Below are 43,302 nucleotides of genomic sequence, written 5' to 3'. Positions count from 1 at the left end.
CCAGCTCGGGCTCGGCACCGGGCAGGCAAGCACCGTTCGGCAGGATCGTGATCAGCACCACGGGCTTTCCCCTGCCCGCCGTCACGCATGTTTCAATAAACGCACGGCTGCGCCGGGCGAACTCGTCTGCGCCGAAGTGGCCGCGCATGTTGATGCCCAGTTCGAGCGTCAACAGGCCCCAGTGGCAGTTTTCGCAGAAGCACCGCGCCAGCGCAGGCTCGGCGAAGCATCCTCCGCTCAGCCCCTTGTTTTGTACATCGACAGCAAGCCGTCGCCCAGCCTGCGCCGGATAGCCGGCCAACGAGGAATGGGTGATGGACGATCCGTAGGCCAACCATTGCCAGGCAGGCTTTTCGGCGGCGACCGGGGGGCGAACCTCGCCCCCAAGACTGTCGAAATCATGCAGGACGATGCGGGCTCGCCCGAAGATCACGCGCCAGAGCGACGCGGCAAAAACGCGCCCGCTGATCTTCTCGGCCTCGCGCAGTTGCCCGACGCGTTCTTCCTCCACCAACTCCAACGTCTGAACCGTTCCCGCCCTCAACAGGCAGGAGCGGACGAAATAATCCCCCCGGTACAGATGGACCTCTGTGTCGGCCTCGAGCGACTGGAGGCGCAGGTGGACCCGAGCGTCATGGGCCACAAAACGCAGCTCACCGCCGGTGGCCTCTTCGGCGGCGGCCCGTCCGTTATCGGTCAGGTAATGGCGGACGGAAGCGGGCAGGCGCGGCAGCAACCAACCCCCGAAAGGCCAGGGCTCCGGAAAAAGATTATGAAACTCGCAACATCCGAAAAAGTCCATCAGCGCGTACGCGGCAGCTTCAGCAGCGCCGGCCCCTGGTCGATATGGATGCGGCTTTTGCCCGCGCCCTCGGTCACCGGCAGCCTCGCCCCGGAGAAGAGTTCACGCGCCTGGGAATAGCTGCCATCAAGCTCGACCGTGACATCGCTCGACCACGGATCGACAAAGACGTAGAGAAACTCTTCCGACTCGCGCAGCGCAGCCTGGCGCGGGCTCAACTCGCCCTCTGCCGACAGATAGCGCACACGCGGCGCATCCGCGGCGGCAAGTTTTTCTCCAATATCCTTGAGCGCAGGCGAGAGTGCTAACGCGGCCCAGTTAAAGGGCCAGGCGGCCGACTTCACCGTCATCCCCTTGCGCAGGACGCGCAGGGCCTCGGCATCGAAACGCTGTACATGCGGGTTGTTCTTCAGCCAAGCCAAGTCCGCCTGCGAACGCGTCCGCCCATAGCGGTCGTAGCGGGCAAAGTCCGGCGGCACGAGCAGGGTTCCTCCGCGCTGGACAAAGTCCTTGGCCGAGGCCAACGCACGATCATCCACGGCCACGACACCGGGCGCAAAGAGCACCTGAACCTGCGCCGGGACGCCCTCACGCAGCTGGCGGTCGGCATAGACATCGTAGAGCCGCTGCAGGCGCGTCAGCGCGGCCACCCCGACCTGCACCTCCTGCAGGTACGACTCGGGCGAGCCGCTGAGCGCATCGTTGAGGTAGAGCGTGTCGAGCGAGTACCACAAGGCCACCCCGTCGCTGACCGGGGACGACGCGTGCTGGAGGTCCTCGTCATCCATCGCACGGATGACCTCAAAGATCTTTTCCGAGCCGCGGGCGGGCACATCATGCACATCGCCGAAAAGCCAGAAGGATGTGCCGCTGGCCCCGAAGGCGAAACAATACATGGCCACAAATTGACCGGCCTGCGGGTCCAAATAGTTCGTCTCGTGGATAAAGAATTCGCGCCCGTTGGCCGCCCCGCGCAGGATGCCCATGTACGCCTGGAGGAAGTCGAGCACGTAGAAGTCGATCCCGAGCGCGTCGAGACCATCGGAGGTCGTCCAGGCGAACAGGCCCGTGTCGGCGGCGTTGAAAAGGTAATTGTTGATACAGTGGCCGACCACGGCGTTGGTCGTGACGGGCGCTTGCACACCGCCAGCCTTGAGGGCGCGCATGTTCTCGACGAGGAAGTCATTCACGGTCCAGGCCCAGAACTCGGCCCAGTCGGTCCAGGCCGGAGCATCCTCGCGAGCGGGCGTGGGTAACTCGGAGAGGTCGCCGATCCACTGCTCCGGGATGTCGCGCAGGGAGGGATCGATCCCCCCGGTGAGCCCGGTGTTGCGGCGGGCCGTCGGCAGGGGCGGAAAGACCTCTTCCCACGCCGCGAACCAGCGTCCCCGCTCTGCGGGGCCGTACCACGCCGCATTCAGCGCCTCCAGGCTGCCGTACCGGTTTTTCAGGAACTGCACAAAGGTCAGCCCGCGCGCCCTGCTCAGATCGAACTGCACGTCCGCCAGCGAGTCCCACGGGAAAAACGCTCCGAGCGGACGCTCCTCCAGCAGCACGTGATTGCGACCGTTAGAGGCGGTATCCGGGATAGCCGAGCGCCAGGCGGCGAGGTCCGGATAGCGCTCTTGCACCTGTCCCTTCCAGGTCTCCACACTGCAACCGATCGTCATCGGGTCGTAGCCCAGGATAGGATTGGCCGCGGTGCTCCAGAAGGGCTCGTTGTTCATCTGATAGACGAGGATATTGTCCACATCCGCGGTGCGCTCGCCCCAGGTGCGGTAGGCCTCCTGGAGCGCATCTCGCATACCCGCCGAGTTGTAGTTGAAGCCCCAGAAACTGCGGCGCAGGTCGGGCACGAGGTTTTGGGTAAAGACAAAGTCCTCCGGCACCTGCGGAAGGGGCTTCACGTTGACGATGAGCATCGACTCCAGGCCCCACTTGCGCGCGAGTTCCAGCTTCGCCAGCGAGTCTGTAATGGTTTCGTCGATACGCCCAAGATCATTCCCTCCGCGCTGCCAGAAGGAGTTCATGCGGAACATCCCCTCGCCGAACAGCGCCCACTTCGCCAGCCGGTCCGTCGGGTCGCGGTCGTAGCTGACACCGACACGGTACTTCTGCCGCGCGAAGAAGGCTTTCGTCTCCGTGGACAGGGCCGCGGCATTCTCACGACAGAACGCATCGATCATGGCCTGCACCTCCGCCAGTGCGGAATCGATGTCCTTGCGCAGGGCGGCACGCTTCTCGGCATTAGCCACCGCTGCGGCCTCTTCGAGCCCATCCGCGACATCGTCCAGCCGCGGCTGGGTCTCTCTCTCCAACACCGCATACGCCTCACGCGGGAACGCATCGCCGCCATGGACATCCCAGTGCTCCAGGACGTTCATCCAGGCCTGACAATCCTGCCAGGCATCCTCCAGTTGTTGCCAGTCGTCCGGGGCGGTGTCCTTAGCGGCGGTCGGTACCATAGGAGCAATGAAAAGAAGGGCCGCAGCCAGAGCTGGCAAGCGGAAGGGTGAACAACAGAATCGCATATCAGTTCGCATTAATGTGACGTAGGGGCATCGCTGCCAAGGGCTCTGGTCAAACGACCCGCAAAGCTGCCCGATGGCGGCTCCCGAATAAAGGGTACGGTTGATGCGTCCCCCCTCCTCCCGGAGAGCCGGCGCCCGGTCTAACTCCAGACCTTGATGCGCCGTCTCCGGAGGAGTGGAGGGTCACCCCAGGCTTATTGACACTTGTAGCGTCGGAACGCCAGCGTCCCAAGGATCAGGAGCCCCGCCATCAGCGCGGTGCTGGAAGCCTCCGGGATATTCGTGTAACTCAGCTTAGGAGCGTCGTAGGTCGTGTTCTCGCGCGAGGCGAACTGATGGACGACGGTTTCACTCGCGTCCACACCGCCGGAGGTATCCGTACGCACAATGAGGAACGACACATACTGGCTGCCCACGACCGTGCTCAGGAAGTTGTCAAGCGCGTCACCCGAGACGGTGACGGTGTCGCCATTGGTTCCCTTGCCAGTAACCGTAAAGGTGCCCACCAGCGTGGTGGTGGCGGAGTCGGTGCTGTAGGTCGTGAGCGTGTTGTTGCCCGGAGCGTTGTTCCAGGTGACGGCGTTGGGCGGGGTCGGGCCGCTCACTCCGGTCTCTCCGGTGCCTTCGACCCAGTCCTGGCCAGCGGCGGTACCATCGAGCCCGTAGATGGCGAAGTTCCACACCGTATCCGACGGGGAATTTCCCGCACCGGCGAGAACGGTCAATGTGATGGAGGAGTTATCAACTGCCCCCGCCCCATTGGAGCCGGTGAAGTCGAAACGGATGATCCCCTTGCGGGCATAGGCGATATCGCCACCACCCTTGACCTGGAGATAAGTGCCGTTGCCGTAGTTGGTGGTGGCGTTCGTGCCGTAGGAGCGCAGGTAGGCGTCCGCCGATGCCTCGACGGTCACCTGGGCCTGGGTGGCCAGTGGCAGGACCGCCATCAGCGCCAGCGCGGCGAGGGCCGGGCGACGAGAAAGACGTGAACGGTTAAACAAGCTGGAGGTGATGTTCATAGGACGATAGTGTGTGTTGAGGTTGAAACCGATACTTATAGGTGAGCTGTGGAAAAGGGTACACCGGCGGGCCCAAACTGAATAGTCCAAGGTCAACCTTGAATTCGTTCGTATTTAGTCCGCATGTGAGGTTGGTCGAGAGTCAGCGCGCGGCCGGACGATCCGTGATGCGGCGCATCGTGAAGTGTCCGCGCGGATTTTCCAGGATGAGGAAAAGCGTCCGCAAGTGCTGTCGCTGGGTCCAGCGCCCGGTGTAGAAGGGCTCCCAGCCCTCCTGCCCCTGATAGGCGAAACGCATCCGCACCTCCTCCTGTCCGTCCGCGGTGACGGCGGGCACCGTGTGGATCTCGCCGGGCTTGAGCACAAAGACATCGTCGTCGAGCGCCGCCGCGACATTCACGGCGCTGGCGGTCAGGTTGATAAAACGGCAGGCCCCGGCGGGAAAGTCCGTCAGATTGTCGGCCAGAGCCTGGGCGAATATCCGCCCGCTCCCGTCCGACGCCTCCGAAAGCAACAGCAGGTAGGCTGACTCCTTCCCCGGCAGCTCGACTGCGGCGACCGGGGTCGGCAGCACCGCCCCCTCCGGCAGAGGATCCCCCTCCCGGTAAAGGAGCAGGCGCTGGGGCCCCCGATACACATAGGGGCCGCTGCGCACCAGCGGCAGCGCCCGCAGAGGGACCCTCTCCTCCCCCCTGACATAGAAGAGTCCCTCGACCGGACGGCTGCCGGAGATCGTCGTCAGACGGCAGTTGACCGCCGCGGGCGCCTGCTGGGCGAGGGCCAGCGACGGCAGCCCGGTCAACATAAGCAGGAAAAAGCTGAGCGCCCGGCGGTTCATATTTCATCCTCGGTCAGCCAGCGGAAGGCCACGATCTTGAACTTGCGGCCAAACTGGCGGTTGATGTCCGAAAGGGCGGGATTTTCCGGGCGGACCGGCTCACCGGGATCCCGCAGGGAAACCGGGGTCTCGGGCGCATCGGAAGCGTCCACATATTCCGGCATGCGCTGGACGATCGCCTCCAGCCAGACGCGGGACTCGACCTCTCCGCTGACGGCACTCTCGACATCCCCGTAGGCGCGGATGCGGAATGTGTCCGAGCGCGCCGTCAGGACGGGGGCCAGCCCGCGGAGGAGGTCGTTTTGCAGGAGCCAGCCCGCCACCCCGGCCCCCTGCGCCGGGGCGAGGTTGGCGGCGCTCATCCGCTGATAGGGCGAACTTGCGCTGGCGGAAATATTGTACGAGGGGCCGAGGTCCGCAGTGGAGTTGATCCCCGAGTTGTCGATGGCGGCCTGGAGCGCACCCGCCTTGCCGGTATCGCCGTTGGTCAGCCGACGGTTGACAAAGTCCGACAGCGACAGGAACGGCCCCCGCGCCTTCACCTCCTCGACGATGTTCTCGGCCAACGTCTCCACCTCTGCCTCGCTGAGGGTGGCAAACCCCGTCCAACGCCGGCCTGGGTTATCCACGGGCAGAGAGAAGCGCGGAGCCGGGTAGTCCAGTGCGTTCGCGCTAAGGGTATCGGTTCCACCCGAGTAGCTGGCCAGCGGATACGTCTCGCCGGGGGCCAGCGCGAGGGATCCGAGCACGGCCTTCCACGCCTCCACGGAGGTCGAGTTCACGTTAAAAGCGCCGTCCACCATCAGTTGCGCGGCGGCTGTATCCAGATCCTGGATACGGTCGAGAGTCTCCGCCCAGGTACCGCTCTGGCGCGGAAGCATCCGCGGGTTGGGCAGGGGCTTGCCTGCGCTGAGGTAGTTCTCGTCAAAGTTTTCATAAGGCGGAAGCCGCCCGGCCATCGATTCCAGTTCGGCGGAGCCGTAGCGCGAGTAGCGCGCGGGCACCCCGGAGAAAAAGTACTCGTCGAAAAGCGCGTCGTTGAGCGCGTAGGAGTAGTCCACGACCGGGAAGTGCGAGCCGCTGTCCTGCGCCCAGGTCGCGTAGTAGTCGCCAGCAGCGATGTAGGGCGAGGCGTAGGAATTACCCACCGCGTACTGGGGCAGAATATCGTAGTAGGAGACATTGGCGTGCATGAGTTCGCCCACGGAGAGCAGCGGCTGGCGTGGCACGTCGAACAGGATGAGGCGCGACTGCCCGCCGTTCTGCGGCTCGTAGCTGGGACCGTAAAAGCTCAGTCCGCCGCTTTCCTGGATGTCCAGCTGGCTGTCGCTGGCATCGAGCAGGCCGCCCCGGTAGATCTCGGTAAAGGGCATGTCCGGGTTGCCGATAAGTTTGTTCGAGACGATCGCGCGCGCATTGAGTTGCGAGAAGACCGGCACGCCGTCCGCGCTCTCCTGCGTGGTCTTGAGTGCGGCGTAGATGGCGGCAAAGGGAACGATGTTGCCGACGAGGCCATCAACCGTCCCCAGCGAATACGGCGTGTCGCTCGTGACGAATCGCGCGTAGCGCAGCCCTCCGCCCATGCGGATCGGCGTGTTGCCGGAGAAATGGTTCGGTTCGGTGTTCAGGTCAATGCCCTCGACGGTGAGAAAGCCGTTGTTGCCATACTGGGTGCCGATCGACTCGGCGAAAAACTTAACCGTGATGTCGCCGGGATGCCCGGTGTCCACCTTGATCTCCGGCAGGTCCGTGGTCGGGTTGGGCGTGCTGGCGTTGTAGTTGATAAAGGTGCCGCTCTGGCTGGTCTTGAGCAGCTCGACGTAGGCGGAGTTCGTGGGGTTGAACTGATTGCTCAGCCAGTAGCTTGAGTTCTGCGAGCCTTTGTTCATGAGCGGATGCCAGGGAATATCCGAGCTGGGCAGTGAAAAAACCCGCACCTCGCCGGGCGCCAGCGTGACCGGCTGGGTCTCCAGCAGCATGACCTGCTTGTACCCGTCCGAACTAATATCAGCGAAATGATTGCCGGATGCGTCCGTCCGGGTCGCCGGCCCCCAGCCGTTAACCTTGAGCAGGTCGATGAGGTTGTACTTACCATTCGAGGGGCCGGGCAGGTAATCCACCCCGTCCACCTGGATCTGCAGGCGCACGATGGGCTCGAAATTGAACGAATACCGCGTGGCCGCGAGGGTGGCGTTGTACGGGTTCCAGAGCACGACAGCGGGGCTCATGTGCAGGAGCAGGCGATAGGACTTTCCTCCGGTGGTCGGGTCTATCACCGGCAGACCGGTGGCAGGGTCGGTGACCTCGACACTGGAGAGTGAGAAGACGATCTGGAGGCGCGCCAGGACGGGCGCGAGTGTGTTCCAGACCGGATCGCGACGGGCACTGTCGCCGAGGTCATAGGTGTTGCCCGCATGGAGGGTCGGCGGAAGCGCGAACCAGTTTCCGCGCATCCACTTGCTGCTGTCGTTGGTGAAGTCGTGCCGGGGCAGGAAATTCTGGTCATCCGGCCCCATGCCGCGCACCTCGATGTCCGCGTCGCCGGCGCTGAGATCACCGAGGCCAGCCGGACCGTTCTCCCCGCTGACGTACCCGCGAAAGGTCATGGAGCTGTTCAAGTCATGGAGATTCGGGATCCAGGGCTGATGCGGTTGATAAAGGTTGGCGTAGTGGTAGAGCACATCCCAGTAGGGGCCATAGAGATTGCCGTCGTAGGGCGCTCCGTAGAGCCCGCCCGGTCCCGGCACCTGAAAGACCGCCTGCGGGCGCGGCCAACCGTTCGACCACTGGGTGCTGTCGCTCTGGAGTTCCTGCATGAACGTCTGCCACTGGTCGCCCAGGCCGCGACTGAGGTCTTTTTTCAACCCGCCGTGCCGGGTGTCGCTGAGGACACCCGCCGAGGCGAAAGTCACGTCATGGAAGCTCTCTTTTATCCAATCGGCGTTGAGAGCCTTGTTCGAAAGCCAGGAGAGTTCTGTGCCCGACCCGACTTGTTCCAGCTTGGCAGCGTTAACCGGGTAGTCCGCCCCCGCGTCGAGCAGCAGCTCCCCCGCCGTGCGCTGGCTGGTCACCAGCGGCAGGCGGTCGCGCTGGCGGCGCTCATCGGCTGTCCCTGCGTCGAACTCGCCCGTGTGATCGACGAGGTTGAGCTTGGCCTTGACGCCCTCGTCTCCGACCCACCAGGCATAGCCGCCGACCTTGCCGCTCGGCTCCTCCACCCGGACACGACCCGCGATTATCTCGCCCGAATCGGAGGGGGCCTGCGGGGTAAAGGTGTTTGCACCCAGCAGGCGGACGGTTTGCACTTCCCCGTCCAAGACATTGACGGACTCGATGGTCGCGCTGGGGTCGGGAGCGTTGTTGCTGGAAATAAGCCACGTCGGGGGGCGCTCGGTCGCATCGATCCGGCCCGCGCCGTCACGGATGCCCGAGGTGTAATCGAAGGGATTGTCGCCCTCGACCTTCCAGACGCCCGTCCAGTAGCGATTCTCGTCACGGGTGTCGTCGAGAATACCGGCTGTCGCCGTGACCCGCTGATCGGGTCCCGCCGCGGCCTGGAGTTCGCCCAGCGCCTGCGACAGGCCCAGAAGCGCGTTAGCACGGGCATCGAGCTGCCGGTTGGAAATAGAGGCCGCGCGTGTCTCCACCTGGAGCTGCACGCTCAGAGAGATCAGCAGGAGCAGGATAAAGCCCATCAGGACCATGGCAATGACCAGAGCCATGCCCCGGCGGGGGTGACGGGGAGAGCTCTTCGCACGCGCTGCTGTGTCAATGGAGTTCGAGATCATCACAGGCGGTTGGCGGTTGAGAAGTTAGCCATCGCCGAGCCGCAATCGATAGTGGGTAAAGCGACGCTTCGCGGCGCGACATCGGGCAGGGCGACGAGAAAGCCAATGTTCACAAGCAAAAAGGGGGTTGTGCCTTCGAAACAGGCGGTATCGGGAGATAAAAGAGGGTATGGGAGACGGGCCATATCATAGCGGTCGGATGTGCCCGTCAGCTAGTCCATAATCAACCCGCATTTAGTCTTCATCTGGTGTATGAATCGCCAGAATCGAAGGGCGCTTTATACCAATTCGGGTTCAGCCCACGGGAGATAAGCTCTCCGAGCCGGGAGAACAGCAGGCGGCGAGCAAGCGTCATGTCGGTTTTAGACCAGTTTCTAGACGGAAATCGACTAGCGGACGGACGCATGGGAAAGCTAGAATAGTCCCCATGCACGACCCCGCTCCCCCCCTGCCCCTCTGCAGCCTGCACTGGCGGGCCAACGAAGGTCTTCCACCGCAAGCCTGGATGGACACGGACACCGCCCACCTCAATCGCACCATCGGCAAGTACATTCTCTGCGGCAACGCCAGCCTGCTGGCCGATACCCTGCCCGCCCCCGAAGCGGATGGGGAACGGGATTTTCTGCGGTTGCCGCTGGGAACAACGATGGCCGGAGAAACGCTCGGCCTGTGCCTGCTCCAGCGCATCCCGCAGTACTTTCCGGGGGCGGGCTTCTATGCCCGTCTGACGGGCCCGGACGGGAACGACATCCACGCCGAGCACAGCTGGGATGCGCACACGCCCGGCGGTTACCTGACCGCCGAACTGCCGGTACGCACCTGCGGCCCGCTCTGGCTGACCCTCGGCCTGCGCGGCCGGATACGCCTGATCCTCGACGACATCCGCGTCGCGCTCGCTCCCCTCACGGCCCCCGTTTCCGAACCGGTGCGCGTCGCCCTTCAGGCCTCCGCCACTGCCGCCGCCTGGCAGCCTTCGCTCGACGAGTTGATGGGATTCAACACCCACGGCTATTACGCCGAGGAACTGCGCTGGATTTACGAGCGCTGGCGCATCGGCTGGGTGCGCAACGGCAGCTTTGTCTGGAGCGCGATCGAGCCCGAGGACGGGCGGTTCGAGTTCAGCCGCAGCGACCACGAGTTGGAAGCAGTGCAACGCTTTGGCTTGAACGTCATCGCCGGTGTCGGCCGCACCACGCCCTGGGCCAGCAGCGACCCGGCGGAACGCGCCCTCCCCTCCGGCAGCCTGGGTAAAGCCCCGCCGCGGGACTACGAACGCTTCTACCGCTACGTGCGCGCCACCGTGGAGCGCTACAGCCGCCCGCCCTGGAACATCTCACACTGGCAGATCTGGAATGAGCCCAACAGTAAGGGCTACTGGCTCGGGTCGCACGAGGAGTTCATCGACCGCGTCTTTATCCCCAGTTCACGGATCATCCGCGAGCACGGCGGCAAGGCAGTCTTCGGCGGCTGGGCCAACCTGCACGAGGACTCCCGCTCGCACTACCTCTACCGCGACATGGAGGACTGGCTGGGCTATAACGAGCTGTGGAAACACATCGACATCCTCACCGTCCACTACGCCGAAACAGACGTTTTCGACTACCTGCACGAGCATTACGTCCGCGACGGACGCGTCCGCCAGTTGTGGATGACCGAGTTCGGCAACACCACCCGTACCCCCGATTACGTGCCACGGCTGCTCCCGCGCCTGCTGTACTGGCTGCTCACGCACGGGGCCGAGCCGGAGCGCTACCGGCTTTTCTGGTACGACCTGTACCGCGCCTGCGCCGGGGGCGGCCACGGTGAGCCCGGCATGCACCTGATCACCGGGCGCGACGGCCACTGCGGTCTGACGTATCCGCACGGCGAAGCTCTCGACGCCTTTTACGACATCCTGGGCTTTGGGCCGCTCAGCCCGCTCGGCTCGGGTCAATCCGGCCCCGTCTCGGTCTGCGCCCTGCGCGCCGGGGAGCGGCGCATCCTGGCCGTTCACTCCACCGACACTCATGCCCGCGACGATCTGGAGATTATCCTGCCCGCCGGGGTGAGCGCCCGCAGCGCCCGGCTCCTCGATGCCTGGCTGGGCCGCAACGGCACCGGCTCGCAGGTGCGCTCGTACCTGCAGTGGAGTCCGCCCGCGCTGGATGTCCGCCCCGACGCGGCGGGCACCCTTATCCGCGTGCCCGCCACCCTGCGCCGCAACGTCTTTTACATCGAACTCGACCCGCAATAACCCACCCATCCGTTTCCACAGTGAAAAATCCTTCCCTCGCCTTATGCTGCGCCCTCACCCTGGGCGCCTCCGCCCCCCTGCTCAACGCCGCCCAGGAGATCACCCTGAGCGTAAACGCCGCGGATCCCGGTACCCCGGTCAACCGCCTCATCTTCGGCGGATGCTACCTGGACTTCCGGCAGCACACCGACGCCTACGAGGAACTCGGCCTCAGCAGCAACCGTGAGGCCAGCCCCGGCGATGCCTCCGCCCGTAAGATTCAGCCCGAGCCCGGCCAGTGGCACTGGGAAGAGTTCGATCAGTGGCTCGTCTGGCTCAAGGAGAACAACATCACCGGTGTGTGCACGCTCAGCAACTATGCCCCGTGGATGCTCGGCGAGGGCACGACCGAGCCCGAGGACTGGGAGTTTTTCATCGAAGACTGGAGTGACCACGCTGCCGCCGTCGTCCGTCACGCCAATATCGAAAACAAGGCCGGCATCCGCTACTGGGAAATCTGGAACGAGCCCGACAGCCCGACCTTCTGGTTCAAGCAGCCCTGGAACAGCGGCTCCGAACGCTACGCCCAGCTCTTTCACGCCGCCGTGCGCAAGATGAAAGCCGTGGACCCGACCATCCTCGTGGGAACCGGCGGCATGGCCGACCCGTGGCGCGGAGGCATCCGCAAGTGGTGGGCTCCGCTCATCACCGACTACGGCGTGGGCGAGGTGATGGACTTTGCCGCCATCCACACCTACTACGGAAACCCCGCCAACGGCGCGGTGGACGACGCCCTCGCCCGCATGCGGGCGATCATGCGCGAGCAGCTCCAGACGGAGAAACCCATCCTGATCACCGAATACAACGCGCTCATGCACGAGGACTTCACGCAACGCGGTGTCTCCTTCGCCGAGCAGAGCCTGATCACCGCCCTCAATCTCGGCCTCTTCGCCGCCCGCGATGTCGCCGCCGCGCAATACTTCTGCATCGGCTGGTGGGAGAGTGACTTCTGCCCGTGGGCGCCCGACGGTCAACCCCGTCCGGTGGTCGAGGCGTTCAAGTTCTGGAAGGATTACCAGGGCGAACGCCTGAGCGTAACCGAGAAGGGGCCCGGCCTAGGCTACAGTGTAGCCTGCCGCGACGGCGACACCGTCCGCCTCTACGTCCCCGTGGCAGGCGACTATCCCGCCGAGGTCTCATGGAAACGCTATCAGGTCAACGTCTCCGGTCTGCGGGGCCCGGTCACCGCTGAGATCCTCGCCTTTTACGGCGACGAGACCCATTCGCTCACGCACAGCCTCACACCGGAGAGCGACGGCTCCCACACCGTGGCCTTCAAGTGGCCGGCGCAGAGTGACGCGCTGTTGAAAATCACCCTCAGCCCGGACGCCTCTCCTTCGCCCGCCGCAAAATGACCGCCCGTCGCCCAGGGCCGGGCTTCCCCGCACTCCCGGACGGGATCGCGCAACGCGCCATCCCCGGCGACCTCAATTCGGTCTTCAATCAGTTGCTGGAATTGACCGCGCAACGGACGGGGCTGAAAATCCTCTTCGAAGACCTCTCGGGCATCACCCTCGACCACCCGGACCTGCGGCTGGAGCCGCGCTTCCGCGTGCACGACTGCGCCTTTTGCACCCTGGCCAAAAGCACCGCCGAGGGCCACGCCGCCTGCATCCGCAACAAGCTCGCGGTCAACCGCCGGGTGCGGCGGCGGAACGGAGGGCTCGGCGGGCAGTGCCGGCTGGGTCTGACCGACCTGGCCGAGCCGCTCGCCCGCCACGGCCGGTTGCTCGGGGTGTTTTACTTCGGCTCGGTCGTGGTCTGTGGCACGGAGGTCGTAGCCAAGGCCAACATCTACCGCCAGTGCCGCCGCTTGCGGCAGGCCCCTGAGCCCTACCTGCGAATCTTGGAGACCGTGCCGCGCGTCACCGTCGAGGAGCTTGGCCATCACCAGCGCACGCTCATGCTCGTGCGCGAGCTAAGCCTGCGCCTGATCGAAGCCTGCGGATTGAATATCCTCACCTACTCCAGTGCCAGCGGTTCACAGTTCATGGGCCTACAACGCAAGCTCGCCCCGCTGGTGCGGGCCGGCATCGAGTTCATCCAGCACCGCTACGCGGAGGCGCTCACGCTGGCCGATGCCGCTGACTCGCTCGGCTGTCATCCGGACCATCTCGGACGGCTTTTCAAGGCGCAGACGGGACTGGGCTTTCACCAGTACCTGCTGCGTGTGCGCGTCGCCTGTGCCCGGCGCCTGCTCCAATCCGGACGCTTCAACATCAGCCAGGTCTGCTATCAGGTTGGGTTTCAGGATCAGAGCCACTTCGGGCGCGTCTTTCGCCGACTCAGCGGCTGCACGCCCAGTCAGTATCTGCACCAGCATCGGGGAGGCCGGAACGAAGGCTCCCCTTCTCCCGCCTGAGTGGATCGCTCAGGACTCCAAATCAGACGACGAGCGCTCTATTCCAGGTCCCTGAGTCCGGCGGGCTTTTCCAGCGTGGGCTTCCCCTTGAGCCATCCCAAATCCTCGAAGAACCGGTCCGTTTCCCTCAAGCACAAATAAAAACCGCGGTCGCCGGCGTAGCGCCGGTGAAAGACGCTGTGCGGCAGCCCCTCGTACACGAAAGCCTCGCACTCCACGCCCGCCTCCTGCATGCGCTTTTCAAAGTCGAGGATCATCTCCACGGGGACCAGTTTATCCTCCGTTCCGACGAAGATGATCGTCGGCGGGGCGTCCGAGCGGACGTTGTGAAAGGGCGAAAACTGCGGGTAGCGATCACCGATGCGGCGGTAGCCGTAGCCGTCCGGGCCGTTGTCGAGCACAGGATTGTAGAGGACGAGCGCATCCGGCCGACAGGATATGCTCAAGTCATCCTCCGGGCTGTCGTACCCCGGCAGCAGCGCCAGTGCCGCCGCCAGATGCCCTCCCGCCGATCCGCCCCCGGCGGCGATGCGGGCCGGATTGATCCCCAGTTCGTCGGCATGGCCCCGCACCCAGCGGAAGGCCGACTTCGCGTCTTCGATACAGATGGCGGGCGGATCCATCGTCTCCAGCAGTCGGTATTCGGGCAGGATGCAGACCATACCGCGCGAGGCCAGATACTCCGCCTGCTCGTTAAACGCGCTCGGGGCGCCCCCCACCCAGCCGCCTCCGTGGTAAAAGACCAGTGCAGGCCGCTCGTCGCTTGCGCGCCAGTCTTTGGGTTTGACGGCATAGAGCTTCAACTCGTGCCCGTCCACGGTTTTATAAACAATCGGGGTGCCCGCTACCTCCGCGCCAGCACTCCCAACGGGTAGCGCAGTGGTCGCCACCAGCAGGCCCAGCAAAGGCAGGGAACGAAAAAGGAAAAACATCATCATGGTGTATCTGTTTTTGAATACATAAACAATCAGGAACCGGCCTCGCCACGCAGGTAACGCCGGGGCATGCCGTCGGTCGTGGTGGCAACAAGCGGCCGTTGCACATAGTCGCGGGCCATGGAGGCCAGCGTATCACCCGACATCATCCCTCCCAGGACGAAGCGAAAGCAGAAGAGGTGTTCGCCCTGGTCGCTGATCTCCCGACGCGGAGAGGTGCCGGGGTTGGGCTCGTGGTGCGCCATGACCGAGGCGCGCAGAAGCGTCAGCGCCAGGCGCTCGGGACGCGCGTCTGCCGCGAAAACATCCGGACTGGCCACGCCCCAGGGCTCGCCCGCGGTCGGTACCACGCAGACCCAGTCGGCGAATGGAAACTCCCGTCCCACCGGTTCGCGTCGGAGTTCACCGCCGGGTATGCCTGCCTGCAGGGCCGTTAATATCGATGAACCGCCGATCTCCAGCTTGGCCACCGCCCGCTGCTCGTGCCAGTGCACCCGCAGGATCAATTCGACCACGGACTCCTCTCCGGCGTAGCTCCGCCACTCGGCCCGCAACGTGGAGCGCTCCCCAAGCGTCCCGGCCTGCGCCCAGGCCCACCGCAAGGGGCCCGTCTCCAGCGCGACAGGGTCTTCCCAATGAGCCTGTGCGAGGATATCACCGTCGTACCGATCCGCGCCATGCGACCACGTATCCGTCAAGTCCTCCCGCAAAAGCAGATTCAGCGTAAGCTCTCCGGCCCTCCCGGACAAACCGGGCAAGGCCCCTGCACGCCACGCGAACGCAGGCGCGCCCTGAGCCGACGGCAGTACTGCCGGAATCCCCTCCACAGAGCGGTCCAGTCGCAGGCAGCGGATTTCACCCGCTGCGATTTCCAGGAAAAACAGCAAACGCGTCTGGCGCTGATGCATGGCCTCGGCGGCAATTTCCTGAAAAGGCATCGGTTCCCCCGTCTCATCCAGCACGCGCCAGCCGGACTGCCATGGCGTCCACTCCAGCCAGGGCTCAACCTCCATCCAGCCACTCCAGTCCCGCGGCCCCGGATGGTATATGACCAGCCGCTGCAAGGGGTCGGGAGCCAGCCGGACCACCTCGCGCCGAAGCGCGTAGGCCATCGTTCGCTCCGCCGTCGCCTCGGCCGCGCCAATTTCATTGCGGACGTGCCGGTACGCGCTGGGGATGCAGGTACCGCCCAGTGTATCGTGAAAGGCGTGAAAGCACGCCTGCCGCCAAGCCACGTCCACCTCGGCCTTTTCCTCGGGCAACAATCCGGCACATTGCTCGGCCTGCTCCAGGCGCAGTTCCGTTCGCTTCTGCGCCGTTTTCAGGTCGTGCATCACGCTGTAGCAGCCGACCGCGTGGTACTGTAGCTCGCCCGTCACGACGGGGAGCAACTCCCGTTGCCCCGCAACAGCGGCGAAGAACCGGCTCGGTGAAGAAAAGACCAAGCGTGCGCCAGGAATCGCCAACGCGTGCTCGCGGCACCACTCGATCATCGCCTGACTGGGCCCGCCCCCGTGATCGCCGAGGCCAACAAAGCACATCGTGTGCTCCACACCGTCGGGGAGCTCCGTCAGCGAGCGCTCGATGAACTCCTTCGTGATCCCCTCGGGCGTGCAGTACTCCCCGGCAATACGGAATGTCGTCACTTCGCAGTCGGTTGCCGCGTCGCACCATCGAAAGAGCCGTGCCGGGAGCGTCATCTCGTGCTCCTGCGGACGCATCATGATATAGTGACTCTGCCCGGCCCGGCTCATCAGCGTGGGCAAAGTGGCCGCGTGTCCGAAGGAATCGACGTTGTAGGCGATCTGCGGAAACGCCCTCAGTTTCTGCTCGAAGTACGTCCGACCGAGTTCGATCTGTTTCTCAAAAGCCCGCCAGCTGGGCAGATTACAGTCCGGCTGGATATACCAGCCGCCGACAGGTTCCCACTGGCCCCGCTTGATCAATGCTCGGATGCGTGTAAACAACACCTGGTCGAGGCGCTCTATTTGCTCATACACCCAGGACTCTCCCCTCGTGAAAACGACATCCGGGTTGGCCTCCAGCAGCGAGCATACGCTCCGGCACGTCGAGAGCGCCTCGTCCACGCCGTCCTGCCAGCCCCATAGCCAAACCGGATCCAAGTGAGCATTGAAAATCAGATGAACCGTCTTCATGTAAAAGTGAGAAAAAGCTTATCTGGAGCTATCTTACCATTTACCCGACTCCCGGCTTGGATCCAGCCAAGACGATTTTGGTTCAACCCTGCGTCGACTTTTCGTGCGACGTCATACCGTTTTCATCGAGGTTTGGGGTTGGTGTAAGGAACACCCTATCGGCTTAAAGCAAGGCTTCAGTGCCGAGGATGGCGTTGATGAGATCGCGGCCTGAGTGGGGGACTCTCGGGCGACACCTTTACCCAGTAATCTTGGGAATATCTATGGCCAGTGACCCCAATCAGGAGCCTCGGCACTCAGGATGCAGAAGCCAAGCTCACGCGACTGTCAGGCGAAAAAAGCATCCTCCAGCATCCGGCACAAACAGTGATAGACCGGCAGGTGCAGTTCCTGAATTTCGGGGACGGTAGAACCGGGCACGACGATGCATGTCTCGCAGGAGCGGGTCAGCCACCCCCCGTCCCCACCGCTTAAGCCAAGCGTCCGCAAGCCCAGTGCCCGCGCCACCCCAACCGCCCGGCAGACATTTCGCGAATGCCCGGAGGTACTGATCGCCAGCAACGCGTCCCCTTCCCTGCCCAGGCCGAGCACCTGCTGCGCAAAAACGAGCTCGCCGTCGATGTCGTTTGCGATGGCGGTGGCCAATGGGTCGCTACCCGTGAGTACAACGGCGGGCAAAGCCCCCTGTAGTTTCCGTACTCCAGCCTCCCCCAGTTCCGGGTCTGCCTCCATCAATCGAGCCGCCAGGTCGCCAGGAAGAGGCCGAGATCGCATAAAGCCCTTCATTAGCTCACCAGCTATGTGCGCGGCATCGGCACAGCTACCTCCATTGCCACACAGAAGTAGCTTACCGCCGCCGTGAAAGACGGCGTGCAGTTGCTTAAAAGCCTGCTCAATATCTCCCAGACATGCTTCCAGCGCAGGGTAGCGCCTCAGTAAATCGTTTAAGTGTTTGTTCATTCCAAGTCCAAAAATATTCCAATAACCGTGCCATTTACTTCGTCACAGGCTGCCTACCGCCAACGCGGCGTAGTCCCCGATTTGCTCTCCCAGCGCGGCAGGAACAACCCGGCAGGCAGCCAGGGCGGCGGGTAAAGCCTGCGCGCTCAGCTCACACTCCATCCCGGGCCGCAGAAGGTCTTCGCAGCGGGTAAAAATGCTCCCGATAACGATGACTTCCGGATTGAGTAAATCGATGATAAGGGCAAGTCCTTGCCCCAACTTCCGAGCCGCCGTCTCAAAGACCTCGCGGGCCAGTGGATCCCCCTCACGTGCCGCCGTCGCCAGCGCCTTTACATCAGGAGAGATGGATGTGCCTGAGTGGCCGCTCCAGACTTGGCCGAACGTACTGCTTGCAGCCCGGCGGGTCAGCAGTGAACTCGCCAATCGAGCCATTCCACCTCCGGAGCAGAAGCCTTCGAACGAGCCCGACTTACCGTAACCGACAGGTCCTTCACTTGCCAGTTGCCAGTGCCCGACTTCACCCGCCAGTCCTATACGTCCCTCGTGCAGCCGACCTCCGATAATAAGGCCCGCACCCAAGCCCGTGCCATAGGTCAGAAAAACCGCCGTATCGGCGCCTTGGGCCGCCCCCCACCGCCATTCCGCCAGTGCGCAGGCATTGGCGTCATTTTGTAGTTTTACCGGGATGGATAATTCCTCACTCAAAACCCCAACCACCGGGACCTCATCCCAACCGGGTAGATTCGGGGGCGAGAGAACCACACCACGGACACTATCGAGGGGGCCTCCGCAACTGATTCCTGCCGAGGCAATGTCAGAGGTGAGCAAACCGTGTTTCTTCACCATCCCAACAGCAGTGGCTGCCATGGCTGCAAGCGCCTCCGACGGGTGCTCCCACTCATTCGTCTTGAATGCCCGACGTTCCACAATCACCGGACGCGCCAAAGCAGGCTCGTATTGGCCTAAAATGACGGCACATTTTGTACCCCCGATATCAAATCCCAGGTGCCAACTCGATCCCATTAGTTTTCGAATAATATGCCTTCCCAAAGCTTTCGGATAGGCCATCGCTAGACTGCGTTTGTTCCACAGTTGACTTGAGCCGACGCCCGACAGCGAGCGTTCGGTAAACGGGAGGAACCATAGACGGTAAGCAAGCGCTGCTCGCACCATCTCACAACCCACGCGATCATATAAGTAAAACGTTACCTTTCGACCACGCTCTTCGCTGCTTTACATTTTCCCTGAAAACAACAACCAGAGCACAACCAACATTCACAACACCTTTATAGCCAACATCCCGCTCGATCCCGATCGGCTCCACCACTACTTTTTCGCTCTCCTTCCCGGGAGGGCTTTTTTAATGTTCGCTGGTGAATTGTTCCGCTTCTCCGAACCCATTTTCGTAGGGTAAGACGGGCTCGCCGTTCATATTACGCATGACGACCTTGAACTGGTCGGCGAAAAAGAGTGGTTTTTGCGCATCATTTGCGGCTTCGTTTATACGTCTTTGCATGGACGCAACGAGTTCCGGTTCGGTGGCGGCGAGGTTGTTTTGCTCGTAGGGGTCTTCTGCGAGGTTGTAGAGATCCACGGAGGACGGCAAGGTCGTGCGCCAAATCAGTTTCCAGTCGCCCTGCCGCATGGCGGCACGAAAGGGCTCAATATTGTAGAAAAATTCGTCGCGTGGTGACGGTTCTCCTCGGGCGATGCTTTCCCAGACATTGAGGCCGTCCAGTGGTTTGCACTTGGCGGTGGAGGCGTCAGCCAGGGCGGTCAGAGTCGGGTAAATATCAACAACATGGATGACCTCGTCCACCTCTTGCGGCTGGATGTGACCCGGCCAGTTCGCAAAAGCGCAGACAAGGGTGCCGCCTTCGAACAAGGAGCCTTTGCTTCGCAGTCAACTTCAGCCGGCTACAGCGAGCGTCAAGGATTTCTTGGAATTAACGCGCAACCAACTATTAAGCATCGGCGTCCGCAGGCCACCCGCCAGGTTCACGCCAGTCTCTCTTCTTCGGGCAACTCCGCAACGTCCAAACGCTGACGCCCAATGCGGCGCACCACGCCATAGCGGGGTGAAAACAACCAGGCCAGCAGGAAAAACAGGCCCGTGGCCACAGCCATCATGCCGGAGGTGGTTGTGCCCGCGAATCCCATCAGCGGTGGCAACCACAGGGCGAGCACATGCCCGACAAACGACGATAAAGCCCCGAAACCAGTCGCCAGCACCAGCATCAGCCCGAGGCGGTCTGTGAGCAGGTGCGCGGTAGCGGCGGGGACGATGAGCATGGCGATCACGATGATGCTCCCCACCGCTTCGAAGGACGCCACCGTAGTCACGGCGACCTGCGTCATCAGCAGGTAGTGCATGAGCCCGGCATTGACGCCCTGCGTGGTCGCCAGGTCCGGGTCAAAGGCGCTGATTTTGTATTCCTTGTACAAGCTCACAATGAGCAGCAGGTTGACAACAGCAACTGCCCCCAGCACGACAGCGGCCCGGGGGATTTCCAGCAGAATGCCGCCGACTTCGATATCGGCCAGTACATCCAGCGGGGTCAACTCGATAGCCCCGTAGAGGACGCATCCCGGATCTAGATCGACATGGTCGGCGGCTTGCACGATCAGCAACAGTCCAAAGGCAAACAGCGTGGTAAAGACGATGCCCATGGAGGCTCCCCGGTCCACTTTGCCCCAACTGCTGATCCATTGGGTGAAGACTGCCGTCAGGACGCCGACGATAGCGGCCCCCGCGAACATGGCCAGGCTTGCCCGGGTGCCCGTGACGAGAAAGGCCACGGCCAGCCCCGGCAGGACGGCGTGGCTGATTGCATCGCCCATCATACTCATGCGCCGCAGGACGAGAAACGTTCCCGGCAAGGCGGCAGCGATGGCGCAGAGCGCGCCGATAATAACGATCCAGGTATCGTAAGCGTACCAGTTCATGAAAGTGATTCTCCTTGGTTGAGCGGATGCGGGCTGGCAGGCACCGTGCGCATATCGAGTTTCTGTTCGAGCTCACGCACCATGTCGGGGCTCAGGACGTGCTCGACCGAATCGGCGTCCCGGTCCACGTGGCTGGCCGCGATGTCGGCGTGGGTGATGAGAAAGATTTCCCACAGGCGGTGGTTGCGGGTGATGCGGGCAGCCTCGCCATAGCCGGATTCGGACAGGCTGAGAGTTTCGCCATCGAAAGACTCGATGTGGTCTTCACGCCCGGCGCGTTGGATGAGCTTACGCAACTGCTTCAGTGTCCAACTCCGCTTGCGAGACAGTTCGTCAAAAGGGACCGGCACATTGGCAGGCGCTTGTGACTCGTTTTCACAATGCGCTTCCTGTATCTCGTAAACCGCCCGCAACAGGTGTTGGCGGCCGACTTTGCGCTTGAGTCGCGCATGGCCGAGCGCGCGCTTGAGCACGCCCCGCGCGCTGCCGAAAATCATGCTGAGCAGAAACAGGCTGGCCGCCGTCAATACGATGACAGCCCCGGCGGGTAACCGTGGCAACAAGGCGCTGACCGCCGCCCCAAGCCAGCCGCTGAGCGCCCCGATTACGGCGGCCAGCAAGAGCATCTTTTTCAGGTTCTCGGTCCAGAAACGGGCGGCGGCAGCCGGTGTAATGAGGAAGGCGATGATCAGGATGAGGCCGACCGCTTGCAGTCCGACCACGGTCACGAGTGTGACGAGCGCAAGCATGACCAGGTCCAGCGTGTGAACGGGCCAGCCGAGACTTTTTCCGTAGCCCTCGTCAAAGCACAGCAGCGTGAACTCCTTCATCAGCAGAAGCGAGCCAAGCAGCACCAGCCCGGCCACGCCGGTCAGCAACCAGAAATCCTGCATGACCATCGAGGCGGTCTTGCCGTAGATAAAATACTCCAGCCCGGCGGCGCTGGCTCCCGGCATGTCCTGCGCCATGGCGAGGATGGAGATGCCGCCGCCGAAAAAGACACTCAGCACAAGGCTCATCGCGGTGTCGTCCTTGATGCGCGAGGTGTTCCTCACAGCCATGACCAGTCCGACACCCGCCACCCCGGTGATGGCGGCCCCGGCCAGCAAGCCGGGCAGATACTTTCCCGTTTCTCCGGCAGCGACCATGATGATAAAGGCCAGGCCGATGCCCGGCAGACACGCGTGCGAAAGTGCGTCGCCCATGAGCGAACGCTTGCGCAACAGCAGAAAGCTTCCGATCAGCCCCGAGGCGAGCCCGAGAATAAATGTCGTGAGTACGACCAGCCGCGTGTTGTAGTCCTGAAGCGTGGCCACGCGAAAGATGTCCTCCATCGACGGCCAAGCGAACTGCGTGTTATACAAGCCCGCGCTCCGGGCGGGAGACGGGCTGTCGCCGTGCGCTCCGGCCATGCCTGTCCCGGCGAGCGTCAGCACTACGGTCGTGAGAATGAGCGGGAGGCGTTTCATTGGACTTTCAACTGCGAGAGTGCGTGCTCGGCTTCTGCCAACAGCGTGAGTTTGCCGCCGTAGGTCTTTTTCAGATTTTCCTGGGTAAAGACTTCCTGCGTCGGTCCGGCTGCGACGACACGCATGTTCAGCATCACGACCCAGTCGAAGTACTGGGCAACGGTGGCGAGATCGTGATGCACCACCAGCGTCGTCTTGCCCTGTGTCTTCAGCTCCTTGAGCAATGCGACAATGGCACGCTCGGTGGCGGCGTCCACCGCCGCGAAGGGCTCGTCCATGAAGTAGAGCTGCGCGTCCTGCGCCAGTGCCCGGGCCAGAAAGACCCGCTGCTGTTGCCCGCCGGAAAGCTGGCTGATCTGCCGGTCGGCCAGGTGGGCGATTCCCACGCGTTCCAACGCCTGACGGGCAAGCGCCTTGTGGCTCTTCCCCACCGGACGAAACCAGCCGATACGTCCATAAAGCCCCATCGCCACGACATCCAGCGCACTGACCGGAAAATCCCAGTCCACGCTCTCGCGCTGGGGCACGTAGCCGACGACGGAGCGCTGCTTTTTGTAGGGCTTGCCGTAAATCTGTACCTGCCCCGAAGCAGATGGGATCAGTTCCAGACAGGCTTTGATCAGGGTGGACTTGCCTGCGCCGTTGGGGCCAACGATACCGACCAGCTTACCCTCGGGGATTTGCAGGTCCACGTCCCAGATGACGGGCTTGCGGTGATACGCCACGGTCAGGTCCCGCACCGAGAGAGGGAGCGGACCTGCGGACTTGCCCGCCTGATACGCGACGGATTGAGGTTCGGATTTGGACATGATGATTGAATAAAAAAAGCCTGACAGCGGCGCGTACCCGCTTAGATGGACACGACACCGGCACGGCCGCCGCCAGGCGTTACTGTTAACCTCCGCTGGACAACGTTCTTCCGTTATTGTCCGTTGGAAAGCTTGCCGTTAAGGCCCTTGGCGGGCGGATTGCCGCCGAGGGCTTTGGCGATGGTGGTGGCGTTGTGGTCGAGCATGCCGATGTAGGTGCCCTCGTAGGTGCCGGGAGCCCCCATCGCGTCAGAAAAGAGCGAGCCTCCGATCTTCAGGTCGTGCCCGCGAGCACGTGCGCCCTCGACCAGTGCGCGGACGTTTTTGTCCGACACCGAGGTCTCCACGAAAACAGCCGGGATGTGGTTTTCGACGAGGAAGTTGACCAGATTTTCGATGTCCTTGACCCCGGCCTCCGACTCGGTGCTGATGCCCTGAATGCCCATCACCTCCAGATCGTAGGCCCGGCCCATGTAGTTGAACGCATCGTGCGCCGTGACCAGTACACGCTGGTTCTCGGGGATGGTGGCGATGACTTCGCGCACATAGGCGTCAAGTTTGCGTAGCTTTTCCATGTAGGCGTCGGCGTTTTGACGGTAGTAGGCGACGTTGGCCGGGTCGTACTCGCCAAGGGCATCGCCAACCACATCGGTCGCCATGATCCAGCCGCCCACATCCATCCATACGTGTGGGTCATAGTGCTCCTGCTCGTCGGTCATGACGTAGTCGCCCTGGTCGAGAATCTCCTCCGTCACGGCATAGACCGGCTTGCCCTTGCGGGCCACGCGAATGAGCACGTCGGCCATTTTCCCTTCCAGCATAAGGCCGCTGTAGAAGATGATATCCGCCCGGCTCAACGCCATGACATCGCCGCGCGTCGGCTTGTACAGGTGGGGGTCCACGCCCTCACCAATCAGCCCCTCGACCTCGGCCTTATCACCAGCGACATTGCGCACGATATCTGTGATCATCCCCACGGTCGTCACCGCCGTATAGGGGTATTTGTCTGGCGCGGCTTCGAGCGCAGTGGGGACAGCCGTGGCAAGCGTCAGCGCAGCCGCAACGGCGAGCGCCAGCGGGCGCAGTTTCTTTGCGAATAGATTTTTTGTTTTCAACAGGTTCATGATGATGATGGTCGTTCGTATTTAATTTCGGATACATGAAGGAGTTTCTGGCTGATCAGAAGGCCAGCTCGGCGCGCACGCCGACGATCAGCGCGTCGTTGTCACTGTAGTGAGGATCGAATACATACTGGAGGTCCGGTTGGACCGCCAGCCACTCGGTGAGCTTGAACTGGTAGGTCGCCTCGATCACGGTCTCGGAGGAGGTCACCGGCGTGCCGCCCGCGCGGGTCGCGTTCAGGTACTCGTCACCGAAAAAAGTCTGCGAAACCGCCACCCCGAAAGCATCGCCGTCGAGAAACAAGTCGCTGAGCACCACCCCGCCGTCCACGTAGGCGCTGACGGTTACAAGGTCGTCATCGGGGGCGAGACCGCCGCGCACAAACACGCTCAGACCGGGACTGCCGTCCTCGGCGGCGAGCACCTGCTGGTCGATCACGCCATAAACCGAGCCCAGGCCGCGCTCGTTCGCGCCGGTAGCGTAGTTGGTGAACTCTCCGGTCGCGTAGTAGCCGCCGATCTTGATGACACCGCCTGCCGCCAGATCGTAGCGCGTTCCCACCTCTCCAAACCAGGCCCAGCCCGCGCTGCCGCCCGTGCGCCAGTCAAATCCGTGGTTGCTGGACTGCGCCGGTCCGGCGTCCCCGGCGTAGATGGCCGTCTGGATGAACCAGTTCTCAACCGGCTCGACATAGACCAGCGCGCCAGGAGCGGCCAACGAATAGATCGGAGCGGCGATGTTGCCGGACTCCGTCGGTAGCGGACCGAAGGAGGCATTGATAAACAGGAACGCGCTTTCGGAGAGCATGAAATCATCGTCCACCGCGATCTGGCCGAGCTTGAACCAGTAGCGATCGTCCTGAAAGCTCTGCCTAAAATAGATGTTGAAGACGTTGAACTCCGTGTCGGTGTAGATGTTACTGACCGCGTTGAAATCGCCCACGTAGCTGCCCGACACGTCGTTGCCGTGAAAGTAGAAAGCGTTGACGAAAAAGCTCCCGCCCGTCCAGCCGACCAGCTTGTCCAGATCGGCCTCCAGCCCAAAATCCAAGAGCCCAGCCCAGGCCGATCCGTCCGCGTAACCGCCGCTGGCATTGGCCAGAAACTCCCCGGTAAAGACCGCGTATGGGACCAGCCCCGCGTCCTCGACCCCCTGCCGGACACCGCCCCAACCGCCGGTCAAGCCGACAGTCTTCATCCAGTCCGCCCCGAAGGCGTCTCCGGTCAATTGCGCCTCTACCGCTGTTCCTTCCTCGGTCGGAGTCTGCGCGCGGACGGTTTCGGCAAGCCCGGCATAGACACAACAGGCGGCGATCATGCCAAAGAGGCCCCGGGTGTTGTTGTATGAGCGGTGTTTCGTAGAGACTGGATTCATAGCGAAGAATGCAGATGGATGATTATGTTATTTCTCAATAATGTAGCCTATGCTACATTCGTGGTTAAATAAAAAGAGCCTAAGGCAGGAGCGTACCCCATGCTACATCTTGTGCTTGGCAATGTGCAGAGGGTCTGCGTCCATCAGTTCGACGTAGCTTGTGCTACATGAATATCTTGTCAATCCCGATTTGGGTAATTTTTAAAAATTGTTATCTTCGCCCCCGTAACTGCTTCCGGCAGGGCAAGCCGGTCGGAAGAACATCCTTGCCGGTTCCCTAAAGCCAGGAGCCGCACGGGCTTCCCGCCTGGGCCAAGCAGGCTAGCGATGAGGCCGAAAACGCCCCAACCAAGGCGGAGAACCATGCGCACAAGGTTCGGAAGGTAACGACTGGGCGGGGAAATACGTAGTTACTTGCCAACGGGCCGTTTGAAGGCGTCTTTTGCATGAGAGCGGGCCATCTCCAGGAAAGCGCGAATGTAGTCGATGTCGGCGTCGGCTTCGCGGATGCCGAGAAAGATTTGCTTTTGCACGCCGCCTTTACCCAAGCGCACCGGATGGACCGCGAAGCGCGAGCGGCATTCCTCGACCAGCCAACGCGGCAGGGCAGCTACCCCGCGTCCGCTGGCCACCATCTGGAGCATGATGTCAGTCGTTTCAATCAGCTTGTGCTGCCGCGGGCTAATCCCGGCGGGGGTGAGGAAACGCGTAAAAACGTCCAGCCGATCGGCGGGGACCGGATACGTGATGAGAACTTCGCCAGAGAGCTGGTCGGGCTTGACGAAACGGGCGCGGCACAGGGGATGATCGTCACCGACGACAAGCACCTGCTCATAGTCAAAAACCGGCTCGAATATCAGCCCGGTTTTGTAGAGCGGGTCAGGCGTGACCAGCATGTCGATCTCGTAGCCAAAGAGGGCGCCGATGCCCCCGAATTTAAATTTTTGAATCACGTCCATATCGACGCCCGGCCAAGCCGCCAGAAAGGGCGAGGCAACCTTCAGCAACCACTGGTAGCATGGGTGGCACTCCATCCCGATGCGCAGCGTGCCGCGCTCACCTTCTGCAAACTGCTGTAGGCGCTTCTCGGCGTGCTCTAACTGCGGCACGAGACGGTTCGCCAGTCCCAGCAGGTACTCGCCCGCCTGGGTCGGACGCAGCGTACGACCCTCGCGCAGCCAGACTTCGACGCCGAGCTGCTCCTCCAGTTTGCGCATGCTGTGGCTGAGCGCCGATTGTGTCAGGTGGAGCTTTTTTGAGGCGGCGGTGAGCGAGCCGTGCTCCTCGACGGCACGCAGGATTTCCAGGTGGATGCGTTCGATCATGGCGGAATGTACCCATGAGTCAAACTCATGGATACGTGAAAACATACCATTTTACTTCATAGGTTCAAGCTGGTATTATCGGGGCACACCATAACCCGAAAGCATAACGAACCAATGGCCATCACACACAATCTCGGCTTCCCGCGTATCGGCGCGAAGCGCGAACTGAAATTTGCCCTCGAATCCTACTGGAAGGGGCAGTCCTCCCGAGAGGAACTCAAGACGGCGGGCGCTCACCTGCGCCGACAGCACTGGCAGGATCAAGCCGGGCTGAACTTCGTTCCGGCAGGCGATTTTTCCTTTTACGACCAGATGCTCGACATGAGCTTCACCTTCGGTAACCTGCCCGAGCGCGTGCGGAACTTTGAGGGCGACTCGCTCGACAATTTCTTCCGCGTCGCCCGTGGCCGCTCGGCCAAAAGCGCAGAGTCTGAAACCTGCGGTTGTGGTGGCGTGGCCGCCGGGGAAATGACCAAGTGGTTCGACACGAATTACCACTTCATCGTGCCCGAGTTTGACGCGCAGACGGCATTCAAGCTCGACCCCTCACGCTTGGTGGAGCAACTCGCTGAAGCCCGCGCTCAAGGCGTCCCGGCCAAGCCCGTCATCATTGGCCCGGTCACCTACCTCATTCTCGGTAAATCCAAGGACGAGACAAACAAGCTCTCCCTGCTGCCCGGGTTGCTGCTCGTTTACCGTCAGTTGCTAAAAGAACTGGCTGCCCAGGGTGTCGAGTGGGTGCAGATCGACGAGCCCATCCTCGTAACTGAATTAGAAGCACCGTGGCAGGACGCTTTCCAAACTGCGTATCAAACTTTGAATACAGGAGCGGTCAAGCTGCTCCTGACGACCTACTTCGGGCAACTGAAAGAAAACCTGCCGTTGGTGGCAAAGCTGCCCGTGCAGGGCGTGCATCTGGACGCCATCAACGCGCGCGACGAAGTCGAGGTGCTCATCGAAAAGCTTCCCGCCAACCGCGTCGTCTCGCTCGGGGTGATCAACGGGCGAAACATCTGGAAGACCGACCTCAGCGCCACGCTCGACTGGCTGGAGCCGATCTCGCGCCAGTTGGGCGAACGCCTTTGGCTCGCGCCCTCGTGTTCACTGCTGCACGTGCCCGTCGATCTTGAGAGCGAGGAAAAACTCGACCCGGAGATTAAATCCTGGCTCGCCTTTGCCCGGCAAAAGCTGGACGAACTGCTCATCCTGTCCGTCGCGCTCAACGAGGGGCGTGCCGTCGTCCAGAGAGAACTTGATGCCAACGCCGCCGCCACCGCCTCCCGCCGACACTCGCCCCGCGTTCATAACCCCACCGTGCAGGCAGCTCTTGGTAAAATCGACGCCCGCCTGGGCGAACGCCAGAGCCCCTACCCTGAGCGTGCGAAAAAACAACGCCCCCGGCTGAAGCTGCCGCTCTTCCCGACCACGACAATCGGCTCCTTTCCGCAAACAAGGGAAATCCGCCAGACGCGTAGCGCCTTTAAAAAAGGTAAGCTTAATGCGACCGCTTACCGGGAGGCCATGCGCAAGGAGATTGCCCAGTGCGTCTGGCAACAGGAACGGCTCGGGCTGGACGTGCTGGTCCACGGCGAACCCGAGCGCAACGACATGGTGGAGTACTTCGGCGAGCAGTTGGAGGGCTATGCCTTTAGCGAGTTCGGTTGGGTTCAGTCCTACGGCTCGCGCTGCGTAAAGCCCCCTATCCTCTTCGGCGACATCAGCCGCCCTAAGCCCATGACCGTCGAATGGATCACCTACGCTCAGTCTCTCACCGACAAGCCGATGAAGGGCATGTTGACCGGACCGGTGACGATTCTGAACTGGTCCTTTGTCCGCGACGACCAACCGCGTTCGGTCTCGTGCCGTCAACTCGCGCTGGCCATTCGCGAGGAAGTGCTCGATCTGGAGAAGGTGGGCATACGCATCATCCAGATCGACGAAGCCGCCCTGCGCGAGGGCCTGCCGCTGCGCCGATCTCAGTGGCAGGAGTACCTGGACTGGGCGGTGGAGGCGTTCCGCATCACCGGTAACGGCGTGGCCGACGAGACACAGATTCACACCCACATGTGCTACTCGGAGTTCAACGACATCATCGCCTCCATCGCCACCATGGACGCCGACGTGATCACGATCGAGACTTCGCGCTCCGACATGGAACTGCTCGATGTCTTCGACCACTTCAAATACCCGAATGAGATGGGCCCAGGGGTCTATGATATCCACTCGCCCAATATTCCCACCGTCGAGCACATGGTCACACTGATGCAAAAGGCGGCCGAGCGTATCCCCGTCGAGCGTCTCTGGGTTAATCCCGACTGCGGCCTGAAAACCCGCCAGTGGACCGAAGTCATCCCCTCCCTCACCCATATGGTCGAAGCCGCCCAAGCCCTGCGCGAACAGCTCGTCCCGGCGGAAACGGTCCGATAGCCACCGCAGATCGCTAACCACTCACACAGGCCGGGAGTCAGCTTTCCCCGGCCTGTTTTCGTATGGACACCTCTTCCTGCCAACAGGATTGCCAGGTCGCCTGCTTGACATTAAAAAGATGACAGGCATGCTATTGCAGCCGTATTGCCCCTGATTCGACCTCCACATGAGACTACCTTCTCCAACGCATTTCTCCTCCCGCCGCCACTTTCTGAAATGGGCATTGGGAGTGGGATCGGCGCTGGTCATTCCCGCCAGCCTGCTGGGGGCGAGTTCGTCCCAGCGGACCTACCGCGTCCAGCGTGGCGACACCTTGAGCGGGATCGCCAGTCGATTCGGCGTCCGGGTACGCGACATCCAGCGGGCCAATGGCCTGAGCGGGGACCGCATCCTGGCTGGGCAGTCGCTGGTCATCCCTGGTGACGCCAATAAGCAACCCGCCGCGATGGCACCGGTCATCGCAGCAACGCAAAAGCTCTCGGTGGACCGCTCCCGTTGGCAGTACATTGTGGCCCACCACAGCGCTATTGAGAAGGGCAATGCCGCCATCTACGGCTCCGCACATGAACGCCGGGGGATGGAGAATGGCCTCGCCTATCACTTTGTCATCGGCAACGGCATCGATTCCGGCGATGGCGAGATCGAGATCGGCCCGCGCTGGTACAAGCAACTTCGCGGTGGTCACGTCCGCGACTCCCACGTCAATGATGTTGGCATCGGCATCTGCATGGTGGGCAACTTTGAAAACCATCCGCCCACCGAACGTCAGCACGCCTCCTTTATCCAGTTAGTGGATTACTTGCAGAAAAACTGCGTGGCTTCCGACTACACCTTTACCGTCCACAAATGGGTCGATGGGGCACGCCACACCCTCTGCCCCGGGAAGCATTTCCCCTATCAGGAAATGACCCAGCGCTATCGGGCCTGAACAATGTCGCGTCCTGCTTGACATGCAGAGCGACTCTTCTGGGCCTGGTAGTATCTTCAATACTCAGGCCCTGCCAGCAGTGATCGATATGCTGTCCTTGTTCAACTCGATACGGCGCTCCTTGTAGAGCGCGCTAACGGCACGCTTGAAGACTTTTTTGCTGATTCCGAGCATGGCATAGATGTCTTCGGCCGAGCTTTTGTCATGCAGCGGGAGGACGCCGCCGTTTTTCTCGATCGCCGCGTAAACCAGCGCCGTTGAGTCGGCCACGCCACGCTCCCCCTCCGGCTGCAGGACGATATCCAGCTTCCCGTCCACGCGCACGTTTTTCACGTAGCCTTTCATGCGGTCGCCCACATGGATTTCCTCGAAAATCGAGTTGTTGAAAATCATGCCCCGGTGCCGGTCGTTCACAATCACATTGGCCCCTAGCTCGGTAAAGTGGGAAACAAGCAGATCCACCTGCTCGTAACGTTTGAGGTCGCTCTTCTCGCAGCGCAGGAACTTGCTCAATTTCGTGTAGCCAACCAGGCGGCCCGTTACCTCGTCCAACCCCATATACACCACGTAGGAGTCGCCCTTGCGCATGGAGTCTTCCTGATTGGCAAACGGAACCAGCAGTTCCTTGTCCATCCCCCAATCGACAAAGGCCCCGATCCCGGTCGTCGAGGTGCACCGCAAGTACGCGAAGCGGCCTGTCTGGATCAGGGGCTGGCGCGTGGTCGCGATCGGGCGTTCCTTATGGTCCAGGTAGACAAAAACCTCAATCACCTCTCCAAGTCGAAAGCTCTTGGGCATGTCCTTACCCGGCAGCAGGACCTCGTCGCCGTCGTCATTGCGCAGGTACAGCCCTGGCTCAACATCGCGATCAATGATTAACTTATGAAATTCTCCCAGTCGTAACATCGCCGCACACTAGAGACACCCGGCCAAAAGTAAAAAGCATTCGGTGCAGACTACACGTTATCGCGGGAGCGGAATCATCCGCTGGGCTTCCACATCCCAGACGCACAGGCGCAGGCAGGTCCAGATATCACGCGGGCTCAGCGAGGAGCTTTTCGGATGCTGCAACTCCGGCAGGGCACGCATGGCCTCAGGCAAGCGATAGAATGGGATCTTCGCGTTGAGGTGATGGATGTGGTGATAGCCGATATTGCCGGTAAACCAGTGCATAAGGCGCGGCAAACGCAGAAAGCTCGAGGAGTCGAGAGCGGCGCCTTCGTAGGTCCAGCCCGCCGAGTCGCGGAAGGTCACATCGGGGAAATTATGCTGCACATAAAAAAGATAGGAGCCCAGAGCCGTAGCCAGCGCGTAGGGCAACAGCAGCGCAAAGAACAGCGCCCAGAATCCACCAAAGATAAAGAACGTGGCGGCAAAGGCTGCATGCAGCACGATGGCCAGCAGTCCGTCGAGATGCTTTTTCGGGCTCTCGATGAAAGGCAGCAGGGACATGCCCAGGAAAAACACGGTCACGTACCCGCAGAGCATGTTCAGCGGATGCCGCATAAAGCGGTACTCCAAGCGGGTGCGGAAGCTGGCCCGGGCGTAGTGCTCACGCGTCATGACCGGATAGGAGCCGATGCGTGCGCTCAATAGGCGGGAGTTGTGATGATGATGGTAGTTGTGCGAGCTTTTCCAGATGCTGCTCGGAGTCAGCGCGAGGATGCCGACGAAGCGCATGAGCAGGTCGGCCAGAAAGGAGTTATCCAGGATGGCGTGGTGCTGGTGGTCGTGAAAAATGACAAACGCACGTACCATCAACAGACCGGCAATAACGCTGCAAATGAGCCGGGCAGGCCAGGCCCACGGAGCCAGTGTCCCGAGAACACTCAAGGCAAGCAGCGCCAGCGTGAAAAGCACTTCCCACCAACTGCGCGCGCGGCTTTCACGGGCAAAGGACCGGGTCGCCTGGATCAGCGTCTTGCCCGTTCGCGGAGCCGTTTCAGGGCCGCGCCCGGGTTGCCCCGGGCACAGCGAAGAAACGGGCTGAGACGATCGCTTAGTAGCGGTCACGACCGCGGAAGCCTCCGCCGCCACCACCGCGATTGAAGTTACCGCCGCCATGACGCGGAGCGCCACCGCCGCCTTGCGGGTCACGCTCACGGGCCTGGTTGACCTTCATCGGGCGTCCGCCGACTTCCTGGCCGTCCGTCGCCTTAATGGCGGCCTGGGCTTCTTTAAAGTCATCCATCGTGACGAAGGCGATGCCGCGGGGGCGGCCGGTGTCACGGTCAGTCAGCAGCTTGATGCGGTTGACGGTACCATGAGCGGAGAACATGTCCTTAAGTTCGTTCTCAGTGATTTCATAAGGCAGGTTGCCTACGAATATATCCATTGTCTTATACTTTCATTCGTCATTGTTACGTGTCGGGCAAAACCGGGCGAATGACGTGAATGCCCGGGATCGCACAGCCTGCGGATACATTACCCCCAGGCAAAAAATCAAAGTGGTCAAAGAGAGGTGCGCTTGCGTAAAAACAGCGCGATCAGATCAGGGTGAAAAAGGATGTGGCTTCTGTGCCGTTGTCGACGAGTCTTAAACCCCTGGCAAACCTCTCATCGATTATAGACCGGTCAGGGCTGGGAACCGCGCAAGCTTCGTTGACCGGTCACCCGCAGATTTCTCTGCTTGAATGCGCACACCCTTTCAGGACGCGGAAGGAACGCAAGCTTTATTACGGACTATTTTCGACGAGTAGAATCACCGCCAGTGGCTTTTGTGTGCTGTGGCTGCTTTTCGGTTCGTCGGGAAACGTGCGATTACCAATTACGTCAATCTCGCCATCGCCGAGACCAAGGCCGGAACCCCGCTTTCGCGCACGAAGACCGAACCCAACGGCTGCGAGATCAACGTTGCCGACTAGAGCCGGCCCGGTCGAGACGGCTCAGCTTCGGATGGATTTGATCAGCTTGATGCCTTCCATCGCCATGACGCGGGCGCCGTTTTCAAGAAACCCCAGCGCATTTCCGGCCAGAAAGGAGAGCTTTCCTTTGCCCTGGATTTTGGTCACGAATAATTCAAAGCAGAATTTTGATCCGTTGTCGGGACGGACTTCATCGAAAAACACGGTGCGTCCGACTTCCCTGGCCCGGCCAACTCCCGGAATGCCCGCCCACGCCAGGTAAAGACCGGCCAGTTGCAGCACCGCCTCGATCTGGAGTGTGCCCGGCATGACGGGGTCTCCGTGGAAGTGGTTGGCAAAGAACCAGGTGTCTGCCGAGAGGTCGAATTCCGCCTTGGCGTAGCCGTAGACACCGTCAGCGTTTTCTTCGTATTTCTGAAAATGCGCTCGATTGATCAGTAAGAACCTGCCATTAGGTAGCTTGCCAAACTCTGCCCCAAAGAGACTGCCAGTCTCACAGTGACGAATTTGCGACTCTTCCAGGGTCTCTTCTTTTTCAGTGACGTAATTCGAGGAGCTAGGTGTATTAAAAAAACTAATCATGGAATCAATTGTTATTACAGGAATGGGTGGTGTCTCCCCGATCGGAATTGGAAATGCAGCTATGGACGAAAGTCTGCGGCAATGCAAACACGGATATAAAGATATCTCAACGTCCACAAAGAGCGATAAATATCCGCTAATGTACGGCGGCGCCATCGGTGACTTCCCGGCAGAGGACTATTTGAGCTTCCCGGCGGATGCCAAGTACCGTGGCTCGGTCCGGCCCAAACGCCTCGACCGGGCGTCACAGTGCGCGCTGGTCGCCGCCAAGCTGGCGGCCTCGCAAGCCGGATTGATTGGTGAAGAGGACCGCCTCATTGACATGAACGCGGCCAACAGCGCCGTCATCATGGGTATCGCCCTGCTCGGGGTGGAGAGCTACGACCGCCTGCATGCGGACTTCGCCGAGGGAAAGAAAGTTTCACCCTTCGCCGTCCCCATGTACATGACGAGCGCATCGGCCTCGGTCATCAGCACGTACTTTAATTTCAAGGGCTCGCCGTTTACGGTCAATACCGCGTGCGCTTCCTCGCTGACGGCCATCATCCGCGCCTGCGACATCCTGCAACTCAATCGCCCCGGTAGCCCCAGCATGATCCTGGCCGGTGGGGCGGAGGTATCACTGACGGACTTTGTCGGTGCCAGTTTCCTCGCGGCCAAAGCCATGAGCCCTGAGGGCATTTCGCGTCCCTTTGATGTCAACCGCAACGGCTTCGGCCCCGCCGAGGGCGCGGGCGTCCTCGTCCTCGAACGCAAGAGCGACGCGCTCAAGCGCGGTGCCAAGCCGCTGGCCGAAATCATCGGCTTCGACGAGCAGCACGACCACTATGATGCGGAGAACGCGCCGGGCGTGAACTTCACCTCACCCGATACCAGCGGTGAGCAACTGGCGCAGTCGATAATCACGACCCTGGAGCAAGCGCAATGCCCGCTCGATGCCGTCGATGCCTACAACGCCCACGGCACCGGCACGCAGTTTAACGACTTGACCGAAGCCCGCGCCCTGAAGCGGGTCTTCGCTGAGAAGCTACCCGCGGTGATGGCGCTGAAGGGCTTTATGGGGCACTCGGGCGGCGCCAGCGCTGTGCTAGAGATCATCGGCGGCATCCTCAGTATGCACGGAAATTACCTCCCCGGAAATCCGCAGCTCGAGCAAGTCGATCCCGAGATTGCCATCCCCCTGGCAAAAGAAACCCAAAACCTCTCCCATCAAATCCACCTGAAAACCGCCATGGGCTTCGGGGGAGCCCGCGCCGTCATCGCTTACAAAAAATATTCAGACTGAGAAGCGCAGCGGTTTGCTTAGCCCGAATCGCGTATGCTAGCGGTGTGGAGTACATTGTAGGTATAAAGATCATCCAACGAATGGGCAATCTCAAGCACACACGCCCAACGGGAGGTGGCTGGGCGCATATGCATATCCCATTAAGCCGTTGACGAGCAATGACTATCAACGCCCTGAAATCGCGACCTATTTCGGCTTTGCCTCAAGTTGCTCCAAGAGCCGCAGTTTTTCGGGGCATCATACCAGGGGCGGCCAGGTACGCATCCCCCACCCCGTCGTCTCCAAACGGCTGCTGATAAACACGGGGTCTCCCGTGCACATCGGGTAACTCGACTGGCGGCACTGTTTGCTCAGGCAGGTCACTTCATTACTGTGCCTCTTTTTCATCCGGAAGGATATTATTTTTTATAAGGTTATACTCGTCGTTCTTACGGATGGCGGACGTCATTTCCGCATCGGGACTGGTAATCGCAATCACGTTGTTGGCAATTACATTGTTCTTACTGGTATCGTTAATGTCGATGCCAGCCGTCTCCCCATATCTTACACGCCCCGGAGCCGCTACCCCAAATGAGCCGGGAGTCCCTGTGTTTCGAATCACATTTCCAGTTATTGAGTTGTTCTCACATTCTGCGTCGTAAGTTCGGTGTGTTGCTAAACCGATGCCCTGATAGCAGTCACTGATATAATTCCCGCTGATGGTACAGTTGGATGCGCCCAGCATTTTAATCCCCTGGAACCAAATGTCACGAATGACATTTCCGGTCACGGTGCAGCTAGACGACAGCAACAGGTCTATCCCCTCACCACTGGTTTCCAGCACATTTCCAGTGACAGCAAAGCCCGTCGAAGATCCGATAAAAATATTGTCAGACTGGTAGCCTTGCTTTCCGTACTGCGGCTTGAGCGGTGATATGGATGCACGCCCCGCCGGGCCATTCTTAATTCTAAAAACCCGGTTATTACTGACAATCCCATTATTGCAACGCTTGATACATATGCCCGCCGGCGAGTCTGAAATCATGTCCGCCGCGACATTCATCATGAAATCCCGGATTGTGCATCCCGTAATCTCAATAGAGGAGGATTCCAGGACCAGAATGCCATAGCGGGCGCTATAGCGGCTGATCTCAAGGTTGCGTAAGGTTATATTTTCGCTTCCTGAGCTTACCATCACACCGATGCCATAGGAGCCGTCCACAAAAGGTTTCCGAATCTCCAATCCATCCAAAAGAACATTTTTCCCGTGGATAACAATCGCCGCACTCAGATTCGCGTTAATCTCTTTGGATTCAAATTCTGGAATAAGTACGGCGGAACCAACAAGACCTTGTCCCGAAGTCAGTCGAATGGGCGATTGAAGATGAAACTCCGCACCATCTCGCAGGCGCACAATACCATGTTCACGTAAGGCATTTTGAATGAGAGCGGTCGCGTCACCGCCATCTGCCAACGGCTCAAGGATCGCACCTGCCCCCGGCGGGACGTCATTACTCGGGGAGTTTTCAGCCCCAAGTTCATCACCCAAAAAAACAAACAGGGATAATACTGAGAATATAAACGATGATCTAATTACTTTATTCATTATTTTTTCTTTAAATTAGGCTTATATAACGATGATTAACCAAGAATTACATTTCCGTACACTTACTATTCATAGCTCTTAGATAAAGCATCAGGAAGAATCAGTTCGCGTACAAATCCGGCCGTAGCCGTAGCGTCGCCCTCGGCAATTAACTGCCGTATCCGCTCACGATTTTCTGGCACAAGCAGGCGATCGACACCTTGAAGAAAGAGAACACTTTCGCGAACCGCTCCGGAGGCATTTTCACGGTAAGGGTAGAGATCCATGGAGTACCAACCATCGTAGCCAATCTCATGCAGCCAGAAAAGGAGCTCAAGGTATTCAACGAAATGGAGGGAACCAACAATCATATCGTCATCCCACGTTCGGTAATTGTCATTGAAATGCATGTGAAACAATCGCTTGCCGTAGTGGTTCAGGAGCACCGCGGCCTCGGCGACATTTTCGGAAGCCATCAGGGAATGGCCGACGTCGATGCAAACGCCCACATTCTGCAATTCCGTTTCCATCGCCATTAACAAGGTGTCCCCCATCCGCGCCTGATAGGAGTGCGTACGGGGCTCCTTGGGCTTATACTCGAGTGCGTAGCGAAGGTCGGTAAACTCGCCAGCGACCTTCACAATACCTTCAACCAGCCATTCATGCTCGCGGGCATAATGCGCCTGCATCGGGTAGTCATAGCCATCCTGTCCCAGCCAAAGGTTGATCAAATCGCAGCCCATTTCCTGCGCGACTTCACTGACTATTCTCGTTTCATCGATAGCCTGCTGCCGGATAGCCGGATCCTTGGACGAGAAGCTCCCGCTCCCCCAGCGCTTCTGTGAAAACAGATCGGGGATAATGGAGACGCATGCTAATCCATGATCGCCCAGCATTTGCTTCATCTGCTTCACATTTTCCCGGGTGATATCCCAAGTGCCAACCAGTTCGAGTCCTTTTATTTCCGGGATATTCGCCGCCATGGTGATCATTTCTTCCTTGGACACTTTATCCTTGTAGCCGGTAGGAAGAAAGCGGTCGCAAGTATTGCCGAGATTGCCAAGAATTACGGAGTATTTTGATCTCATAATAGTTCTAGTTTGCAGTGTTAATATCAATGAAAAACTCATGCGTGCCGGACTTGACCTCACGGGTATCTCCATCGGGAAAGATGAGGGTTGCCGAACAATTCCATGGGAGGTCGATTATGATGTGAAAGGTGTCGCCATAACGCATCCAACTCACACGGACGTCCCCTGAGATTACCCGCAGCTTTGCGCTGGCTTCAGAGAGCCAGGCAATAGCGGGAATGCAAATCGCGATTCTCGGGACATTTCCGACCGGTTCCTCGAAGCGTATACCCGCCACATGACGGTACAGCCAGGAGCCAACCGATCCCATCATCGGATGATTGTGGGAATTCATTCCCTCTCCCTGGAGCTCTTCCCAGCGCTCCCATAGCGTCGTCGCCCCCCTGGCAAGCATGAACCCCCATCCCGGATAGGTGGTTTGCGTTGCCACGCGAAAAGCAACGTCTGAAAACCCTTCGCCAGAGAGAACTTCCATCAGATACTTAGTGGCGAGATTGCCCGTGCTCAGATGGAAGTCCCGGCTTTGTACATCTGCGACCAAAGCCTGTACAACGCGAGCCCGTAAGTCCTCAGGAGTGAGCGAGAAATACAGGGCGATGGCGTTGCATGATTGGTTGCCAGAACCATATCCGGAGAGCTCTTCGTTCCAAAATTCAGCGTGAAAGGCCTTGCTCACATCCTCTGCCCGGGAAGCATAAAGCTCGGCGTTCGCCTTCTCACCAATCCAGCTGGAAATCCTGGAGAAGAGGACCAGCGATTGATAGTAAAACGCCGTGGAAACCAATTCACCGGGTGTCCTGGCGGATATCGCTCCGGTCCCCTCGCTGCCTTCAACCGCTTCAGAGGCGGGAGGTGCCCAATCCCCAAAATGGCTGTACCGGAGAATCCCTTCCGATGATTGCGACGTAAGGAAATCCACCCAACGCTGCATCCCTGTATAGTGACGCACCATGGGTCGCGTGTCCCCATAATGCTGATACAAGAGGACCGGAATAAGCAGATATGCGATACTGACAGGATCCGCGGGCTGGAAGCCCCAGTAAAATGGTGCCGTATCGCTAATTGCTCCCGTCTTAGGGTCCTGGGCATCGGCAATATCGGCGACAAATTTACCGAGAAAGCGTGCCGTCTCAAAATTGTAAACAAGCTCCTCGGAGCGAGCAGCCATATCGTTCAGCCAGCCCATGCGCTCATCGCGCTGCGGACAGTCCGTAGGAATACCGTGCAGGTTGCTTTCCTCCGTCCATACGACCATGCGGTGAATACGGTTGAGCAGTGTATCGGCGCATGAGAACTCGCCCCGAGGCGCGACATCCGTTCGCACCACACAGGCAATAACGGAGTCGACATTCGCACGGCCCGACCAGCCTTCGATCTGAACATAACGATACCCGTGATAAGTGAAGCGCGGCTCCCAGGTTTCGACGCCCTTACCGTTGAGAATATACGTGTCCGTAGCTGCGGCCGTGCGAAGGTTACTTTGGTCAACTGTTCCGTCCTCGTGCAGGGACTCCGCATACTTGAGCGAAATGGCCGTACCTTCGACACCTTCCACGCACAGGCGAACCCAACCAGCGTGATTTTGCCCGAAATCGAAAACAAGCACACCGGGGCATGGCTCTGTCTGGATTTTTACAGGTAAGGTTCTAACTATCTGGATTGGCTCAATAGACTGAGCACGCATATGCCCTGCGGGAGAATTCACCACCGAAGCGTACATCCAGCGCTCGGTTCGCGGCAAGTCGGGCTCCATGACGTAGCCGGGCCGTTCCCAACCGATTTTTTCCATGCGCGCGTCATAGGTTTCGCCGTCATAGATGCTGTTGAGCCGGATCGGGCCGGCCGCCGTCTGCCAGCGAGGCACGCCATTACGACGACCGGTGTTGACGACGTATCGCGTTCCGTCCGGCCTTTCCACCTCGAGCTGCGCCAGCAAGATCGGACTTCCCTGCCAACCCGTTCCGACGACGGCAGCCAGCACGTTCTCTCCGAATCTCAAATCCTCGGTCACGTCATGGACATTATAATAAATACGCTTGCTGACGTTGCTTAGCGTTGGCTGCAAATGGCCCTCCAGTTCCCTACCGTTGGCATAGGCGGAATAAAGCCCCAGGCCGCTGATGTACAAACGGGCCTTGCGGGGTCTGAAGTCCAAATCGAATTCACATCGGAAGTACGCAGCCTGCCCCGGTCGCCCTGCAGGCCAACCGATCCATGATGCGTCCCAGTCCTCTTCCTTGAGCAGACCGGTTTCAAAGGATGCTGGTTCGCTGTACGTACTCACCTCCCCTGCTTCGTTCCAAATCCGAACCTTCCAGTAGCATTGCTGGCGGCTACTGAGCTTTTTGCCTTGATAACGGATCGCATTGCATTGCGCGGTGAAAACTTGCGTGCTGTCCCACAGGTCACCGTTATCGGTGGCAAGCACTTCCTCCGATGTCGCAACGAGAACATGATAAGCGGTTTGCGCGGCTCCAGGTTTTTCGGATTCCGCCCGCCAAGAAAAGAGCGGCTCCGTCTCGTCAATACCAAGGGGATTCACCCGGTATTCGCATAATAAATGAGACGGGGGAAAAGCTCCCATGCGTGTTGCGTCAGTACTCATGGATAATATTGATTTATACTGCAAAGGCCAGAGGAAGGCTCATAAGGAGCGCACCACAACTCACTCCGAGAATCGGGTATCGGCTTCCCAGGCAATTTCACCGACAGCGGGTGTCCCCTGCCTGACTGCTCCCCCCGTGATGCTAATGTCATAGATAGAGGTAAAACTTCTCATCGAAGAGGCATTGCCTCCGTTAGCCGCTGAGAAATCATCCGGGCGTAAAACTGTGCGTACCCATCCCGCTCCCGGACGAATCATCGCACGCCAACGTTCTGCCCCGGACAAGCGATAGGAATTCGCGTTGAGCGTGATCTCCGCAGATCCAAGATCATGCGTCCAGATAACCAGACGGGAATCTTCTCCGCTACGCACCGACGGATCGGTCAGTCGCCGTGTCGTGATGAGACTCAACCGCCTGCCGGACTCATCCGTGGACGCCACTCCGAATCGACCATCCACCTCAATGGCGAGAACCGGCTCGAAACCATTGGCGATCGCATAGAAATCCGTGCTGGTTTCCACAAACCACGCCTCCGCATCTCCAGCCGCAGCAATCGTGTCACCAGCCACAGCAGGCTCCTGTCCATCCGTAACACCTTCAACGGAGGACGGCACACAATTCAAAATGACATCTGAACTGATAAGCGCACCGCTTGCCGCCTTGGCCTGGGCAATCACGCTCACCGGCGTCTGCGCCGTCCACACCGGAACGATTGCCGACCACTGGTCCTTGGCCTGCCGCTCGGCAGACACATTCATCCAGCATTTTATGATATCCGGCCGCCCTCCTCTGGCAACCAGCAGGCTGACCTCGACGGCTTCTGGAGCTTGAATACTGGCCAGCAACTTCCCGTCTCCGGATGCAGAGAGGGTGACCTGGGGTGACGCGACTGGTGCCTCCGCGTCCGGCTTCAGATAGCCGTCCAGCCAGGCCATGGCGGCGCGGACATTGTCCGGCCCAAGGCTGTGGTTCCGGTTCGCGCTGTAACTGCGGGCATGCGGAGAGTTCAAGGCATTCAACACTTCTTCGGAAGCCGTCAATGTCCCGAACCAGTCGTCCGTCCCATTGCAGAACAGCACGGGGGCCTTGATGTAAGGAGCGAAACGGCGTGGATCGAAAGTCTCCGTCCACACGCGTGCCCAGTCGGCCCCTCTTCTGAGCAGTGCATGCCCCTCGGCCTTATCCCCAGCATCAAGTCCGCCAGCACCATACACCGGAACAAGAGCTTTTATCCTGCCATCGAGGGCGCCGACCACCCAAGTGAGAAGCCCCCCCCAGGAAATGCCCTGCACGCCAATACGCTCAGGATCTACCTCGGGTTGGGCCTGAAGCACATCAATAGCCCGGCGCGCAGCCAGCACAGTATGAAAGAGAAACATATCGCCGACACCGCCAGGTGGCGGATCGATGTAATCAACACGCACCGGTGAACTCCACGCCGTCGTGACATCGGCTGTCCTTCCGTCTCGCGGGCCGCCCCAGTCAAACGCAATGCAGGCGTAACCGCGCTCGACATACCAAGCGATATTCTGCGCTGTGCAGGTCTGCCCTCCACCATGAATCTGTATGATCGCAGGAACTTTCTTCTTTGCACTCGCCCCTTGTGGCACCGCATAGAGCGCATAAACCCGCTGCGCCTTTCCACCAGCAACAGATCCGGTATAGCGAAGGCTCCTCACCTTGACCGTCTTATACTGGAATTCTGCAAGCCATTCGATATCTAGCGGAGCATCTATGGGCCACGCTTCCTCCCAGCTCTCCAGGCCTCCCTCGGCTGCGAACAAGGACGTACAAAGCATCAGTATACAGCAGAAGACCAATGAATTTCTGGTACGGGTGCGTTCTACTATGCCATAGCAGGAAGCACGAAAAGCAGAACGGAATCCAGGGAAAGACATCGGGAGGGCAACTATCGTCATTTTCAATATGGGGTTTTCCTAACGGGCCAACTATAGCGAAAAGCACGTTCCTTGTCATCCCCCTGAAACCGACGTTTTATAGGCAAAATCAACCGTTATTAAGCAGTCTTTTTCAACGTGCTCTGAATGGCTACGCTGATCATGGTGTAATTCGTAAATTAAATGAATGATTTGGCATACTCATACATGGGTTTTGTTATTGATATGCATTTATGTCGTTAGGTATTCATAACAATATGGAATCACACATACCTCTTCTCGTTAGCTTACTTATTAGCGCAAGTGCCTTCTCCACCGAAATCAATAACGATTTCAATAAGCCCGACAGCGAGTGGTTCGACATCTACCAGTCCCCGCCCGATGGCTGTGAGGGATACACGGTCTACCGGGGCGAGTTCCGAATCAAAGACAATGCGCTCGCGACCGACCCAGCCAATCCCCAGGAAAAGGAAATTGTGCTCGAATCGTTTAAAACGCCGTTGTCCAAAGGGACGGATTTCAAGGCTTCGGTTGATTTCATGATACCCGAACAGTGGGATGAATCCGGCAGTGGCCTCGCTCTCGGAATACTGTTCAACTATACAGGCACGCCGGGAGACCGCCGTAATTTCAATTGCATCCGCTTTCGGGCAGATGGCTCTCGACAGACGATTCAGTTTCTGGCGATCGGCAATCAGGAGCAAATTCGAGGCGAGAACATGTCCTCAGGTCTTCTGCTTATACCCGGAAAATGGTATACCCTGTCCATTACATGCGACGAGTTCCCATCCCTGAAGTATAGCCTCAGTGAAGTCGGCTCCGAGAAGACCACCCTTGCCTCCGGGAACGTGAACCTGGCCGGACTCTCGTGTGATAAAGGATCGATTGCGCTTCAGGTCTTTGGGGAAAGCGAAGTTCTATTCGATAATTTTTCCGCAAGCCTATCGAAGTAGGAGGGACTCCTCCTTCGTGCACAATCGCGAGAAACACGTCCCACGACGAGGTGTATTTCGTAGGATAAGACAGGAGCGATTTTAGTGTGCAGCCCCCTTTTCGACCCCTAACACCAAACCCCACGCTCCGATCAATAATGGATCCCAGCCGACCAACCCCAGGAAGACTCAACATGAAAACATTTAGATTCCTCAAAACGCTCGCACTGGTATTCGGTGTCGGCGTGGTATCGCTTCCGGCCGAAGACCAGTCGTTCCTGAACATTCTCTACATTGTGAACGACGATCAGGGCTGGGGCGACCTGGGTTCGCAGGGGCACCCTTTTTTGAAGACACCGAACCTCGACCGGCTAGCAGTCATGGGGTGCACCTTGACGGATTTCTATGTCACCG

At 60.1% G+C, this 43,302-nt stretch carries 33 protein-coding genes (1 of these 33 only partly in view); 9 read left to right on the top strand and 24 right to left on the bottom strand.

The features are described 5' to 3' along the window. From H5P28_RS03150 to H5P28_RS03130, 5 genes are all read right to left on the bottom strand, one after another. Positions 1 to 802: SGNH/GDSL hydrolase family protein (locus H5P28_RS03150; RefSeq protein WP_185674236.1), on the bottom strand; the 802-nt coding region annotated here is incomplete at its 3' end. After that, positions 802 to 3,267, bottom strand: a complete 2,466-nt coding sequence (locus tag H5P28_RS03145; RefSeq protein ID WP_185674235.1) for a beta-galactosidase — start codon at positions 3,265 to 3,267, stop codon at positions 802 to 804. The genes H5P28_RS03145 and H5P28_RS03150, both read right to left, overlap by 1 nt. A 260-nt stretch (positions 3,268 to 3,527) precedes the next feature. Next, complete coding sequence (locus tag H5P28_RS03140) at positions 3,528 to 4,352, bottom strand: CBM96 family carbohydrate-binding protein (RefSeq protein WP_185674234.1); 825 nt, start codon at positions 4,350 to 4,352, stop codon at positions 3,528 to 3,530. 142 nt (positions 4,353 to 4,494) lie between these two features. After that, entirely contained in the window at positions 4,495 to 5,190 is a 696-nt protein-coding gene (locus tag H5P28_RS03135) for a hypothetical protein (protein WP_185674233.1), read from the bottom strand. After that, a complete protein-coding gene (locus tag H5P28_RS03130) occupies positions 5,187 to 8,912 on the bottom strand; it encodes a hypothetical protein (RefSeq protein ID WP_185674232.1) in 3,726 nt (1,241 codons plus the stop codon). Before H5P28_RS03130 ends, H5P28_RS03135 begins: the two co-directional genes overlap by 4 nt. 493 nt (positions 8,913 to 9,405) lie before the next feature. Here H5P28_RS03130 and H5P28_RS03125 point away from each other — a divergent pair, with 493 nt between their 5' ends. The 3 genes from H5P28_RS03125 to H5P28_RS03115 are packed head-to-tail and all read left to right on the top strand — an operon-like array spanning position 9,406 to position 13,612. After that, the gene (locus H5P28_RS03125; RefSeq protein WP_185674231.1) at positions 9,406 to 11,211 is read left to right on the top strand and encodes a beta-galactosidase; all 1,806 of its coding nucleotides are present in this window, start codon (positions 9,406 to 9,408) and stop codon (positions 11,209 to 11,211) included. Between the two features lie 20 nt (positions 11,212 to 11,231). After that, on the top strand, positions 11,232 to 12,605 hold the full coding sequence (locus H5P28_RS03120) for a hypothetical protein (RefSeq protein ID WP_185674230.1): 1,374 nt from the start codon (positions 11,232 to 11,234) through the stop codon (positions 12,603 to 12,605). Next, a complete protein-coding gene (locus tag H5P28_RS03115; RefSeq protein WP_185674229.1) occupies positions 12,602 to 13,612 on the top strand; it encodes a helix-turn-helix domain-containing protein in 1,011 nt (336 codons plus the stop codon). The genes H5P28_RS03120 and H5P28_RS03115 overlap by 4 nt, the downstream gene beginning before the upstream one ends. Positions 13,613 to 13,650: 38 nt before the next feature. Here the strand turns inward: H5P28_RS03115 and H5P28_RS03110 are convergent, their stop codons facing one another. The 11 genes from H5P28_RS03110 to H5P28_RS03060 form a co-directional block, all read right to left on the bottom strand. Beyond that, the gene (locus H5P28_RS03110) at positions 13,651 to 14,550 is read right to left on the bottom strand and encodes an alpha/beta hydrolase (protein WP_185674228.1); all 900 of its coding nucleotides are present in this window, start codon (positions 14,548 to 14,550) and stop codon (positions 13,651 to 13,653) included. A gap of 29 nt (positions 14,551 to 14,579) precedes the next feature. Then, the gene (locus H5P28_RS03105; protein WP_185674227.1) at positions 14,580 to 16,703 is read right to left on the bottom strand and encodes a glycoside hydrolase family 38 N-terminal domain-containing protein; all 2,124 of its coding nucleotides are present in this window, start codon (positions 16,701 to 16,703) and stop codon (positions 14,580 to 14,582) included. A gap of 327 nt (positions 16,704 to 17,030) precedes the next feature. After that, on the bottom strand, positions 17,031 to 17,663 hold the full coding sequence (locus H5P28_RS03100; protein WP_185674226.1) for a D-sedoheptulose-7-phosphate isomerase: 633 nt from the start codon (positions 17,661 to 17,663) through the stop codon (positions 17,031 to 17,033). 42 nt (positions 17,664 to 17,705) lie between these two features. After that, on the bottom strand, positions 17,706 to 18,734 hold the full coding sequence (locus H5P28_RS03095; RefSeq protein WP_221773343.1) for an ROK family protein: 1,029 nt from the start codon (positions 18,732 to 18,734) through the stop codon (positions 17,706 to 17,708). A 292-nt stretch (positions 18,735 to 19,026) separates the two neighbouring features. Next, on the bottom strand, positions 19,027 to 19,551 hold the full coding sequence (locus H5P28_RS03090; RefSeq protein WP_185674225.1) for an alkaline phosphatase family protein: 525 nt from the start codon (positions 19,549 to 19,551) through the stop codon (positions 19,027 to 19,029). Positions 19,552 to 19,664: 113 nt separating this feature from the next. After that, positions 19,665 to 20,612, bottom strand: a complete 948-nt coding sequence (locus H5P28_RS03085; protein ID WP_185674224.1) for a metal ABC transporter permease — start codon at positions 20,610 to 20,612, stop codon at positions 19,665 to 19,667. Continuing rightward, positions 20,609 to 22,081 (bottom strand): metal ABC transporter permease, encoded by a 1,473-nt coding sequence (locus tag H5P28_RS03080; RefSeq protein ID WP_246455566.1) that lies wholly within the window; start codon positions 22,079 to 22,081, stop codon positions 20,609 to 20,611. Before H5P28_RS03080 ends, H5P28_RS03085 begins: the two co-directional genes overlap by 4 nt. After that, positions 22,078 to 22,890, bottom strand: a complete 813-nt coding sequence (locus tag H5P28_RS03075; RefSeq protein WP_185674223.1) for a metal ABC transporter ATP-binding protein — start codon at positions 22,888 to 22,890, stop codon at positions 22,078 to 22,080. The genes H5P28_RS03080 and H5P28_RS03075 overlap by 4 nt, the downstream gene beginning before the upstream one ends. 113 nt (positions 22,891 to 23,003) lie before the next feature. Continuing rightward, on the bottom strand, positions 23,004 to 24,014 hold the full coding sequence (locus H5P28_RS03070) for a metal ABC transporter solute-binding protein, Zn/Mn family (protein ID WP_185674222.1): 1,011 nt from the start codon (positions 24,012 to 24,014) through the stop codon (positions 23,004 to 23,006). Positions 24,015 to 24,069: 55 nt separating this feature from the next. Then, a complete protein-coding gene (locus H5P28_RS03065; RefSeq protein WP_185674221.1) occupies positions 24,070 to 25,386 on the bottom strand; it encodes a carbohydrate porin in 1,317 nt (438 codons plus the stop codon). A gap of 410 nt (positions 25,387 to 25,796) precedes the next feature. Beyond that, the gene (locus H5P28_RS03060) at positions 25,797 to 26,711 is read right to left on the bottom strand and encodes a LysR substrate-binding domain-containing protein (RefSeq protein WP_185674262.1); all 915 of its coding nucleotides are present in this window, start codon (positions 26,709 to 26,711) and stop codon (positions 25,797 to 25,799) included. Between the two features lie 114 nt (positions 26,712 to 26,825). Here H5P28_RS03060 and metE point away from each other — a divergent pair, with 114 nt between their 5' ends. Both metE and H5P28_RS03050 read left to right on the top strand, forming a co-directional pair. After that, positions 26,826 to 29,138, top strand: coding sequence for a 5-methyltetrahydropteroyltriglutamate--homocysteine S-methyltransferase (gene metE, locus H5P28_RS03055; RefSeq protein ID WP_185674220.1), 2,313 nt, complete (start codon positions 26,826 to 26,828; stop codon positions 29,136 to 29,138). Between the two features lie 166 nt (positions 29,139 to 29,304). Further along, complete coding sequence (locus tag H5P28_RS03050; protein ID WP_185674219.1) at positions 29,305 to 30,066, top strand: LysM peptidoglycan-binding domain-containing protein; 762 nt, start codon at positions 29,305 to 29,307, stop codon at positions 30,064 to 30,066. Between the two features lie 63 nt (positions 30,067 to 30,129). Here H5P28_RS03050 and H5P28_RS03045 read toward each other — a convergent pair whose 3' ends face one another. Genes H5P28_RS03045 through H5P28_RS03035 form a run of 3 tightly spaced genes read right to left on the bottom strand, consistent with a single transcriptional unit; the run spans position 30,130 to position 32,401 of the window. After that, positions 30,130 to 30,972, bottom strand: a complete 843-nt coding sequence (locus H5P28_RS03045) for a CvfB family protein (RefSeq protein WP_185674218.1) — start codon at positions 30,970 to 30,972, stop codon at positions 30,130 to 30,132. A 57-nt stretch (positions 30,973 to 31,029) separates the two neighbouring features. Beyond that, on the bottom strand, positions 31,030 to 32,169 hold the full coding sequence (locus tag H5P28_RS03040; protein WP_343075463.1) for a fatty acid desaturase family protein: 1,140 nt from the start codon (positions 32,167 to 32,169) through the stop codon (positions 31,030 to 31,032). Beyond that, complete coding sequence (locus H5P28_RS03035; RefSeq protein ID WP_185674217.1) at positions 32,066 to 32,401, bottom strand: RNA recognition motif domain-containing protein; 336 nt, start codon at positions 32,399 to 32,401, stop codon at positions 32,066 to 32,068. The genes H5P28_RS03040 and H5P28_RS03035 overlap by 104 nt, the downstream gene beginning before the upstream one ends. 391 nt (positions 32,402 to 32,792) lie before the next feature. Between H5P28_RS03035 and H5P28_RS03030 the strand changes: the two genes are divergently transcribed. After that, entirely contained in the window at positions 32,793 to 32,930 is a 138-nt protein-coding gene (locus H5P28_RS03030) for a hypothetical protein (protein ID WP_185674216.1), read from the top strand. Positions 32,931 to 32,951: 21 nt separating this feature from the next. Here H5P28_RS03030 and H5P28_RS03025 read toward each other — a convergent pair whose 3' ends face one another. Further along, positions 32,952 to 33,512 carry an ApeI family dehydratase gene (locus H5P28_RS03025; protein ID WP_185674215.1) on the bottom strand — a complete coding sequence of 187 codons (561 nt, stop codon included), beginning with the start codon at positions 33,510 to 33,512 and terminating at the stop codon, positions 32,952 to 32,954. Here H5P28_RS03025 and H5P28_RS03020 point away from each other — a divergent pair. Then, positions 33,511 to 34,797 (top strand): beta-ketoacyl synthase N-terminal-like domain-containing protein, encoded by a 1,287-nt coding sequence (locus tag H5P28_RS03020; RefSeq protein WP_185674214.1) that lies wholly within the window; start codon positions 33,511 to 33,513, stop codon positions 34,795 to 34,797. The genes H5P28_RS03025 and H5P28_RS03020 overlap by 2 nt on opposite strands. Before the next feature lie 367 nt (positions 34,798 to 35,164). Here the strand turns inward: H5P28_RS03020 and H5P28_RS03015 are convergent, their stop codons facing one another. The 4 genes from H5P28_RS03015 to H5P28_RS03000 form a co-directional block, all read right to left on the bottom strand. After that, entirely contained in the window at positions 35,165 to 36,382 is a 1,218-nt protein-coding gene (locus H5P28_RS03015; protein WP_185674213.1) for a right-handed parallel beta-helix repeat-containing protein, read from the bottom strand. 65 nt (positions 36,383 to 36,447) lie between these two features. After that, positions 36,448 to 37,449: a sugar phosphate isomerase/epimerase family protein gene (locus tag H5P28_RS03010; protein ID WP_185674212.1), complete on the bottom strand. Its 1,002-nt coding sequence runs from the start codon at positions 37,447 to 37,449 to the stop codon at positions 36,448 to 36,450. A gap of 7 nt (positions 37,450 to 37,456) precedes the next feature. Continuing rightward, entirely contained in the window at positions 37,457 to 40,057 is a 2,601-nt protein-coding gene (locus tag H5P28_RS03005; RefSeq protein ID WP_185674211.1) for an alpha-L-rhamnosidase, read from the bottom strand. A gap of 60 nt (positions 40,058 to 40,117) precedes the next feature. Continuing rightward, entirely contained in the window at positions 40,118 to 41,977 is a 1,860-nt protein-coding gene (locus H5P28_RS03000; protein ID WP_185674210.1) for an alpha/beta hydrolase family protein, read from the bottom strand. Positions 41,978 to 42,213: 236 nt separating this feature from the next. Here H5P28_RS03000 and H5P28_RS02995 point away from each other — a divergent pair, with 236 nt between their 5' ends. Beyond that, complete coding sequence (locus H5P28_RS02995) at positions 42,214 to 42,909, top strand: hypothetical protein (protein ID WP_185674209.1); 696 nt, start codon at positions 42,214 to 42,216, stop codon at positions 42,907 to 42,909. Between the two features lie 173 nt (positions 42,910 to 43,082). Continuing rightward, positions 43,083 to 43,302 carry the beginning of a sulfatase family protein gene (locus H5P28_RS02990; RefSeq protein ID WP_185674208.1) on the top strand. 1,295 nt of this gene lie beyond the right edge of the window, so 220 of the gene's 1,515 nt are visible here — the first part of the coding sequence; the start codon lies at positions 43,083 to 43,085; its stop codon lies beyond the right edge, outside the window.

The sequence above is a fragment of the Ruficoccus amylovorans genome (genome assembly GCF_014230085.1).
GTDB classification, from domain to species: Bacteria; Verrucomicrobiota; Verrucomicrobiia; order Opitutales; family Cerasicoccaceae; genus Ruficoccus; species Ruficoccus amylovorans.
Note: the sequence above shows the minus strand (reverse complement) of the source record. Positions and strands in the feature narration are given on the sequence as shown.

What these genes read in the sequence shown, in the direction of transcription:
- H5P28_RS03080 (WP_246455566.1), bottom strand. Translation starts at nt 22,081, where the DNA reads ATGAAACGCCTCCCGCTCATTCTCACGACCGTAGTGCTGACGCTCGCC.
- H5P28_RS03060 (WP_185674262.1), bottom strand. Translation starts at nt 26,711, where the DNA reads ATGATCGAACGCATCCACCTGGAAATCCTGCGTGCCGTCGAGGAGCAC.
- H5P28_RS03070 (WP_185674222.1), bottom strand. Translation starts at nt 24,014, where the DNA reads ATGAACCTGTTGAAAACAAAAAATCTATTCGCAAAGAAACTGCGCCCG.
- H5P28_RS03125 (WP_185674231.1), top strand. Translation starts at nt 9,406, where the DNA reads ATGCACGACCCCGCTCCCCCCCTGCCCCTCTGCAGCCTGCACTGGCGG.
- H5P28_RS03145 (WP_185674235.1), bottom strand. Translation starts at nt 3,267, where the DNA reads ATGGTACCGACCGCCGCTAAGGACACCGCCCCGGACGACTGGCAACAA.
- H5P28_RS03135 (WP_185674233.1), bottom strand. Translation starts at nt 5,190, where the DNA reads ATGAACCGCCGGGCGCTCAGCTTTTTCCTGCTTATGTTGACCGGGCTG.
- H5P28_RS02995 (WP_185674209.1), top strand. Translation starts at nt 42,214, where the DNA reads ATGGAATCACACATACCTCTTCTCGTTAGCTTACTTATTAGCGCAAGT.
- H5P28_RS03000 (WP_185674210.1), bottom strand. Translation starts at nt 41,977, where the DNA reads ATGACGATAGTTGCCCTCCCGATGTCTTTCCCTGGATTCCGTTCTGCT.
- H5P28_RS03100 (WP_185674226.1), bottom strand. Translation starts at nt 17,663, where the DNA reads ATGAACAAACACTTAAACGATTTACTGAGGCGCTACCCTGCGCTGGAA.
- H5P28_RS03025 (WP_185674215.1), bottom strand. Translation starts at nt 33,512, where the DNA reads ATGATTAGTTTTTTTAATACACCTAGCTCCTCGAATTACGTCACTGAA.
- H5P28_RS03105 (WP_185674227.1), bottom strand. Translation starts at nt 16,703, where the DNA reads ATGAAGACGGTTCATCTGATTTTCAATGCTCACTTGGATCCGGTTTGG.
- H5P28_RS03095 (WP_221773343.1), bottom strand. Translation starts at nt 18,734, where the DNA reads ATGGCCTATCCGAAAGCTTTGGGAAGGCATATTATTCGAAAACTAATG.
- H5P28_RS03110 (WP_185674228.1), bottom strand. Translation starts at nt 14,550, where the DNA reads ATGATGATGTTTTTCCTTTTTCGTTCCCTGCCTTTGCTGGGCCTGCTG.
- H5P28_RS03035 (WP_185674217.1), bottom strand. Translation starts at nt 32,401, where the DNA reads ATGGATATATTCGTAGGCAACCTGCCTTATGAAATCACTGAGAACGAA.
- H5P28_RS03045 (WP_185674218.1), bottom strand. Translation starts at nt 30,972, where the DNA reads ATGTTACGACTGGGAGAATTTCATAAGTTAATCATTGATCGCGATGTT.
- H5P28_RS03140 (WP_185674234.1), bottom strand. Translation starts at nt 4,352, where the DNA reads ATGAACATCACCTCCAGCTTGTTTAACCGTTCACGTCTTTCTCGTCGC.
- H5P28_RS03065 (WP_185674221.1), bottom strand. Translation starts at nt 25,386, where the DNA reads ATGAATCCAGTCTCTACGAAACACCGCTCATACAACAACACCCGGGGC.
- H5P28_RS03050 (WP_185674219.1), top strand. Translation starts at nt 29,305, where the DNA reads ATGAGACTACCTTCTCCAACGCATTTCTCCTCCCGCCGCCACTTTCTG.
- metE (WP_185674220.1), top strand. Translation starts at nt 26,826, where the DNA reads ATGGCCATCACACACAATCTCGGCTTCCCGCGTATCGGCGCGAAGCGC.
- H5P28_RS03115 (WP_185674229.1), top strand. Translation starts at nt 12,602, where the DNA reads ATGACCGCCCGTCGCCCAGGGCCGGGCTTCCCCGCACTCCCGGACGGG.
- H5P28_RS03085 (WP_185674224.1), bottom strand. Translation starts at nt 20,612, where the DNA reads ATGAACTGGTACGCTTACGATACCTGGATCGTTATTATCGGCGCGCTC.
- H5P28_RS03020 (WP_185674214.1), top strand. Translation starts at nt 33,511, where the DNA reads ATGGAATCAATTGTTATTACAGGAATGGGTGGTGTCTCCCCGATCGGA.
- H5P28_RS03130 (WP_185674232.1), bottom strand. Translation starts at nt 8,912, where the DNA reads ATGGCTCTGGTCATTGCCATGGTCCTGATGGGCTTTATCCTGCTCCTG.
- H5P28_RS03015 (WP_185674213.1), bottom strand. Translation starts at nt 36,382, where the DNA reads ATGAATAAAGTAATTAGATCATCGTTTATATTCTCAGTATTATCCCTG.
- H5P28_RS03005 (WP_185674211.1), bottom strand. Translation starts at nt 40,057, where the DNA reads ATGAGTACTGACGCAACACGCATGGGAGCTTTTCCCCCGTCTCATTTA.
- H5P28_RS03010 (WP_185674212.1), bottom strand. Translation starts at nt 37,449, where the DNA reads ATGAGATCAAAATACTCCGTAATTCTTGGCAATCTCGGCAATACTTGC.
- H5P28_RS03075 (WP_185674223.1), bottom strand. Translation starts at nt 22,890, where the DNA reads ATGTCCAAATCCGAACCTCAATCCGTCGCGTATCAGGCGGGCAAGTCC.